Source organism: Psychrobacillus sp. 05T411, assembly GCF_056396485.1.
Map to the genome: position 1 here is coordinate 1 of NZ_JBFTLO010000021.1, position 51,755 is coordinate 51,755.

Annotated in this window: 42 protein-coding genes; 28 read left to right on the forward strand and 14 right to left on the reverse strand. The window is 36.7% G+C overall.

Annotation, left to right across the window (positions count from 1 at the left end):
* Positions 1–473 precede the first annotated feature (473 nt).
* Entirely contained in the window at positions 474–2,396 is a 1,923-nt protein-coding gene (locus AC1DFT_RS15120) for an FUSC family protein (RefSeq protein ID WP_478159561.1), read from the forward strand.
* A gap of 45 nt (positions 2,397–2,441) precedes the next feature.
* Here the strand turns inward: AC1DFT_RS15120 and AC1DFT_RS15125 are convergent, their stop codons facing one another.
* Together AC1DFT_RS15125 and AC1DFT_RS15130 are read right to left on the reverse strand one after the other, a co-directional pair.
* The gene (locus tag AC1DFT_RS15125; protein ID WP_478159562.1) at positions 2,442–3,149 is read right to left on the reverse strand and encodes a thermonuclease family protein; all 708 of its coding nucleotides are present in this window, start codon (positions 3,147–3,149) and stop codon (positions 2,442–2,444) included.
* Positions 3,150–3,261: 112 nt separating this feature from the next.
* The gene (locus AC1DFT_RS15130; protein WP_478159563.1) at positions 3,262–3,405 is read right to left on the reverse strand and encodes a hypothetical protein; all 144 of its coding nucleotides are present in this window, start codon (positions 3,403–3,405) and stop codon (positions 3,262–3,264) included.
* A gap of 309 nt (positions 3,406–3,714) precedes the next feature.
* Between AC1DFT_RS15130 and AC1DFT_RS15135 the strand changes: the two genes are divergently transcribed.
* Entirely contained in the window at positions 3,715–5,103 is a 1,389-nt protein-coding gene (locus tag AC1DFT_RS15135; protein WP_478159564.1) for an aldehyde dehydrogenase, read from the forward strand.
* A gap of 14 nt (positions 5,104–5,117) precedes the next feature.
* On the opposite strand, the gene AC1DFT_RS15140 is transcribed toward AC1DFT_RS15135, so the two are convergent.
* Positions 5,118–6,341 carry an ATP-binding protein gene (locus tag AC1DFT_RS15140; protein WP_478159565.1) on the reverse strand — a complete coding sequence of 408 codons (1,224 nt, stop codon included), beginning with the start codon at positions 6,339–6,341 and terminating at the stop codon, positions 5,118–5,120.
* A gap of 469 nt (positions 6,342–6,810) precedes the next feature.
* Here AC1DFT_RS15140 and AC1DFT_RS15145 point away from each other — a divergent pair, with 469 nt between their 5' ends.
* The 5 genes from AC1DFT_RS15145 to AC1DFT_RS15165 all read left to right on the forward strand — a co-directional run bounded on the left by AC1DFT_RS15145 (position 6,811) and on the right by AC1DFT_RS15165 (position 16,147).
* On the forward strand, positions 6,811–7,860 hold the full coding sequence (locus tag AC1DFT_RS15145; protein WP_478159566.1) for a M42 family metallopeptidase: 1,050 nt from the start codon (positions 6,811–6,813) through the stop codon (positions 7,858–7,860).
* An 88-nt stretch (positions 7,861–7,948) separates the two neighbouring features.
* Positions 7,949–9,523, forward strand: a complete 1,575-nt coding sequence (locus tag AC1DFT_RS15150; protein WP_478159567.1) for a peptide chain release factor 3 — start codon at positions 7,949–7,951, stop codon at positions 9,521–9,523.
* A gap of 1,095 nt (positions 9,524–10,618) precedes the next feature.
* Positions 10,619–13,684, forward strand: coding sequence for an efflux RND transporter permease subunit (locus AC1DFT_RS15155; protein ID WP_478159568.1), 3,066 nt, complete (start codon positions 10,619–10,621; stop codon positions 13,682–13,684).
* Between the two features lie 223 nt (positions 13,685–13,907).
* Positions 13,908–14,699: a TerC family protein gene (locus AC1DFT_RS15160; protein ID WP_478159569.1), complete on the forward strand. Its 792-nt coding sequence runs from the start codon at positions 13,908–13,910 to the stop codon at positions 14,697–14,699.
* 95 nt (positions 14,700–14,794) lie between these two features.
* Positions 14,795–16,147: a TrkH family potassium uptake protein gene (locus AC1DFT_RS15165; protein WP_478159570.1), complete on the forward strand. Its 1,353-nt coding sequence runs from the start codon at positions 14,795–14,797 to the stop codon at positions 16,145–16,147.
* 401 nt (positions 16,148–16,548) lie between these two features.
* On the opposite strand, the gene AC1DFT_RS15170 is transcribed toward AC1DFT_RS15165, so the two are convergent.
* On the reverse strand, positions 16,549–18,306 hold the full coding sequence (locus AC1DFT_RS15170) for a B12-binding domain-containing radical SAM protein (protein ID WP_478159571.1): 1,758 nt from the start codon (positions 18,304–18,306) through the stop codon (positions 16,549–16,551).
* Positions 18,307–18,519: 213 nt separating this feature from the next.
* On the opposite strand from AC1DFT_RS15170, the gene AC1DFT_RS15175 reads away from it, so the two are divergent.
* Both AC1DFT_RS15175 and AC1DFT_RS15180 read left to right on the forward strand, forming a co-directional pair.
* Positions 18,520–19,569: an ATP-binding protein gene (locus AC1DFT_RS15175; protein WP_478159572.1), complete on the forward strand. Its 1,050-nt coding sequence runs from the start codon at positions 18,520–18,522 to the stop codon at positions 19,567–19,569.
* Positions 19,570–19,645: 76 nt separating this feature from the next.
* Positions 19,646–20,089: a MarR family winged helix-turn-helix transcriptional regulator gene (locus AC1DFT_RS15180; protein ID WP_478159573.1), complete on the forward strand. Its 444-nt coding sequence runs from the start codon at positions 19,646–19,648 to the stop codon at positions 20,087–20,089.
* A gap of 38 nt (positions 20,090–20,127) precedes the next feature.
* Here AC1DFT_RS15180 and AC1DFT_RS15185 read toward each other — a convergent pair whose 3' ends face one another.
* The 3 genes from AC1DFT_RS15185 to AC1DFT_RS15195 form a co-directional block, all read right to left on the reverse strand.
* Positions 20,128–20,742, reverse strand: coding sequence for a hypothetical protein (locus tag AC1DFT_RS15185; RefSeq protein WP_478159574.1), 615 nt, complete (start codon positions 20,740–20,742; stop codon positions 20,128–20,130).
* A gap of 54 nt (positions 20,743–20,796) precedes the next feature.
* Entirely contained in the window at positions 20,797–21,408 is a 612-nt protein-coding gene (locus AC1DFT_RS15190; protein WP_478159575.1) for a lysostaphin resistance A-like protein, read from the reverse strand.
* Between the two features lie 65 nt (positions 21,409–21,473).
* Complete coding sequence (locus AC1DFT_RS15195; protein WP_093264291.1) at positions 21,474–21,662, reverse strand: YkvS family protein; 189 nt, start codon at positions 21,660–21,662, stop codon at positions 21,474–21,476.
* 126 nt (positions 21,663–21,788) lie between these two features.
* Between AC1DFT_RS15195 and AC1DFT_RS15200 the strand changes: the two genes are divergently transcribed.
* The 7 genes from AC1DFT_RS15200 (at position 21,789) to AC1DFT_RS15230 (ending at position 27,563) form a co-directional block, all read left to right on the forward strand.
* Positions 21,789–21,977, forward strand: a complete 189-nt coding sequence (locus AC1DFT_RS15200) for a hypothetical protein (protein WP_478159576.1) — start codon at positions 21,789–21,791, stop codon at positions 21,975–21,977.
* Positions 21,978–22,070: 93 nt separating this feature from the next.
* The gene (locus tag AC1DFT_RS15205; RefSeq protein ID WP_478159577.1) at positions 22,071–22,226 is read left to right on the forward strand and encodes a Spo0E family sporulation regulatory protein-aspartic acid phosphatase; all 156 of its coding nucleotides are present in this window, start codon (positions 22,071–22,073) and stop codon (positions 22,224–22,226) included.
* Between the two features lie 20 nt (positions 22,227–22,246).
* Positions 22,247–23,185 (forward strand): AAA family ATPase, encoded by a 939-nt coding sequence (locus AC1DFT_RS15210; RefSeq protein ID WP_478159578.1) that lies wholly within the window; start codon positions 22,247–22,249, stop codon positions 23,183–23,185.
* Positions 23,182–24,336 (forward strand): DUF58 domain-containing protein, encoded by a 1,155-nt coding sequence (locus tag AC1DFT_RS15215; RefSeq protein ID WP_478159579.1) that lies wholly within the window; start codon positions 23,182–23,184, stop codon positions 24,334–24,336. Before AC1DFT_RS15210 ends, AC1DFT_RS15215 begins: the two co-directional genes overlap by 4 nt.
* Entirely contained in the window at positions 24,336–25,577 is a 1,242-nt protein-coding gene (locus AC1DFT_RS15220) for a hypothetical protein (protein WP_478159580.1), read from the forward strand. The genes AC1DFT_RS15215 and AC1DFT_RS15220 overlap by 1 nt, the downstream gene beginning before the upstream one ends.
* Positions 25,578–25,719: 142 nt before the next feature.
* Entirely contained in the window at positions 25,720–26,589 is an 870-nt protein-coding gene (locus AC1DFT_RS15225) for an NAD(P)-dependent oxidoreductase (RefSeq protein WP_478159581.1), read from the forward strand.
* Between the two features lie 68 nt (positions 26,590–26,657).
* Positions 26,658–27,563, forward strand: coding sequence for a chemotaxis protein (locus AC1DFT_RS15230; protein WP_478159582.1), 906 nt, complete (start codon positions 26,658–26,660; stop codon positions 27,561–27,563).
* Positions 27,564–27,778: 215 nt separating this feature from the next.
* On the opposite strand, the gene AC1DFT_RS15235 is transcribed toward AC1DFT_RS15230, so the two are convergent.
* On the reverse strand, positions 27,779–28,246 hold the full coding sequence (locus AC1DFT_RS15235) for a YkyB family protein (protein ID WP_478159583.1): 468 nt from the start codon (positions 28,244–28,246) through the stop codon (positions 27,779–27,781).
* 187 nt (positions 28,247–28,433) lie between these two features.
* On the opposite strand from AC1DFT_RS15235, the gene AC1DFT_RS15240 reads away from it, so the two are divergent.
* The 11 genes from AC1DFT_RS15240 to AC1DFT_RS15290 all read left to right on the forward strand — a co-directional run bounded on the left by AC1DFT_RS15240 (position 28,434) and on the right by AC1DFT_RS15290 (position 44,697).
* Positions 28,434–30,491 (forward strand): EAL domain-containing protein, encoded by a 2,058-nt coding sequence (locus AC1DFT_RS15240; RefSeq protein ID WP_478159584.1) that lies wholly within the window; start codon positions 28,434–28,436, stop codon positions 30,489–30,491.
* Positions 30,492–31,329: 838 nt separating this feature from the next.
* The gene (gene cbpB, locus AC1DFT_RS15245; protein ID WP_478159585.1) at positions 31,330–31,782 is read left to right on the forward strand and encodes a cyclic-di-AMP-binding protein CbpB; all 453 of its coding nucleotides are present in this window, start codon (positions 31,330–31,332) and stop codon (positions 31,780–31,782) included.
* Between the two features lie 199 nt (positions 31,783–31,981).
* Positions 31,982–32,857, forward strand: coding sequence for a LysR family transcriptional regulator (locus AC1DFT_RS15250; RefSeq protein ID WP_478159586.1), 876 nt, complete (start codon positions 31,982–31,984; stop codon positions 32,855–32,857).
* A 56-nt stretch (positions 32,858–32,913) separates the two neighbouring features.
* Complete coding sequence (locus AC1DFT_RS15255) at positions 32,914–35,322, forward strand: hypothetical protein (RefSeq protein ID WP_478159587.1); 2,409 nt, start codon at positions 32,914–32,916, stop codon at positions 35,320–35,322.
* Positions 35,319–36,248: an ABC transporter ATP-binding protein gene (locus AC1DFT_RS15260; protein WP_478159588.1), complete on the forward strand. Its 930-nt coding sequence runs from the start codon at positions 35,319–35,321 to the stop codon at positions 36,246–36,248. The genes AC1DFT_RS15255 and AC1DFT_RS15260 overlap by 4 nt, the downstream gene beginning before the upstream one ends.
* A 1-nt stretch (position 36,249) precedes the next feature.
* Complete coding sequence (locus AC1DFT_RS15265; RefSeq protein ID WP_478159589.1) at positions 36,250–37,092, forward strand: ABC transporter permease; 843 nt, start codon at positions 36,250–36,252, stop codon at positions 37,090–37,092.
* Between the two features lie 13 nt (positions 37,093–37,105).
* Complete coding sequence (locus AC1DFT_RS15270) at positions 37,106–38,464, forward strand: hypothetical protein (RefSeq protein WP_478159590.1); 1,359 nt, start codon at positions 37,106–37,108, stop codon at positions 38,462–38,464.
* Positions 38,465–38,476: 12 nt separating this feature from the next.
* Positions 38,477–39,469, forward strand: coding sequence for an AAA family ATPase (locus tag AC1DFT_RS15275; RefSeq protein ID WP_478159591.1), 993 nt, complete (start codon positions 38,477–38,479; stop codon positions 39,467–39,469).
* On the forward strand, positions 39,466–40,341 hold the full coding sequence (locus AC1DFT_RS15280; protein ID WP_478159592.1) for a DUF58 domain-containing protein: 876 nt from the start codon (positions 39,466–39,468) through the stop codon (positions 40,339–40,341). Before AC1DFT_RS15275 ends, AC1DFT_RS15280 begins: the two co-directional genes overlap by 4 nt.
* Positions 40,342–40,352: 11 nt before the next feature.
* Positions 40,353–42,113 carry a vWA domain-containing protein gene (locus AC1DFT_RS15285; protein WP_478159593.1) on the forward strand — a complete coding sequence of 587 codons (1,761 nt, stop codon included), beginning with the start codon at positions 40,353–40,355 and terminating at the stop codon, positions 42,111–42,113.
* Complete coding sequence (locus AC1DFT_RS15290; protein ID WP_478159594.1) at positions 42,097–44,697, forward strand: VWA domain-containing protein; 2,601 nt, start codon at positions 42,097–42,099, stop codon at positions 44,695–44,697. The genes AC1DFT_RS15285 and AC1DFT_RS15290 overlap by 17 nt, the downstream gene beginning before the upstream one ends.
* 334 nt (positions 44,698–45,031) lie before the next feature.
* On the opposite strand, the gene AC1DFT_RS15295 is transcribed toward AC1DFT_RS15290, so the two are convergent.
* The 6 genes from AC1DFT_RS15295 to AC1DFT_RS15320 all read right to left on the reverse strand — a co-directional run bounded on the left by AC1DFT_RS15295 (position 45,032) and on the right by AC1DFT_RS15320 (position 50,896).
* On the reverse strand, positions 45,032–46,219 hold the full coding sequence (locus tag AC1DFT_RS15295; protein WP_478159595.1) for an MFS transporter: 1,188 nt from the start codon (positions 46,217–46,219) through the stop codon (positions 45,032–45,034).
* A 152-nt stretch (positions 46,220–46,371) separates the two neighbouring features.
* A complete protein-coding gene (locus AC1DFT_RS15300; protein WP_478159596.1) occupies positions 46,372–47,445 on the reverse strand; it encodes an ABC transporter substrate-binding protein in 1,074 nt (357 codons plus the stop codon).
* A complete protein-coding gene (locus AC1DFT_RS15305) occupies positions 47,442–48,245 on the reverse strand; it encodes an ABC transporter permease (RefSeq protein WP_478159597.1) in 804 nt (267 codons plus the stop codon). Before AC1DFT_RS15305 ends, AC1DFT_RS15300 begins: the two co-directional genes overlap by 4 nt.
* Complete coding sequence (locus tag AC1DFT_RS15310) at positions 48,232–49,053, reverse strand: ABC transporter permease (protein ID WP_478159598.1); 822 nt, start codon at positions 49,051–49,053, stop codon at positions 48,232–48,234. Before AC1DFT_RS15310 ends, AC1DFT_RS15305 begins: the two co-directional genes overlap by 14 nt.
* Positions 49,043–50,149 (reverse strand): ABC transporter ATP-binding protein, encoded by a 1,107-nt coding sequence (locus AC1DFT_RS15315; protein ID WP_478159599.1) that lies wholly within the window; start codon positions 50,147–50,149, stop codon positions 49,043–49,045. Before AC1DFT_RS15315 ends, AC1DFT_RS15310 begins: the two co-directional genes overlap by 11 nt.
* Positions 50,150–50,353: 204 nt before the next feature.
* Positions 50,354–50,896, reverse strand: coding sequence for a helix-turn-helix domain-containing protein (locus AC1DFT_RS15320; RefSeq protein WP_478159600.1), 543 nt, complete (start codon positions 50,894–50,896; stop codon positions 50,354–50,356).
* A gap of 167 nt (positions 50,897–51,063) precedes the next feature.
* Here AC1DFT_RS15320 and AC1DFT_RS15325 point away from each other — a divergent pair, with 167 nt between their 5' ends.
* Positions 51,064–51,513, forward strand: a complete 450-nt coding sequence (locus tag AC1DFT_RS15325) for a TlpA family protein disulfide reductase (RefSeq protein WP_478159601.1) — start codon at positions 51,064–51,066, stop codon at positions 51,511–51,513.
* Positions 51,514–51,755 lie beyond the last annotated feature (242 nt).

Sequence of the window (51,755 nt, forward strand, 5' to 3'; positions counted from 1 at the left end):
GCCATTTATTGGATGAATCCAATGGAAAAACCGGTTGAAATTTTGTTTTTTAACGGGATGATATGGATAATTGGGTAATTTCTTTTGATTTTCGCTACAATTGGGTAATTTCTTTTGATTTTCGCTACAGCCGTCGACTCCTGCCGGATGAGTGGGCTCATCGCTCACCCGGCGGAAAGCGTACGGCTGTAGCGAAAATCACATCGGATACCTCATTCAACTCATTACGTCGCAGTATCCCTATTATGTCCATTATTCCATGCAACTTCCCATATGCTAAAGTGGTGCAGAGTCAGGTGCTTGGACTTTGCTCTTGTTTTTAACCTATTGCAAACAATACAATGGCGGTTTGTACTTTAATTATTAATTACCTAAGTAAATACTGGTTCGTTTAAACGATTTCGGGGTATTATTATACGAATAGCGCTTCCATTTTTACCATCATAATTAAAATATAAAAGCAGGTGATGCGAATGAAAAATAATTTTTTTAAAGGATTAAGGGGATCTTTTGCTGTTAAAAACGCTCCCTTTCCTTGGATAAGGGCGATTTGTGCAGGAATATGTTCTTCTACACCTGTTATGTTTGGATTGCTATTAGGAAATTTCCAATATGGGCTACTTGCTGGAATTGGAGGATTCGCTTATCTTTACGTCTGGAATGAGCCATTTCCACAAAGAGCAAAGAAAATTTTTTTTGTGGCACTTGGTCTATCGGCTGCTATCKGTTTAGGCATTCTGACTGCCTCTTCACCAATTATATTTGCCATTTTGATGGGTCTAATAGGGGGGCTTGGAACGTTCATTTTTGGAGCATTAAAAGTTCCGGGGCCAGCTGCCATATTTTTTGTGATCGTTTTTGCGATGACTTCCGCTTCCAAACCTGATCCTGCACTCGCTTTAACGTATGCGGGTCTTGTTTTTTTAGGAGGGACTTTTGCTTGGTGCGTGGCAATGATCGGTTGGTTTTTTAATCCGCAAGGACCGGAAACAAATGCGGTGAAAAGAGTCTATTTAGAGTTAGCTTCTTTACTTCATTCGGTTGGAACAGAACAATTTAATGCGGCGCGTGAAAGTGTTGTAATAGCGTTAAAAGATGCTGAAGTAACATTGGTTGCAGGGTACGCTTCTTGGAATAGATCCATTAATTATAAACGATTGTATTTATTAAAAGATCAGGCTAGCTTTATTTTTTTCGATATTTTGGAAACGGTTGCAGAAGGAAGAAAACAGCTACCACCTGAGTTGGGACAAACAGTTGAAGCACTAGCACATTCACTTCATCCAAAAAAGAATACCGAAACTCGGGTTATTCTTCAGCCAGAAAAAGCGGATAAGGGAGTAGATCGATTATTTTCCAAAATCTATGATGCGGATGCAATTTTAAATGAACCAATGAAGAAAATCAATCAAAAAATAAGGATTTCAAAACCGAGGCTACGAAGTGTTTTTTCGGATGCGTTTGATAAGAACTCCATCGTGTTTATCTCTTCCCTAAAATATGGTGTAGTATTGATGATCGCATCATTGATTGCCTTCGCATTTGACTTTGACCGTTCGTATTGGATTCCAGTATCTTGTGGAGCGACGATGTTAGGTTCTACGATAATGAGTACGTTTCAACGGGGCATTCAGAGATCAATCGGAACAATTGTTGGTGTATTGATTGTCACGATAGTTCTTTCTTTTGGACCAACAGGTGTATGGGTTGCGTTATGCATTTTAGTGTTCAGCTTTTTCACAGAACTTTTTATAGTTCGAAATTATGTTTTTGCTGTAATGTTTATTACCCCAAGCTCAATATTAATAGCAGAAAATACGACACAAATCCATAATCTTTCTTACTTCGCCACTGCACGAATTACCGATATAATCATCGGTGTTCTCATTGGTCTTGCCGGTGTATTATTAATAGGGAGACGATCGGCATCGAGTAGACTTCCCCATCTAATAGCGAAAACGATTCGTAGTCAGTCCCAATTATTTTTTATGTTGTTTTCTGAACAAAATAGCGAGGTAAATGTAGATAAAAGCAAGGCAATAAATAAGTTAAGAACGAATTTGGTCAATTTACGAACCATTTATACAACCGCATTAGGGGAAGTACCAACGAACAAAGAAGCTTTAGAATTATTATGGCCAGCCATTTTTTCTATGGAACAGTTAGGGTATGTACTCGAATTTTCTTCCAATCATTCAAATAGACCAGTTCTATCGGATGAAGTGCTTGCTCAATTTCTTTTAGTGTTTGAGACGATGGCTAAAACGGTCGAATTACAATATCATGAGAAGAATAAACATGTGCCTAGTATAGAAGGATATTCTAAAATTCAACAAGAAATTATTTCTTTACAAGATGCACTTCAACTTTTCCAAAATCAAACACGACTTACGTAAAAATCCCAAGTACCTATAGTTAGGACTTGGGATTTTCGTATCCGATTATTCTCCGGATTTTTTGAAGCCGGCATTAACTGCTTCTTGTTCGGTACAAAACCATTCTTCTGGTTTAGTTTCTTCATAATGCTTGCCACTCGGGATATGATAAATTTTCTTTCCTTGACGATTAATATTGCCTTTTATTAGGCACACTCCATAATCATCGAAGTCACCTTTGTTATTTATCGCAGCAGTGTTAAATCCTCGATTTGTTACATAGCCTGCTGTCTCCCATATACCAATTTTTTCGTTTTTTGCTACTTCCTCTGCTTTTTCAAATGCCTCTATGTATGTTGTATTTGGAGGGAAGACGTAAGCTATTCTTGCTAATCCTTCTTCTAAAAGTGTTTCTTGGACACTAATGCCATCGACATAAATATAAGCGAGTGTTCGATTATAATCGTCTAGTCGATCTCCCACATCAAATTCAATGGATACTGATCCGCTATTTAGCAATTGTTTATTGCGGGATCTAGCTTCTTCCCCAAATGGCTGTTTACCGAGCGTTTTGTGATGTGTTTCAGGGGTATCAATTAGCAAGTACCGGATCGTTTCAACGTTTCCTTTATACTTTACTTTAATTGTATCGCCGTCTATTACATCTATAACCTCTACAGGTAATGTTCCGGGAATTTGTGTATATTCGTCTGAAGAAATCGCTTCACAACCGGATAGTATGCAAATACAAAAGAGTAAAATCCATTTTTTCATCTTCATCACCTAAAATAAGTTTAACATATAGAACAAGGGGAGAGATTATAATGAAAAAATCAGCTTCTCCTTTTTAAATGAAGGGAAAGCTGATTTTACGTAGAAAGTTTATTCAATTATTACTCTCCGTTTCGTCTAGGTCTTCTTTAAAATATAAAAACGCTTCTTCATCTAATTCAGTTAATCGTTCTTTGTTTAACCCCATTGCAAATGCACCTGTAAAAATTGGTTCCCACCATGTTTCTATTTCTGTCATGTTCATTTCCTCCTTTAGTTACTTTTATCCATTTGACATGTATATACCCTAACAAGTTTCACAAATAAACTGAATTTCTGAAAATGAATCAAATATCATGCGCCAAAAAGTAAGACTTATAGACTAATGGATTGAAATGCATCAAAAAGAATTTCTCTCTACATTAAGAGTATTCCACTTTATGTGTTTCCCATGTATTGCGATAAAAATATTTTTGGACACATCAGTCGCCATGTAATATTCTTTCTTATCCTAGAAACAAATAGTATGATTCTTTTAAAGCAAGTTATACATGAAGGGGATGTTTACGTGCGTTTTAATGAACAACAATTAGATAAAATAATGAAGGAACACCAAGTTTTTTTTAATACCGGAAGGACCAATTCAACCAAATTTCGCATCGATCAATTAACGAATTTAAAAAAATCCATAAAAAAATATGAAAAAGAAGTCATACAGGCATTATATCAGGACTTGAGAAAAAGTGAGTTTGAAGCTTATACAACAGAAATTGGTTTAGTGTACGATAATTTAACATTTATGATAAAACATTTGGAAAAGTGGATGGAGCCCAAACAAGTAAAAACGCCTCTTGCACTTATGCCTTCGAAAAGTTTTATCGTGCATGATCCATATGGAACGGTGTTAATTATTGCGCCGTTTAACTATCCTTTCCAACTAGTAATGGAGCCCTTACTTGGAGCGATAGCTGGAGGGAACTGCGCGGTAATAAAACCATCCGAAGCAACTCCCCATACAACAAAGATCATTCAAAAAATAATAGCTGAGGCATTTGATCCAACCTATATTCGAGTAGTGGAAGGAGAGAAAGAAGAAACTTCTTTACTCATACATGCTCCATTCGATTTTATCTTTTTTACAGGCAGTGTGAAAGTTGGAAAATTAGTGATGAAAGCAGCTGCAGAAAGACTGACACCTATTGCGCTTGAATTAGGTGGGAAAAGCCCGGCAATTGTAGATCACACAGCAAATTTAGAAGTAGCTGCGAAAAGAATTATTTGGGGGAAACTCATAAACGCAGGTCAAACTTGCATTGCTCCTGATTATGTCGTAGTACAGGAAAAGGTAAAAGAAAAATTTATCGGGCTTTTAAAGGAAGCTATTATACAGTTCTATGGTGATTCGATTCAAGATAGTCCGGACCTCGGTAGAATGGTTAATATAAATCATTTTAATCGCTTACAAGAAATCTTAGAAAAAGAAAAAGATCAAATTATTTTCGGTGGAAAAACAGACAGTATTGATTTGTATATCCAACCTACCTTGCTTACAGGAGTAGATTTTTCCAGTCCATCTATGGAAGATGAATTATTTGGTCCAATATTACCGATTATAGGTTACACAGATCTATCGGCTATCATTCATCAAATTCGTAAATTGCCAAAACCACTTGCGGCGTATATGTTTAGCGAGCATAAGGGTGCCCAAAACTATTTTTTACAAGAGCTTCCGTTTGGAGGAGGATGTATAAATGATACGATTTCACATGCGGGAAGTGCTTATTTACCTTTTGGAGGAGTAGGTAATTCTGGGGTTCAAGCGTATCACGGAGAAGCCAGTTTTACTTTATTTACACATCAAAAATCTATCTTGAAAAAAAATACATCTATCCCTGTTAATATTGTATTTCCACCATATAAAAATAAAGTGAAATTAGTAAGAGGATTATTAAAATAAAAAAGAGCCGCCAATTAGCGGCCCTCTTCTAATGTAAGGGGGAGTTGAATGGTTACAACAGTTCCTGTTTCCATTCCGCTTTCGATTAAGATTTTCCCTCCATGTTCGGTAATAATCTTCTCGGAAATCATCATTCCTAGCCCAGTTCCTTTTTCTTTTGTTGTAAAGAAAGGAGAAAATATATTTTGAAGCGTTTCCTCGTCCATTCCAACCCCATTATCTGCGATTTTTATCATGACGAAATCGTCCTGTGTTATGGTGCTAGTGATTCCAATTTTTCCATTTTGACTTATTGACTCAATAGCATTTTTTAGAATATTCGTGAGCACTTGTTTCATTTGCGTTTCTTCCCCAAATATACAGGCATCTCCAGCTAACCACTCGTTGGAGTAGACAATTCCTTTTATATTCAACTCGGATTGAAATAACATGAGAATATCGTCAATTGTTGTTTTTAAATGATACTTTTTAGCCATTGCTAAATGCGGCTTAGCCAAAATAAGGAATTCACTAATAATATAGTTAATGCGTTCAATTTCTTTTTCGATAATTTTAGTGTAACTATAATACGGAGACTTGGGATCGCCACTCATCAATTGGATAAATCCAGAAATTGCCGTCATCGGATTCCGCTCTTCATGTGCCACACCCGCCCCCATTTCACCTGCCATCTTTAGTTTTTCTGATTGTAATAGTAATTTCTCCGCTTCTTTTTTATAGCTAACATCTCTACTAATGACAGATGACGCAATTAATTCACCGTCATGATTATAAATAGGTGACAATGTTAGTTCCGCATCAAATATGGAGCCATCTTTTTTTATCTGTTGCGTTTCTAATAAGTTATAACTTACCCCCTCACAAATTTCTTTCAATCGAAGCTTGACAATTTCTTTCATTTGTATTGGAAAGTGTAAAACATTTTGCCCAACAATCTCTTCTCTTTTCCAACCATACAATTGTTCGAAAGCTGGATTTACTTCCATTACTTTATTGTTCATGTCAAACACTGCAATACTGTCTTTTGCATTATCAAAAAATAATTGTAAATATCCTTCCCTCGAGTTGAGCTCTTTACGCATAGACTGATTTTGAATGGAAAGATTTGACCAATACCTTTTCTCAAATAAAGTATTAATAATGGAAGTAGATATGATTATAAGTAAAAGGAAGATAAAAATAGATAAGTCATAAAAAGTTAGATTCAGGTCATAAGCTGGACGTTGAAAATAAATCAAAAAGTATATTTCCAATAATGTAATAATAAAAATTACAACCCGTGGTAAAATAGAATGGTACAAAATGGCGATATAAATTGGATATATAAAAAAGAGAATAAAAGCAATCTCATCACTATTAATGTTCGTAAGAAAAGTATAGAAATTAGAACATATTAAGAGTAAATAAGGGGTTATAGCCCCTTTTAAATTACTAAAATAAAGGGACAATAAAATAGCTAAGTAGCATAGGATGCTTAATAATATGAGCTTTTCTTCAAAACCATGTAATATTATGACTATTATGAAATGTAATGAAGTAAAAAAAAGCAAATATTATGTAGAAAAGCTTGTTTTGATAAGCATGAAATTTGTCCATTATGCACCCCTAAGTCAATTATTAATTTTTATAATACCTTATTAAATAGTTTCTGAAAATATCAGAATTTGGTAAGATAAAGAAATGTTTGAAATATAGGAGGAGTAATGTATGTCATATTTATTTCAAGAAAGAGAAACGGTTTCATTATTAAAACAATTAGTGGAAATTCCAAGTCCGTCAGGCTATACAAAAGAGATTATGGATTTTATGGAGAATCTATTAAAAGACCTTCAAATTACTTATACTCGAACGAACAAAGGTGCGTTAATCGCTACGATCAAAGGAGAAGACGATACAAGACATCGATTATTGACGGCTCACACAGACACACTAGGGGCAATGGTAAAAGAAGTAAAATCCAGTGGAAGACTAAAACTCTCCATGGTGGGGGGCTTCAATTGGAATGCTGTAGAAGGAGAATACTGTACGATTCATACAGCGAGCGGTAAAAAAATCCGTGGAACGATTCTCATGCATCAAACTACTGTACATGTATATAAAAATGCTGGTGCGCTTCCAAGAGATGAGCAAAATATGGAAGTTCGAATAGACGAAAAAGTAACCAATGCAGAAGGTACACGAAAACTCGGGATAGAAGTAGGCGATTTTGTCTCATTTGATCCTCGTTTTGAAGAAACGGATACTGGATTTATCAAATCTCGCCATTTAGATGATAAAGCAAGCACTGCTTTACTGCTTCAACTGATTAAGTCATTAAAAGAAAATAATATAGTGTTACCACATACGACACATTTTTATATTTCGAACAATGAAGAAATTGGATACGGTGGAAACTCAAATATCCCAGCGCAAACAGTGGAATACATTGCTGTAGATATGGGCGCAATCGGCGATGGTCAAACATCCGATGAATATACAGTTTCTATTTGTGCAAAAGATTCTTCCGGACCATATCATTATGAATTAACCCGTCAATTAGTGGAGCTTGCGCAACAAGGAAATATTGACTATAAATTAGACATTTATCCGAACTATGGTTCCGATGCATCCGCTGCTATTCGAGCTGGATTTGATGTGAAGCATGCATTATTTGGTCCAGGAATTGAAGCCTCTCATGCATACGAACGTACTCATATAGACTCACTAAAAAATACAGCAGAGCTTTTATATGCATATATAAACACAAAAATAAGTTAAGAATCGGGTCAAACCGATTCTTTTTTACTTGTTTTTTTTGCCTTAAATCCATATGATAAATAAGTGAATAAGAAGGAGATATAACAGAATGGATATAAAAACACAAGATGAAATATTAAAAAGAAGAACCTTTGCAATTATTTCCCACCCGGATGCTGGTAAAACAACTATTACGGAAAAGCTTTTATACTTTGGTGGAGCTATTCGTGATGCAGGAACCGTAAAAGGGAAAAAGTCTGGGAAATTTGCAACGTCTGACTGGATGGAAATCGAGAAACAACGTGGAATTTCCGTTACATCGTCCGTTATGCAATTTGACTTTAATGATTGCCGGATTAATATATTAGATACACCTGGGCACCAAGACTTCAGTGAAGACACATATCGTACATTAATGGCCGTCGATAGCGCTGTCATGATTGTCGATGCTGCCAAAGGGATTGAAACACAAACATTAAAACTATTTAAAGTTTGTCGTATGCGTGGTATCCCGATTTTCACCTTTATTAATAAGTTAGACCGCCAAGGGAAAGAGCCGCTAGAACTAATGGAAGAATTAGAAGAAGTACTAGGGATCCAGTCTTACGCGATGAACTGGCCAATAGGTATGGGAAAAGAGTTTTTAGGAATTTATGATCGCTACAATAACCGAATCGAACAATTCCGTACAGATGAATCAGAACGCTTCCTGCCTTTAGATGAAGAAGGGGAATTAGCGGTCGATCATTCTATGAAACAAACTTCCTATTACACACAGGCAATGGAAGATATAATGCTTTTAAATGAAGCGGGAAATGATTTTGATAAAGAAAAAGTACTTGCAGGAGATTTAACACCTGTATTTTTTGGAAGTGCTTTAACGAACTTCGGGGTTCAAACTTTTTTAGAAACATACTTACAATTTGCACCGACACCTCAACCTCGTAATACGGACACTGAAGAACAAGTTAGTCCTTTAAATGAAGAATTTTCTGGTTTCATTTTCAAAATTCAAGCGAATATGAATCCGGCTCACCGAGATCGTATTGCATTCGTTCGCATAGTTTCCGGTAAATTTGAAAGAGGCATGACAATAACTCTAGCACGTACAGGCAAAACATTTAAAGTAACGCAATCCACTCAATTTTTAGCGGATGATCGTGAAATAGTAGAAACTGCTGTCGCGGGAGACATTATCGGACTTTATGATGTTGGTAACTATCAAATCGGGGATACTGTAGTTGGCGGGAAAAAAGGTTTTAATTATGAGGCACTTCCTCAATTTACACCTGAGTTATTCGTAAAAGTAACGGCGAAAAACGTATTAAAATCCAAACACTTCCATAAAGGAATTTTGCAGTTAGTACAAGAAGGTGCGATTCAATATTATAAAACGCTCCACACAGAAGAAGTTATTCTAGGAGCAGTAGGACAGCTTCAATTTGAAGTGTTCGAGCATCGTATGAAAAATGAATACAATGTCGAAGTTCGCATGGAGCCAATCGGATCGAAAGTAGCTCGTTGGATTGAGAACGAAGAAGATGTAAAAGAGTCTATGACTGGTCCGCGAAGTATGCTTGTTAAAGATCGCTATGATCAATATGTGTTCTTATTCGAAAATGAGTTTGCAACACGTTGGTTCCAAGACAAGTATGAGCATATTAAATTGTATAATCTACTTTAATCAGCAAGAGGTCAACCTAATCATTAGGTTGACCTCTTTTATGTTCTAGAAAATATTGAAATTGATAATGGGTGTACAATTTTCTTTAAGCAGCATAAGTTATGCCACTTTATAGAACGTAGTATAGGGAAACTGCGACGTAGTGAGTTGAATGAGGTATCCGCTGGGATTTTCGCTGCAGGACGGACGCTTTCCGTGGGGTGAGTGATGAGCCTTCACCGCCGCTTGCGCGTACGTTGTGAAGTCTCATCTTACTCAGGCAGAAGAACAAAGGCTAAGAACGCCACATCGTGTGGCAACGCCTTCGTGACCAACATCGTGTTGGCCTCCACTGGAGTCGCCGCCTGCAGTGAAAATCAATGGAAATTGCTAAAATATTGGGATCCCATATTAACAATAAATAGTTGAACGAGACAATATCCACTGCGAACGCGACAATAAGGCAGCTGAACACGACAAACTAGTCGAGTAGATGCCGGACAGGCGTGTTAGGCGGGCTTTAGTACATATAACTCCTATAATAGGTCGGAATTATAGTTGTATCACATCAAGTAAAGAGCTATTTTGAGAATTGGTTGCTTTCACGATTAATTTGGTTGCTCTCGTGCTGATTTAGTTGCTTTCGTAGTAGAACTGGTTGCTCCCAGTGATCGGTTGGTTGCCCTAATCCATTTATTGGATGAATGCAATGGAAAACCTGGTTGAAACTTTGTTTTTTAACGGGATGATATTGATAATTGGGCAATTTTTTTTGATTTTCGCTACAGGCGGCGACTCCTGCCGGATGAGTGGGCAAATGAGCCATCCCAACGTACGCCAAAGCGGCGGGGATGGCTCATCGCTCACCCGGCGGAAAGCGTCCGACAGCAGCGAAAATCATAGTGGCCACCTTATAAGACTCTTTACGTCGTAGTTTCCCTATAATGTGCGTTAATGGATTCATCGATCCAACCTTCAAATCGCAAGCTAGACACCTAAATTCGCAAGATACCCCATACAAACAGAATCCACCTTCAATTTTCACTCATAATAAATTTGAACTCTTTCTTTCCAAAGCATATGATAGTAATAGCAAATAAGAAGGTGGACGCGCGAATGAACATAAGTAATTTTTCCATAAAAAGACCAGTATTTACAACTGTTATCATGTTCTTAATCATCATTTTAGGAGCAGTTTCTTTTTTCAAAATACCAACCACACTTATTCCTAACTTGAATCCTCCAGTAGCGGTTGTTGTGACGAGTTATCCTGGGGCAAGTCCAGTCGAAGTGAATGAAAAAATTACAAAGCCACTCGAAACTTCGTTAAGTACATTGCCTGGGATTAAATCCATAAAAAGCACTTCTCAAGAAAGTGCCAATTTTATCTTACTAGAATTTGAATGGTCTACTAATATGGAAGACGTCGAACTGGATGTGATGCAACGCCTAGATATGACGGTCTTACCAGAGGATGCTGCAAAGCCGCAGTTTTTAAAATTTGACCCTGCCCAATTTCCGGTAATTCAACTCGCCTTAAGTGGAACAAGTACTGGTGAGGATATTCGTTTTGTAGCTGAAAGACTTGAAAAAGATTTGATTAGCACGGAAGGTGTAGCAAGTGTTAATGTATCTGGTGCGATTATAGAAGAAGTGCAAATTCAACTAAATCAGCCTGCATTAGAGGAAAAAGGGCTTACTCAGGCGGATATCGTACAACTAATCCAAGCAAATAATGTATCGCTACCTGGAAATCCAATCGAAACGGTTGATAAAAAAACACTTACTACTCGAATTGTTAGTACACTGTCAACAGTGGATGACATAAAAAATCTAGTTATTACTGTAAATCCGCTTGATGGGAAAAAAGTAACAATTGCAGATGTTGCTACAGTCGAGCTAACCGAACAAGTACAAAATTCGGAAACGAGAGCTAATGATGAACCAGCCGTTTTACTTTCTGTTTTTCAAGAATCTAGTGCAAATACTGCCAGTGTTTCAAAAGCATTTCAACAAGCATTGGACGAGCAGCTTGCAAAAGAATCTTACAGTGACATAAAAGCAAATATTTTATTTGACCAAGGGGAATATGTAGAAATAGCAGTGGACAATATTGGGACAAGCCTTATTTCAGGCGCGTTTTTAGCAATGCTTGTATTATTCGTCTTTTTAAGAGGTATTAAAAGCCCAATTATTATAGGTATCGCTATTCCATATTCCGTTATCGTGACATTTGTTTTGATTTACTTTGCTGGATTCACCTTAAACATTATGACGTTAGGTGCATTGGCGCTTGGTATTGGTATGTTGGTAGATAACTCCATTGTTGTAATAGAAAATATCGAAAGGCATTTAGGATTAGGTAAGCGACCGAAAGAAGCAGCTTTGATCGGTACAAAGGAAGTTGCTAGTGCAATCATTGCTTCCACTTTAACGACGGTAGCGGTTTTTGTACCGGTTTTATTTTTATCTGGCTTGATTGGTCAAATTTTCACGGAATTTGCATTAACTATTTCCTTCAGTCTGTTTGCCTCATTAGTTGTAGCACTAACAGTTGTTCCAATGATGGCGAGTAGAATGTTGAAGAAAGAAAAAGGAAATATAGAAGCAAAAAGACGTCGGTCGAAGGCTTATAATAATTTTGAGCGAACGATCAAATGGGCATTATCCCATCGTGCAATTATTCTTTCGATGACAGTTCTACTATTAGTTATTTCTACGTTCGGATTATTCCGTATAGGCACGGAATTTTTACCTGCAACGGACGAAGGTTTTGTGACAATTGCAGTGAGGTTAGAAAATGGCGCTAATCTAGCTGCTACAGATGAAGTAGTAAAAAATATAGAGCAACAATTACAAAAAGAAAATGATGTGGAAGTTTACGTAAGCTTTGTCGGCGGCAGTCAAGAAGGTCAGTCAAGAGGAACTTCGATGTCCAATAGGGCAGAAATATATGTGAAAATGATTCCTTTGGAAAAAAGAGAGCGTTCTATTTTCGCATTTGTAGAAGAATTGCAGCCGAAAGTAAAAGAGATAGCTGGAGAAAATGTTGAAGTGAACTTTAATATGCAAACTGCTGCAGGTTCAGCTCCAAACTCCATTTCTTTTACAATTTCTTCGGTAGACAATGAACATCTTACGAACGCAGTGCATGCGATTACAAATGAAGTAGAAGAAATGCCAGGTGTCACTAGTTTTAGAAATGATTTAACGGAAACCATAGAAGAAGTTCAAATTACTATTAAACGAGATGCTGCAACAGAATATGGATTTGCGCCCATTCAAATAGCCCAAACAGTCAATAATGTAACAAGAGGGGCATTTGCTACGCAAATAATTTCAGAGCAAGAAGAGGTATACGGCGTTTATGTCCAATATGATGAAGCATTTCGAAGCAGTGTCGACCAATTGAAACAGTTGAAGCTTAGAACCCCTTCCGGTCAATATATTGCTCTACAAGATGTGGCGGATATTGAAATTGCAGAGGGTCCACTAACTTTACGTAGAGTGAATCAGGCAGGTGCGGTTACTTTTACGATTAAGTATGAGTCGGCCTATTCTTTAGGGGCAATGTCCGATATGATGGATGAAGCAATTGATAATGCTGCACTCGCAGATAATGTTATTGTTTCCTTTGGTGGCGATAGAGAGTTGTTAGATAATGCGAAAAATGATATGATTTTGGCTGTTTTATTGGCAGTTGTGCTAGTTTATATCGTCATGGCGGCACAGTTTGAATCTTATAAATATCCGTTTGTTATTATGTTTACAGTACCTCTTATTACAATTGGTATATTTGTCGGTTTATTTACGGCAGCTACTCCAATAAGTATTTCTGCAGTTATCGGAATTTTAATATTGGTAGGTATCGTCGTCAATAATGGCATTGTTTTAGTGGATTATATAAATAAGCGAAAAGCACAGGGCATGGGATCATATGAAGCGATCACAACATCGGTAAAAGATCGAGTGCGGCCGATATTAATGACTGCATTGACAACCATTTTAGGGCTAGTTCCGCTCGCTTTGGGAATAGGAGAAGGAACGGAAATAAATCAACCTATGGGAATTACAGTCATAGGTGGTCTAATCAGTTCCACATTTTTAACATTATATGTCGTTCCGGTAATTTACAGTTTGTTTGATAAAGAAACTAGGAAAAAAGCCACGCCTTACAATTAAGTAATATATGTTTACAAATGGAAAAAGGGTCTGTATAATAAATATCAAATAGAATACACTTTTGACGTATGTCAAGGGGGAGTAGCTATAGGGAAACCTATTTCATAGTCGTCATTACATGGCTTTTGCCATCGGTTATGATAGCAATTATTAAATTTGCTTAGCAAGACCTTTGCCTTTTTTTTAGGCAAGGGTCTTTTTATTTGCAAAAAGGAGGATATTGATGGATTTAGGAATTTTGTTGGAGTATGGTTGGGTATTACTTGTTCTAGTTGGACTAGAGGGGTTACTTGCAGCCGATAATGCCGTTGTAATGGCTGTTATGGTAAAACATTTACCGAAAGATCAGCAGAAAAAAGCGTTATTTTATGGATTACTTGGTGCGTTTGTCTTTAGATTTCTAGCTTTATTTATGATCACGTTCTTAGTGAATATTTGGCAAGTCCAAGCAATTGGGGCAGCTTACTTATTATTCATTTCCATTAAACATATTTATGATCAGCGGAAGAGTAAAGACGATGATGAATCCGATGAATTAGAAGAAGACGGTTCAGAAAAAGTAAAAAAAGGTTCTGGCTTCTGGATGACTGTATTAAAAGTAGAGCTAGCGGATATTGCATTTGCAATTGATTCTATGCTAGCAGCCGTTGCCATTGCCGTTACATTACCACATGTGAGCGATTTTGATATTGGTGGTATAAATGCTGGACAATTCTCTGTAATGTTCTTCGGTGGAGTAATTGGACTGATAATTATGCGATTTGCTGCACATAAATTTGTTAAATTATTAGAAAAATATCCTTCACTTGAAACAGCAGCATTCTTAATCGTTGGATGGGTAGGGGTTAAACTTGCAGTATTAACACTGTCACATCCAGGTGTTGGATTACTAGATGAGCATTTCCCACATTCTACAGTATGGAGTATTATATTCTGGACAGTATTATTTGTTATTGCTATTGGTGGTTATGTACTTGGAGTAGCAAAACATAAAAACGTTCAATCAGGTAAATAATATATGTAAAGCATAAAAAGTTAGTTTTAACTATCTTTTTATGCTTTTTTTTTTTACAATGAGTTAACAGGAAAGTCTGAAAGGAATTAATATGAATGAAACAATCGCTTCTTAAACTAAAAACTAAATTTACTCCTGCTCAAGCTATCGTGACCTATTATTTTATTGCTATTGCCGTTTCCGTCATACTGCTTAGTTTACCGGGGGTACATAGGCCAGGGGTAGAGGTAGACTTTATAGATAGTTTATTTACAGCCGTAAGTGCAGTAAGTGTTACTGGACTTACAACGCTTAGTATTGTTGATACATACAGCGTATTCGGATACATTATGATCATATTTATTTTACAACTTGGTGGCATCGGGATCATGTCATTAGGCACTTTTATTTGGCTTATTTCCGGTAAAAAAATTGGATTACGAGAAAGACAACTGATTATGGTTGATCACAACCAACCAACCTTGTCAGGCGTCGTACACTTAATAAGAGAAATTGTAAAAATTCTTTTGTTAATACAACTAATCGGTGCAATTTTATTAACATTATATTTTACGCAATATTATGATTCATATGAGGAAGCATTGATACATGGGATTTTTACTTCGGTTTCGGCAACTACCAATGCTGGACTAGATATTACGGGACAATCTTTACTGCCATATCATAATGATTACTTCATCCAAATTATTACGAGCTTTTTAATCATTTTTGGTGCAATTGGATTTCCTGTTCTAATAGAAGTAAAAACGTTTTTAAAAAATAAAAACAAAAATTTTCGTTTTTCTTTATTTACAAAGCTTACGACGATTACGTATGGTATTTTATTACTATTTGGAACGGTTATGATTTTCTTACTAGAAATGTTCAATTCTTTTAAAGGGATGTCGTGGCATGAAAAGTTTTTTACAGCCTTTTTTCACTCCGTTTCGACAAGATCTGCAGGGTTAACAACGTTTGATGTAACGCTTTTTAACGAGGGAACTAACTTTTTAATGAGTGTGCTCATGTTTATCGGGGCTTCCCCAAGTTCTGTTGGTGGGGGAATACGGACAACGACTTTTGCAGTTGCACTATTGTTTTTGATCAATTTTTCAAGAGGAAAAGACAGTATTCAAGTTTTTAACCGAGAAATCCAATTGATTGATGTTTTCCGAGCTTTCGCAGTAATTATTTTAGCATTAATAATGGTTTTCGCAGCAACAATTTTACTGTCTGTTACAGAACCAGATATCCCAATTACAACCTTAATATTTGAAATTACTTCTGCTTTTGGAACATGCGGAATGTCTCTTGGAATAACTGGTGATTTGTCAGATATAGGGAAAATAACGATGATGGTACTTATGTTTGTCGGGCGGGTAGGCATGCTTTCTTTCTTGTTTTCACTAGGAGGAAAAAGTAATAAAACCAAATATCAATTCCCGAAAGAACGAGTGATTATTGGATAAAAAAACAACCCAAAAATTTCTTTTTTCACTTGTACGTTTTCGGTTCGCTTTGTACGGAATAATCACTACAACTTTACCATGGGATAAGTGTAGCAGGAAGTGACGAAGTCACTTCCTGCTACACTATTTTCGATAATCTTGTTGTGGATATTTAAAGGAGCACAGTCTAAGTACGCGACATCGTGGTGCTCCTGCGCAAAGCTCGTCGCAAAATAAAAGAACATTTCGCAACGACTGTGTGACCTGCATCGTGCATCCCTACACATAAAGAAGTCTCGATAATGGTGTAGAACTGGCTTTCGTTCAAAGCACTCCAAATGCAAATATACTTTGTGTGCCTTGAATGTTATCACACTAATAACCACAACATACTGAATAGTTTTAGTTGATAAAAGATGGACTTAAAGGGTACTCTGCAAATTACTTTGTTCAATCATAGAAAAATGAGGAATTTCACTTTTACCAAAAGTAGTTAGTAAATAACCATCTTTTTCTTTTATTATTCCATCTTTATAAGCATCCACGCAAATAGAAATTGGTGTAATAAATGTCTGCTTATATAATTCACGTTCATTTAACTGAAAAGTAACAAACTCATTTCCTGCAACCGAAGGCTCATCTACTAGTTGCTTATACAACATAGACTGTTCTTCTTTATCCAAATCATTTATCCACCAAGGTTTCCGCGGTTGGAATTTTTGTTTCGATAAATAATCGAGTTTCATGACACTTTGAATAGTAGGTAATGAAATATTTTCTAATCCTCGTAAAAACGAAAATAATCGGGAATATAAATCTTCTAGCTGATGCCCAATCCTAGACCAATTTCTTTCTTCCCAATATGTCCCGAATTGTTGGAAAAAGTCGAATGGTGTCTCGAATACATGTGTGAATAAATATTCAAGTGTATTATCCATTCGATGTGCATTCCAATATTTTTCAAGCACATCTTCTACTTGTTTAATACGAAGAATATCTTCGAATGTTAAAACATTATTAGAAAAAATTTCATAAGGTGCTTGATCGACAAATACATAGCCGTATTTTGGCGCTTCTACACGTAACCCAGTACCACGAAGTAGTTTTAAAAAACCTAGCTGCAACTCTTCTGGTCGCATATCGAATACTTCATTAAATGTATTTCTAAACGAATGGTAATCTTCCTCAGGTAGACCGGCGATTAAGTCTAAATGCTGATCGATTTTTCCGCCATCTTTAACCATTGTGACAGTACGCTTTAGTTTTTCAAAGTTTTGTCTACGTTGCACAAGTTCGTTTGTTAAATCATTTGTAGATTGAACTCCAATTTCGAAACGGAAAAGCCCAGCAGGTGAATTGTCGTTTAAAAATTGGATAACTTCCGGACGCATAATATCTGCAGTTATTTCAAACTGAAACACTACACCAGGTAAATGTTCATCAATGAGAAACTGGAACATTTCCATCGCATAACTACGACTAATATTAAAGGTTCTATCGACAAATTTTATTATTCTTGCGCCATTTGCCATTAAGAAACGAATATCTTCTTTTACTTTATCCCGATTAAAGTAACGGACGCCGACTTCTATAGAAGACAAGCAAAATTGGCATGAGAACGGACAACCGCGACTTGTTTCAATGTATACGACTCGTTTTGATAAGTTTGGAATATCTTCTGTAAAACGAAATGGCGAAGGGGAGTTTCGTAAATCTAATTTTGGTGGTAGCGGATTTAGCATAAATTTGTCGTCTTGTACATAAGCTACACCAGGAACATCATTTAATGTTTGCTTATTATGCAAGAAGTTTAACAACTCTTTAAATGCATGCTCGCCTTCTCCTACTACAATATAATCAATTTCTTTTATTTGACGTAACCAGATGTTCGTATCGTATGAAACTTCGGGGCCGCCTAAAATGATTGTGATAGAGGGATCTACAGTTTTTAACATTTTAATTACTTTAATCGTTTCTTCGATGTTCCAAATATAACAGCTAAATCCAACTATATCCGGTTTTTTTTGATATAGATCTGCAACGATATTGTATGTCGGATCTTTAATCGTATATTCGACTATTAGGGGGGAATATTCTGGTTCAGCGTAAGCTTTTAAACAGCGTAAGGCTAAATTTGTATGAATGAATTTTGCATTCAGGGTTGTTAATATTATATTCATTATTCATAACTCCTTCTTTTGTATAACCATTGTAACAGCGAAATTTGATGTCGACAATATAGCTGAAAAGCACCATATCAATAATAGAGATATTGTGAAATAATCAGAATTAATGAACATTTCGGTGGTTTTAGGTTTGTAATATTCATTGTATAGTATTTATCTATATTTTTAAATTCATTCGCAATGAGAGGTTTGGTGAAGGGTGTGCTAGTGGAGTATGAATACAGACAGAAATTCGAACATATATTTGAGTTTTTTTCTAATGGTCTCCTTTTTGTTGATAAACAAGGAATAGTGCTAGAAATTAATGCACAAGTGGAGGAAATATTACAAATAGATAAAAAGAAAGTAATTGGCTTTAGCGCTTTGAAGATTATGGATTTGTTTGTATTATCCTATGAAAGGAAAAAGGCGTTTGTTAGCGAAATCCTTCGATTTGGTCATGCGGAGCTTTTTAGTGAAATTCGAACTTACTTAGGAGAGTTAAAATACATTCATGTGAAAGTATCAAAACAAGAAGACACCAATATATATTTAACAGAGATTCATGATGAATCCGAAAAGATTCAGATGAAAAAACGTTTAAATCATACGGAATCACTAAGCACAATCGGTCAATTAGCGGCAAGTATTGCGCATGAAATACGTAACCCAATGACATCGTTAAAAGGATTCACGCAATTGTTACAACAAACGACGAATGATGATGGAAAAAGGTATTTAGCCGTCATTAATGATGAAATAAAACGCATGGAAGAAATTTTAACGGAGTTTTTAGAAGTGTCTAAACCAACAAGTAATAAGTTTGAGTGCTTCAATTTACAAGAAGTAATAGTAGAAGTGTCCAATTTTATGGCACCACAAGCACTATTGAAAAATATAGAAGTAATCCTTTCTCTAAAAACAGAAAGCTTATCCGATTTTGTAGGAGATCGAAATTTAATCAAACAAGTTTTTATGAATTCGATAAAAAATGCCATTGAAGCTATGCCAAAAGGCGGAAATATAAATATAACTATGTCGTACACAGAAGAGAAAGATATCTGTGTCGAGATCAAAGACCAAGGTMAAGGAATAGAAACGGACAAACTAGATAAAATATTTGATCCGTTTTTTACAACAAAGTCTGGAGGGACAGGGCTAGGGTTGTCACATAGCCTCCAAGTAATCCAATCTCATGGAGGAACAATCGAAGTAGAAAGCGAAGAAGAGGTAGGAACTTGCTTTAAATTTATTCTTCCACTGCGAAAAGAAATTTAAGCCTATTTTGACAAGAATATAGGATAACCTATATAATAATAGCTAATGTCAATTTTATAGGTGAGGATGACTAAGAATGACAAATGAACAACCGAACAATGCATTAAAGCTTTTTGTTGTATTGTCTCGTGCTCATAAGGTAATACATGAATGTACTAATCAGTTTTTTCAAGAAAATGGATTAAACCCGACAGAATTTGCCGTGTTGGAACTTCTCTATCATAAAGGAAAACAACCGCTTCAACAAATTGGTAATAAAATATTGTTAGCAAGTGGTTCTATTACTTATGTAGTGGATAAACTAGAAGGACGTGGGTATATAACTCGCGTTTCTAGTGCTACTGACCGACGTGTTACATATGCGGAAATCACAAAAGAGGGTACAACATTTATGGATGAACTTTTTCCAAGACATGAGCAACAACTGAAACAATTGATGGATGTTTTATCGGAAGAAGAAAAGGAACAAGTGATAGAGATTCTAAAGAAATTAGGATTATCTATTAAGAACCTTTCTTAGCAAAAAAAAAACTTCGAGCCAGTTAAGGCCCGAAGTTTTTATTTTGCTTGTATAGTTGAAGCCATTTTGACAAAGTTCTGAACCGCTTGTGATTCTATTGTATCGAATACAGTAAGTTTTACGAGTAATCCTTCTCGTTCAAATGTATAGCCAAAAACTTTTCCATCAGGTGTATCTATTTGATAAGCACTGATATTTTCAATCGAATCGTTGGTTGGTATTAGGCTTTGATCAGTGATTTCTTCTAAAGTTCCACTATCGTTAGAAGCTTGCATTGTGTCCATTAAATTCTTTGTAATATCATCAATCGTTGCATCATCTGTATTAAATGTTTCGATTCGCATGGATTGTAAGTCATTTTCTTGATTGAATAGTAAATCTTTATTTGGTTCTTCAGCAGTTAGTTCATAGCCATCTATTACTGTTATCGCGTAATTTTGTGTTTCACTTTCTGTTTGAGTACCTTCAAGCTCTACTTTTGGTAAAGTGATACTTTCCGTTTCTCCTTCAGCTTGCGTCTCTTCTTTGATGTTTTCGGTATTGTCATTAGGTGTAGACACTGGATCTTGACTTTCATTTGCGGTGTCCGTTCCACAGGCTGCAAGTAAGATTGTTAGTAAAAGTATGGAAAGAAACGTATATACTTTTTTCATGTTGATTCAGCTCCTTTTTTAAATAGACGTATAAGTTATAATAATGTTGCATTTTTAAGTAAATGGTATTATTAGGAAAATTAGTATGAGCATCGTGATATGAGCTAAAATAATTAATGGCATACTTTTTTTCCATTCGTATAATAAGCCGAAAACGATTCCGACGACGAAAGCTGCCAATACACCTAACCAAAATCCGCTAAAAGCAAATGACATACTAAATAGTGCTGCACCCACGATGATAGCAAATATCGGTGGGAGATATTTTTTTAATTGTTGCTGTATAAATCCCCTCCAGAAAATCTCTTCACCTGGGGCAATTATAAATAAAAGTAACAAGTAATGCCATATGGATGAAGGCCCAAATTTATTGATAAAAGAATGGATACTTTTGGTGGATATAATTGGAGTAAAGTCGATCAGTTTATATCCAATGAATAAAAGGGCATATGTGAGTGCTCCAAAAGCTATACTAAGGAAAAGATAGCGAACTGTATTTAGTTCATCTTCTATTTTAACCTTATAATAAGCAAGTGACATAAGGAATAGAGTAGTAAAGGTATAAAAATACCAAAAAACTTTCTCGTTTGAAAAGGTTAGCCAAGCAAAGGCGTAAGCAAAAATAAGGGGAATTATTAATCGTATAATTGGTATTTGACGAAACATAAAAAGCACATCCTAACTATAATTCAAAAGCCGTTCTTCTTATAGTGAGAGGAACGGCATGACGTTTAATCTTCATTACTATATAATATTTTATAACGCTTGTGATTAATCACAGTTTTTTCTTCCATTTCTAGTTCATTAAAGTTTTCCATAAATGTCAAATTGACAATAACAGAGTTCTCATTCACTTTTTCAACAATACCTTGCAAACCATCTTTAAACTCAACAACATTACCAACTTCAGCTATTTTCATAGATTGTTCCATCCCCTTTTAGAACTTAATACAATACAGTTTGCCCTAAAAAAAGGTATACGTAAAGTATTTTAACCAAAAGTATTGAAAGTATACATGATTAGTAATAAGAAAGGAATGCTTTAGATGAATTCATACGAAGAAAAATTGAATATGTTACAAAGTGGTGACGTTGATATGTTAGAGGTTTCCAAAGCTGATTTTTTATCTTTTCGAGAAGTTTTAGTAAAAAGGGAGGATTTTAAGCACTTTTCGGGAAAGGCAACGCAAGGTGGGGATATAATTTATACGTATTTACAAGTCGCTAGAAGCTAACTCGTTTCTAGTCTCCCGAAAAGCAAATGTTTAGAGTTTATATACAAAAGGTATACTGCAATAGATGTACATTTTGTAAAGGGGCGTTTTTTTATGGTGAAGGAATTATTAAGAAAATTAGAATTGACTAGAGAGAAAATGATTCAAGCTGCCTTGGAAAAAGGAGTTTCCCATAAAGAAACGATTGAACTTAGTGAAGAGCTTGATAGACTTTTAAATGAATATGAAACAAATAGTAAACAAAATTAGTTCACTAGGGAGAATTGTTCATGCATAATATAAAGCGATTACAAGGGGAGTTAAATAAAGCGATTATCGGAAGGGAAAAAGAAATCGATTTCATGTTAATGGGGTTATTAGTACAAGGGCATGTCCTCTTAGAAAGTGTACCAGGTTCAGGAAAAACAATGATGGCGAAAGCTTTTGCAAAAGTTATACAAGGGGAGTTTAAACGATTGCAATTTACCCCGGACGTATTACCATCGGATGTAACTGGTATTAGTTTTTTTCATCCACAAAAACAGTCCTTTATCCTTCGTCTAGGACCTGTAATGAGCAATATATTGCTTGCGGACGAGATTAATCGTGCTACACCAAGAACACAATCTAGTCTACTGGAAGCGATGGAAGAAAAACAAGTATCAATTGATGGGGAAACGATTAAATTGCCATTTCCTTTTATGGTCATTGCAACACAAAACCCCGTTGAATCACAGCAAGGCACATTCCCACTTCCTGCTGCGCAATTAGACCGTTTTTTATTTAAACTGTCGATTGGTTATCCAACTTTTACGGAGGAAAAAATCATCTTACAACAGTTTGGACGCTCACCTGGAGCGATACACGTACAAGAAGTAGTCTCATTAGAACAAATAGAAAAATGGTCACAACAAGTAAAAGAAGTGGCCGTGCATGAGGATATTTTGACTTATATTATACAAATCGTACATAGCACAAGAAATCATCCATACATAGAATTAGGATTAAGCAGTCGAGCATCACTAGCGCTTCTTCAAGCGGCTAAAGCGAATGCCTTTATAAATAACCGAATGTTCGTTACTCCAGACGATGTGAAAAGGGTAATAGATCCTGTTTGTCTACATCGTATGAAACTCTCCACTGAGGGGATGTTAATCCACGATACGGCAGAAGTGATGAAAGAACTTTTAAACACGGTTGAAGCACCTGTTGAGGCAAATACTCGATGAACTGGATTCGTAGAGATTTTGGGATACATCATATGCAAAACTATATGCAAATTTTAGTTGTTTCATTGATACTTAGTTTTTTATTTAAGCTGTATCTCCTTTTTTCTGTTTTTTCGTTTTTACTTATTATTGCTCTATTGAACATGTATTATTTCCGGCAAGTCGGAGAGAGGCTTGAACTGGTCAATGAAAAGAAGAGAATCCGTTTACTTAAAAGTACTACATCACATTTAGAACTAACATTTCAAAACAAAGGGGTACCGATTTGGAATGCAACTCTTTTAATCTCATTTTCGACTTGTATAGCACCAAATGGGATTAGCCATACAACAACAGCAGGTTTTCACGAAGTAAAGTTGCCTCTTTCTATTGGCTATAAAAAGCAAGTAACTGTAAAGATTCCAATTGAAGGAATGCATAGGGGCCTTGCACGGATAAAACAAATTGAATTACAAATTCCCCATCCTTTAACAGATGGGTCTATATTGCTCGATTTTAAGCCAATGATCCTTATAGATGCTATCGTTTATCCACAAATGCATAAGATGGAAGATAAGCTCATCCCATCTAGACTAAAGGAAGGCTATTTACAATTGAACTCTTCCTTATATGACGATCCATTTTTCCCAGTAGGAACAAGAGAATATGTACCTGGCGACCAATTTCATCATATTCACTGGAAGGCAAGTGCGAAAACGCAACAGCTACAAACGAAAGTGTTTACGAAAGTAGCGAATGTCTCTATCTTATTCATCGTCAATGTAAAGGAGAAATTCGGGGTAGTTATTGATTTTGAAGAAAAAATCGAGTGGCTTGCGTCTCGTATGGAGGCTTGCTATAAAAAAGATATTCCTTACTCTTTTGCTATCAATATTCGTACTTATGGGAAATTCCCTTTAGTATATTTACCTTTAGGGACTGGAGATGCACATCGTAAACAAGCATTGGAACTTCTCTCTATCTTGTCACGAAGTGATAGTTTAATCCCTTTTGAAAGGGTTTTAGCATACATAGATAGCAATGTGGAGTTACCCGTTGCGGTCAGTATCATGACACATCAAATAGAACAGTATGCACCCTTCTTAAGTCGCCTAGAACATCGTACGAATGTTTTATATGAAACGAGTAGTCTTTCAGAGGGAGTTTTATAATGCAGCATTCGACTATTAGTTTAAAGATTCAGGCTCAATCATTTGGGAACTATTTGCGGGATATATGGTTTGTAGCCCTACTTTTTGTATTAATACAACATCAAACGGCGATAATTCTACCATTTCTTTGGATCGGACTACAAATGATTATAGCTATTGTTAGCCTAGTGATAGTTAGAAAAAGTGGTCCAAATAGAATTTTTCCGTTTGTTATCCCTTTTTTCATTCTTTTGACCTTGTTTTTTTTTGATGCTCCAATTTTACTGTATGTAGTGAGTGTTGTATTTTCTATATGGCGAATACAGTCTAGGTTTAATACGAGTCAAGAGGGCCAAATGATGGATAATCCATTTACGCTTTTTTATTTTTTGGCGTTTTTAGGAATCCATTTTGTTAGCTATCTCTTAGGATATGAAGATTATCATTTTGTGCTTTACACAGTGTTTTTAGCTGGTATAGCGCTTTTTGGGGGAGTACGATTATTGGCCGTTTCGATGAATGCGGACAAATACCATGCGCTAACGAAAAATAGTTTATCCGGTATCTACTTGCTTCTCATAGTTGTAGTGGTCAGTATATCTAGTGGTATTTATTTTATTATCCCAACATTACGTAAACTGCTCGATTTGCTATTAGAGACGGTACTTCGTGTCGCAATCATTCCTATTGCTCCTGTAATCGGGTACTTAGAAGATTTCTTAAAAGGATTGCAAATAAAACAACCCGAAGAAGGCGAACGCATCCCAATAGGGGAACAAGCGGAAATCGAAACGAAAGAATTAGCGATGAATGAAACATTTGCAAATTTCCCCGTAGAATGGATTTTCATAGGATTATCTATCATTGCTATTTTATTTTTTAGTGGCTACTTATGGAGAAATAAACCAAAGAATTTAGAACTAGAAATGCACAATGTTCAATATGAAAATAAACAAATGGATGAGGAAGAAGAAAAGCAAACAAAACAATTGAACTCCTTGTATCAAGTGGAAACTTCTTCGTTGCGAGAGAAATATGCACAGTTTGAATTAGAAGCCCATACCTATGATTTAGAAAGAAATAGAAGCGAAACAGTTAGGGAATGGTTTAAACGCATGCAATGGCAAGTAGAACCTTCATTTTTTAGCATATACGAAGAAGTAAGATATGGTGGACAAATGATTAGTTCGGAAAAAGCGGAATTGTTCCTGAAAAACTTAGAAATAATAAAAAAAGAAAGTTTTTTTAAAAAAGATGTTTAAGAAGTTTTGAAAAGGGCATATTAATAAAGAACACAGCAACATTCTCATTTCCCCCTTTTTAAAGGATCATCCAAAAGCTATTTGGATGGTCCTCTTTTTTTGGTACACTAGAAGTATGAAAATACGATTTGGGGGATATGACATGACAACAAAATGGAAAACTGGATTTATCGGTACGGGTGTAATGGGGAAAAGTTTAGTAAAGCATTTACTAAATGCTGGTCATGAAGTTGTTATTTATACAAGAACAAAGGAAAAAGCAAAAGAACTAATTTCACTAGGAGCTACTTGGGTCGAGCGTGCAAGTGACGTTGCAAGTAATGCACAATTTGTATTTACAATGGTAGGCTATCCACAGGATGTAGAAGAGATCTATTTTGGAGAGAATGGTATTTTTGCTGCAGACAATAAAGGATTAGTTGTGACCGATCTGACAACATCCACACCAACCCTCGCTCAAAAAATAGAAGTAGCTGCAAAAGAAAGAGGAATGCTGGCGCTCGACGCACCGGTTTCAGGTGGAGATATTGGAGCACAATTAGGAAAATTATCGATTATGTGTGGTGGGGAAAAAGAAACGTTTGAAAAAGTGTTGCCACTTCTAAACCTTTTTGGAGAAACGATTATTTTACAAGGCGTTGCTGGAGCTGGGCAGCATACGAAAATGTGTAACCAAATAACAATTGCAACAGGAATGATAGGAGTTTGTGAAGCATTAGCGTATGGACAAAAAGCAGGACTCGATTTAGAACAAGTGTTACGTTCCATCTCAACAGGAGCAGCCGGTTCTTGGTCATTGAGTAACTTGGCTCCTCGCATGATAGCAGGTAACTTTGAACCGGGTTTCTATATGAAGCATTTTGTAAAAGATATGAAAATTGCGCTAGAAGAAGCAGAAAAAATGAACATACAACTCCCAGGACTACAACTCGCAAAATCAATGTATGATGAATTAGTTGCGAAAGGTTATGAAGATAATGGGACACAAGCACTTATAAAATCATACGATTGAGATAGGAGCTTTTAACTACTGTATGATACAATCTACTTATCGCAGTGTTATTAGAAAGGACGATTCAAATGAACGATCATAAAGGAATATTGTTAGAAAGTGGTACGAACGAGCTAGAAATAGTCGAATTTCAAGTGGGTTCTAGTAAGTTTGGGATTAATGTCATTAAAGTAAAAGAAATCATTCAACCGATTCCAGTAACATTTATTCCACATGCTCACCCACATGTGGAAGGAATCGTACAATTACGAGGGGAAGTCCTACCAGTAGTAAGTATGGCAAAGGTGCTCGGACTGCCAGAATTAAATAAAAGTGAACAAGAGAAATATATTGTAACCGAATTTAACAAACAAAGAGTCGTTTTCCATGTAGATAATGTGTCGCAAATTCACCGTATATCATGGGAGCAAATTGAAAAGCCGAGTGATATCTATCAAGGGGGTACCTCCCATGTGATTGGAGTCATTAAACGCGAAGACGAAATGGTTCTATTACTAGATTACGAGCGAATCATTGTCGATATAAACCCAGACTCCGGCATAAATGTGGAATCGGTTAAAAAACTTGGTCAGCGAGAACGCTCTAATAAAAAAATCGTTATTGCAGAGGATTCGCCACTACTTCGTAAGTTATTGAATGATACATTACATGAAGCGGGCTATGTGAACCTAGAATTTTTTGAAAATGGAAAAGATGCATTAGGTTACTTGGAAGAGTTAGAAAAAAGTTCGGCTGATATTGGAGAACATGTTCAGATCGTTGTGACGGACATTGAAATGCCGCAAATGGATGGACATGCTTTAACTCGCAAAATAAAAGAAAATAGTCATTTAGCCAAACTACCAGTACTTATTTTCTCGAGCTTAATAACAGATGACCTCCGTCATAAAGGAGATCAAGTAGGAGCAGAAGATCAAATTAGCAAACCTGAAATTGCTGAACTAGTATTGAAAATAGATCAATATATTTTGTAAGTCTAAAGAATATTTGTGCGCTCTTTGTATGAGTGCTTTTGAATTGATTTGAATCAAAATAAGACCTACATTATTACCGGATCTTTTTGATGCGAAAGGGATGCGACTTTGTCGCATCCCTTTCGCATTTTTTTTGGTAATGATGTAGAGATTATTTCGTCCAAAGCGAACCGAAAACGTACAAAAGTAAAATAGCTAATGAATGGGGTGGGAAATTATGAATCTAAATACGATTTCATTGTTTGTTTTTTTCCATTAGTTGGCCTAGCATAAGATTGGGTACCCAGTGGAGAGCGTGTAGAGGAATTCTTCACCATAGATTGAGGTCCAATGTAATCAGTAAGGACTTGTTTTGCCATCTTTAAATTCATTTTCCGAATAGGATTTCGATAAGTATCATCTAGATGGCCCAGATGTGGCAATTGTTTAAAATCCTCTTTTGTTGGGATCATATGAAAGTAGTAGTCGGCGCATTGAATTAATACAGAGGATTGCTGTTGGCTATTCCTTGGATTTCGAACAAAATGAAGACCTACTTTTCGGGCTTTGTCTTCTTGTAACATTTTATCGATAGCTAATTTTTTTAACTGATAGAGCGGTTTTTTATCGATAGCCGTTTTGGCATGGCGATTGACTGTATAAATGGCTGTAGCTATTCGTTCATCATCCGTATTAGTTGTCATAAAACCCCTCCTTAATATATTATATTTACTATATCATACCAATTCCTAACTAAATTGTATACACAAATCAAAAAGTAATATTTGGTGACAGGCTAAAGATATGCATCATTATGCCGATAAAATAAGGTGAAGTAATATTTGAAAATTGTTTCGTACTAGTTAGTTTCGATTCAAATTGGAGGATTCCATGAACAATTCAGTAATACCAAAGCTTTTTATTAATAATAAAATAGAGGAGATGATGGTGGAGAATCCACTGCCTTATATTTTATTGGAAAGAGAAAGCGAAAAAAAGTTTTCAGTAATCTATTTCAACCATGCAGCCGAAAGTTTTTTTGAAAATTCAAGTGATGAAACCCAACAATTTTTTTCAGTGGAAGTCTGGAATCAGTTACATGTACTCCTCAATAGTTTCGAAGTTGAAAAACAGAATGTCCATAGTAATTTACTTCTAAAATTTCAAAATGACATTTATTCGATTGATCTAACGATTGTTTCCTTTCACAGCGAAGAGAAAAGTGTATATGGATTAACTTTGCATAACACTAAAAAAGACTTAATCGAAAAACAAGAATTGCTTGCTATAAAAGAAAAGTATATGTCACTGCTTAATAATAATACCGATTCTGTTTTTATAGTAGATGAAAGAGGGATTATTCAATATGTAAATGCAGTAGCTGCAAAGGCTTTAGGATATAATGCAGTAAATCTTTTACATCAACCAATTGAACAATTTATCGAAAGTAATTCGCTTAGCAATTTTCAGCTAATGATCAAGCAAACTTTGAGTGGCTATCCAGCTGAATTGCAAAAATGTCTTTTCCAGCATGTGAACGGTCATTATGTATATGTATATTTGAAAGCAATTCCCATTCATCATCAAGGAAATGTGAAAGAGTATCATTTAGTCTTAAGAGATTTGTCGATAAGTGCAGATGAAAAGGAACAATTATTTTATTTAGCATACCATGATCATTTAACTGGTTTATGGAATCGTCGTGCTTTGAAAGAACATTTACGTGAGAATTTAATCGATGCACATAATAAAAATACAAAAATTGCTATTATGCGAATAGACTTAGATCGCTTTAAACTTATAAACGAATCGCTTGGTTACAATTATGGGGATGAATTATTAAAGAAAATTGCAGATCGTCTAAGTCTTTTTATTAATAAATCATGTAACTTGTATCGACAAAGTGGCGATGAATTTGTCTTCATCATGAAAGACAAAACGCGTGATGAGACGAGCAGTTTTGCAGAAAGCCTATTAAGTGAATTGTCCAAACCAATCTATTTAGACCATCAAGAATATTTTGTAACGGCATCTATCGGTATTTCGATGTATCCGTTAGATGGAAAAAATTTAGATGAACTTCTTATTAAGGCAGATCAAGCTTTGTATGTGGCAAAAGATAGAGGAAGAGCTCATTATCGTTATTTCCAAGAACAAATGAATTTATCTTTTCCAAACGAAGCGTTAATGGAATCCCATCTAAGAAGAGCAATTGAAAAAGAAGAATTAACGATTCATTATCAGCCACAAGTCAATTTAGCTACAGGAGAGATTAACTCTTTTGAAGCCTTGTTGCGTTGGAATAATAGAAAATTCGGATATGTGTCGCCGATGCAGTTTATCCCACTTGCAGAAGAGTCTGGAATGATTATGCAAATTGGTGATTGGGTTTTAGAAGAGGTTTGTAAGCAATTAGAATATTGGCAAGAAAAAGGGTACCGCTCAGTTCGCATTGCGGTTAATATTTCACCTAAACAATTTAAACAAGAAAATTTTGCGATAAAAATTCGAGAAAAAATAAATAAATATCGTCTTGATCCAAGTTCTTTAGAGGTAGAAATAACAGAGAGTGCCATGACGGATATGCAAGATACTTTTGCAATGCTAAATGAACTAAAGGATATTGGGGTCGTAATTTCGATAGATGACTTTGGGACAGGTTATTCTTCTCTCAGTTATTTAAAAAAATATCCGATTGATATTATTAAAATTGACCAATCGTTTATTAAAGATATGGAATTAGATGAAAAAAATGCAGCAATCGCAACGACAATCATCCAACTTGCGCATAGCTTAGGAATGGAAGTCATTGCGGAAGGTGTTGAAAAAGACAGGCAAGTCGAAATATTAAAATCCGCAAATTGTCAAAAAGCACAAGGCTACTTTTTTAGTCGCCCGGTACCGATACACGATATTAACCAATCCTATATGAATACTATTCAACCGTAAATTGTTCTAGAGATTTGCGGTTTTTTCATATGGAAAAATGAAATTGCTGTTAATCGTATTGTAGAGATAAAGCGTCGTAAAGATACTAAGGTGTCCGCCATGATTTTCGCTCCAGGCGGATGCTTTCCGTGGGGCGAGCGGTGAGCCTCCTCCTCCGCTTACGCTACGTGCGGGGTCTCACCTGTCTCAAGCAGAGGATCAAAGGCTAAGAACGCCACATCGTGTGGCAACGCCTTCGTGACCAACATCGTGTTGGCCTCCACAGGAGTCGCCGCCTTGCGCTCCAATCCATGGGAATTACTATCTGTTTTAGTGTCGACACATATCAGAGATTAAAATAACCCAATCTACTACGTAATGTTTATTAAATCTAATTAGAAAATGCGGCCTTCTAATAAAGAGCACATCTTTTAGGATAAAATTGTTATCTATCAACCACATATCGGAATAATACCTTTTATCCCGAGTTATCTCAATCCAAGTAAAGAGCTATTTTAAGAAATGGTTGCTTTCATCGGCAATTTGGTTGCTCTCGTGCTGGTTTGATTGCTTTCGGAATAGAATTGATTGCTTACAGGGACCGATCTGTCGCCCTTAGCCATTTTCTAGATGCATGAATTGGATAAATTGGATAATAACCTATTTTTAGCTAGTCACTACGTCGCGGTTTCCCTTTAGTATGAACTTTTCTTTTACAATAATAAACGTCTAGGCAATCCATACTAAAATAAAAAAAAAATTGTAAGCGATTCCATAGTTTTTTTATCCCTTCATATGCTATCATAGTTTCATAGGGTATGTTTTCTTAAAGCGAAAACAGACAAAGGAGTAGAATGCTATGATAGTTACAAGTAGTAAAGACTTTTTACAAATCCCAATCAAGGATTATATTATATCAGCAGAAAAAGTTGCACATGTACAACTAGGAAATAACGCAGAACATGCATTATTAGTACTGACGAAAACTGGATACTCTTCCATTCCAGTACTAGATGTAAAATATAGACTACATGGATTAATAAGCTCGCAACAAATAACAGATGAAATACTAGGACTTGAACATATTGAATATGAACGACTACCTGATCTAAAAGTTGACGATATAATGAAAACAGACGTACCGGTTATTCACATAAAAGAAAAGTTCCAAAAAGGGCTGGATTTATTAGTAGACAATCCGTATTTATGTGTAATCGATGACGAGCGAACATTTATGGGGATTTTAACAAGAAGAGTTATTTTAAAGCAAATGAAAAAGTATTTATACCAAACACAAGAAACTCAAGTATAATGGTGTAAAAGCATGGAAGGCCTCTTATTTATAAGGGCCTTCTTTTTCATGTAGTATTGATCTAGCTCCAGCGCCTTGCCCCTCGGGGTCAAATGGGAAAAAGCTGTGGTGGCTGAGGAGCTGCCTCCTCGCTTTTCCCCATTTGCCTGTCGGGGCAGACATAGGCGCTTGCGCTTTTCTAATGTAAGGAGGAGAAAAAATGACGTCAGATTTTCTTATTATCAAAATATTGGCAGAAGAACAAAATATGCGAAAAGCAGCCGAGCGATTATTCCTTTCGCAACCGGCACTTTCCCAACGACTTCAAACAATCGAGAAAGAGTGGAATACCAAGCTTTTTTTACGCTCCCAAAAAGGATTGACTGCAACACCAGAAGGCGAATTGATCATTGAATTTGCGACGAATATGATCCAACAAAAAGAAGAGTTATACGAAGCAATACAATCGCTCACCTCTAAAGTACACGGGACATTGAAAATTGCTTGCGCATCAATTGTGGGACAAAATTGGTTGCCAAAAGTGCTGAAGGATTTTGTTCAAACATATCCGGAAGCAAAAGTTTCCCTTCTAACTGGCTGGAGTTCAGAAATTGTCAAAGCTATATATGATGGGGAGGCACAAATTGGAATCGTACGAGGTCAAACAGATTGGAAAGGGAATAAAATACATCTGTTTAGGGATACGCTCTATTTAGTCGATAAAGAAATGACTTCCGTTGAAGATGTATTAACTACAGATAAGCCGTTTATTCAATTCAAAAGTGATTCGAACTATTATCAGGAAATTCAGCAATGGTGGCAAAAACATTTCTCTAGTAATCCAAAAAGACAAATAATTGTAGACCAAATCGAAACATGTAAGCAAATGGCTCTAAATGGAATTGGTTATGCTATTTTGCCATCTATTACATTGACTGGACAAGAAGAAGTGCATAAAATTCCTTTAACTAATAACGAAGAGCAGTTTGAGTTAACACGGGACACTTGGCTTATTGGCTATGATGCAGCATTCGAACTTCCTCAAGTGGAAGCTTTCGTCAGCATTGTAAAAAAACATGCGCAATTATTTCAGTAAGGAACTTTCGTCTTTTAATATCGTACTAATTACTAAGAAGTAAAGGGGGAAATACGATGCATATTCGGAAGTTGGTGCTTTATATTTCAGTAGTATTTATCTATTTTACATTATTGCCAACAGTTAGTGCCCTAGCAGCGTCTAACTTAAACGTGAAGGTTACAACTGGGTTTAATGGGAAAGCAAAATATGGAGAAGGCTTACCAATCACCTTAACTGTTGAGAATAAAGGAGATGCTTTTTCTGGAGATCTTGTGTTAGATACAGTTGAATCCTATAATCTTGGAAATGCACTTGCTATGCCATTTGAAATCGGAGCAGGAGAAACGAAAACAGTTCAAGTGGCAGTAAGTGGTCTGGGAGAAGACTATATGTACCAAGGGTCAAATGTGCAGCTTATCCACTTTTTTGAAGGTGGATGGGAAAAAGGAAAATCCATTGATTTCAAAGGAACAAAAAACTTACGAACAAATTTCTATGATCCAACAACTATTTTTTATCTGACGTTGACAAACAGCGCGGATCGATTAAAGGCGTTGAATCAAATCAAACAACCAAACCAATTAAATGATGAAGTTATCCATGTTAACCAGCTCAGCAATTTTTCTTTGCCAACGGATGCAGTAGCATGGGAAATGGCCGACTATATTATTTTAGACGAATTTGTACTAGCAGATTTAGCTGATACGCAGCAACAAGCACTTATTGATTATGTTAAAACTGGCGGGAATATCGTCATTGGTGCATCAGCCAACCTTACCGCAGAAGTAGGAAAATTAGGGGATTACTTGCCACTCGCATTAGAAGCAACTACGCAAACGGTGACAGCGGATAAAATGCGTGCACTTACTGCAAATAATCTATTATCCAATGATGTAACTGTCTATAATTCTACTTTAAATGATGGGGCAACACCTTTATTCAAAATGGATGACACAATACTAGCAGGAAAGAAACAAGTAGGCAGTGGTGCAATTATCCAAACGACTTTTTCACTAGGTGACGATCCATTAGCGAAAGATCCAGTCTATAGTGATTTATTGTCCACTATTTTACAGTCAGTTAGTGTACAAAATACGCCAAATATGTATGGCTATAATAATAGTAAAGACCAGCTCGTTTATGAATTAGGGGACACGAATTCTTTATTTAGTTCGTTTAAAGTTTCTACACCATTGATGATAGGAATTGTAGTCGTTTATATGATTATTATTGTGCCCCTTTTATATATCGTTTTGAAAAGAAAAGATAAAAGAGAGTATGCTTGGGGGATTATACCGCTCACGGCAATCATTGCTTCGACTGCAATTTTCGGTTATGGGGCTAGAGACCGTATTGCTCGACCGCAAGTGCAACAATCTTCTTTTTTACATGTGAATGAAGATAAAAGTTTGCAAGGGTATTATGCAGAATCTATTTTAAGTAACAAAAGTGGTGATTTTACTTTTGAAGCACCTACTACTACAACGATGGTTGCGAAGCGAAATAATAATTCGTTTACAGGTCAATCACCAAATGTGTATGAAAATGCGATTATGGAAAAACATGCAACTAACAGTGAACTGACGTTTCGAGATGTAGGTTACTGGTCTGTTTCTTCCTTGTTCGGGGAAACGCAAATACCTGAAGTAGGAAATTTCGCTGTAGACCTTCGAGTGGACGCAAGCCAGCTTACTGGTACAGTCCAAAATAACTTTCCTTTTGTCGTGAAAGAAGTTTCGGTATGGTCTGGAAGTAAATTAATCCCATTAGGCGATCTGGAACCAGGTGAAAAGCTCGAAGTAAATAAAAAATTGAGTTCTGTCATGTTAATGCCGATTACCAATCCATATGCTAGCAGAAATTATGGAGTGAACCCAGGAACGTCCATTGATTTAGTAGAACAACGAAAGCAATCGATGTACTCTGCAAGTTTAATGGGCGACCAATTTGGAAAAAGTCCCGTAGTTACTGGTTTTGCAGAGGATAATATTGTTCCTATTACCTTAAAAGATAAAAAAGTCGAAATGTCAGCTTTCCATTTGCTTATACAGCCATTTACAGCGGAAACAAGCTTTGCTGGAGAATTCGTTTTACCAGCCAATATGTTCACTGTCAATGTCAATACCAATGAATATGGTAAATATATGGAACCAGTCATGAACAACAGTTTAGAATGGTATTTAGATGATGGAGAATATAATGTGTATTGGAAAATTCCAGACACAATCCCCTTAGATAAAGTAAATTGGGCACAATTGCAAATTGCGAATACAGATCGAAATTCTCATACAATTGAAATATGGAATATAGAAACGGAGAGCTTCGAAGAAATAAGTGAAAGCAGATTTACAACTTCGGAAAACATCCAACATTATATTAGTGATGCAGGCGAGATACATTATAAGCTTCTTAAAAAATCGATCGACGGTAATCAATATACAAGACTGCCAGAAATTCGATTGAAAGGGGAGGTTACACAATGATCGAGATAAAAGGATTGACGAAAAAGTACGGCTCTTTTTATGCATTGAATGATTTAAACCTAACATTAGAAGAAGGAACTGTATTTGGGTTCGTTGGAGCGAATGGAGCAGGTAAATCAACTACTTTTTCAATATTAGCGACACTTCTTCAACCAACTTCTGGCGATGCATTTGTAAATGGAAAAAGTGTGAAAACCGATGCACATGAAGTGCGAAAGCAAATTGGCTATATGCCCGATTTTTTCGGTGTTTATGATCAGTTAAAGGCAAATGAGTATTTAGATTTTTATGGAGCAAGCTACGGTATTTCAGAAAAAGAAAGAGAGGTTTTAATACCTCAATTATTAGAGCTTGTGAATCTTAGCCATAAGCGCTATGACTATGTTGATTTACTTTCCCGTGGGATGAAGCAACGTTTATGTTTGGCACGTTCACTTATTCATGATCCAAAAGTGTTAATCCTTGACGAACCAGCTTCCGGTCTAGATCCAAGAGCACGAGTTGAAATGAGAGATATACTAAGACAATTAAAAGGAATGGGCAAAACGATTCTTATATCTTCACATATATTACCGGAGCTAGCAGAGATGTGTGATGAAATCGGCGTGATCGATGGAGGCAGATTAATAGCACATGGTTCCGTTGCAGATATTCAAGCACAACTTGCCGGTGAAAAGCATATAACGGTGAAGCTGAAAGGATTATTGGAAAACGCAGTTCACTTTTTCGAAGAAGATCCATTTGTATCCAAAATGGAAGTAGCAACAGAGAAAAATTCCATTACTTTTACGTATAGAGGCACAGAAGAGGATCAAATTAATTTGTTGAAAAAGGCCTTAGATCATTCTTTAAAAATAATTTCTTTCTCAGAAACAGAAACAGACTTAGAAGATGTGTTCATGGAAATTACGAAAGGGGTGAAATAGGATGAAGCAGCTACTAGCAAATCCAGTATTAGTAAAAGAAATAAAACTTCGCTTTCGTTCGTTAAAAAGTTTTACGGGTATTCTCTTTTACTTAATCGCCATGTGTATATTTGTATTTGGTTTTATCATGCTGACTACTTCCTTTACCGGTACTGGTTATTTCCGACCGGAAGAAAGTTTCTTCATGTTCGCGATGCTATCCTATATTCAACTAGGGCTTATTCTTTTTATTACCCCCGGCTTAACTGCAGGTGCCATTAGTTCGGAGCGGGAGAAGCAAACGTTAAATATTTTGCTAACAACATCTCAAACTTCCTTTCAAATCATTTTCGGAAAGTTAACTTCGTCTATTGCATTTCTTTTGCTTTTAGTAGTATCCGGTTTACCTATTTATAGTTTAGTTTTCCTTTTTGGGGGAGTATCTCCTGGGCAACTGGGCATTATTTTCTTATTTTTCTTTTTAACCATGCTTGCCATTGGTGGGATTGGTATTATGTACTCTACCATTATTCGTAAAACGATTGTAGCGATGATTGCGACTTATGGAACGATGATTTTCTTGACAGCTGTCACTGGATTTATTTATTTGGTCATTACAGGAATGAGTAGCATAGCGTCAAATGCATTTGTTTCATCGCCAGTCGGTCATTTTTTTGCAAGTATTAACCCAGTCATTTTAATGCTTACCTTAATTTCCCCAGGTTCGGATAGTTTTATTACGGAAGCAACGAAGGTGGATTTACCGATTTGGATTGGATATACGATTTTCTATATTTGTATAACGATTATATCGCTTGTTATTGCGGTGAAAAAATTACGTGTAAATATGAAGCGTACTAGATGAGGAGGAAGTGCAGATGGGTAGCCCACATAAGTTAATTCGTACTATTGGGAAGGCGAGAAGTCGTCTTACGTTAGAACATTATATTAGAATGCTGCAAGCGGCATTGTTTTATGGATTTGCTTCTGCTGCGGTTATTCTACTTGTCTCTAGATTATTCGTGTTCCCATATTATATTCGTACTGCTGCCATTTTTGGTAGCATCGTTTTTATTGCCGTATTTTTGTATGCATTTTGGAAAAGACCATCCAGTGAAGAGGCGACTCGAAAATTGGACGTTTTCTTTCCAGATAATTTATTGTTAACGGCCATTTCTTTTTTACACGATAAATCACCGCTTATAAACCAGTTATTAGAAAAAACAGGGCGGAGTAGTGAAGAAGCGTTTATGCAATTTAAGCATCGAGAAAAGCACTATATTCAGCCTAAATGGATGATTGGGTTTGTCATTTCCTTTGCTGCTGCTCTTGTACTATATGCATTTCCAGCAGCTACTCAACTGGAAGCGAAGGATATGGAAAAAGAAAATCAAATCGTCAAGGAAATGAAAAAAGAAGTAGACAAATTAGAGAAAAAAGAATTAGCACAGTCGGTCAAAAAAGAATTGAAGGAATTAAAAGAGAAGCTGAAAGAAGTAGACACGGCAGAAGAAGCATTACGTGAAACGGTGAAGAAGCAAAAAGAATTAGCTTTAAAAGAACAAAAACTAGGAAAAAAGAAGGAGCTTGCGGAACAAGGGGACTCTACTGAATCTTCTCTTACGGCAGAGGAACAAAAAGAGCTTGCTTCTTTAGAAGAGTCGGTAAGCGCTTTATCGAAAAGTGCAGCCACTTCCCAAACTGCTTTAAGCAAAATGGGAAAATCCTTTCCATTTACTTCAAATGAAATAGCACAGAATAGTTCAAATGCAAACACACAGAAAAATTCTAATCAAACTAACCAAAACCAAGGTCAAAACCAAAACCAAGGCCAGGGCCAAGGTCAGGGGCAAGGACAGGGCCAAGGACAGGGTCAAGGTCAAGGCCAAGGCCAAGGCCAAGGCCAAGGACAGGGGCAAGGACAGGGTCAAGGCCAAGGTCAGGGTCAAGGTTCTGGAGCAGGTAAGGGTTCTGGCGGGAGGGATTTACTTTCCATTCCAGAAAGAATTGGTGGAACTGGTGACACTTCTACAGACGGAGGTCAGCTAGGAGAAGGAGAAGCTGCTAGTGAGCAACCTGGGGAAGTACCAGTGACACGTGGATCGGCAAAACCATACGAAGAAGTCGTTAATGAATATGCGGATTCCTATATAAAAAGCTCTGAGCGCTTACAGCTACCATCGGATTTACAGCGAATCGTTCAGGATTATTTTTCAACAGTTGAAAATAATGAATAATGGAGGATCATAATGACTTTTACAACAGAGGATTACACAAATATTAGTAAGCGTCTAGAGGAAGTTCGAGCGGAAATAGGTCACTTTATCGTAGGTCAAAAAGAAGCTGTAGAATTTTCCATTTATTGTGTTTTGGCTGATGGTCACGCTTTATTAGAAGGACTCCCAGGGTTAGGGAAAACAATGCTGATTCGAACGATTTCGGAAGTACTGGATTTATCTTTTTCTCGAATACAGTTCACCCCAGACTTAATGCCATCCGATATTACGGGAACAAGTATGATTGAACGATTGGAAAATGGTAAACAGCAATTCACATTCCAAAAAGGACCTATTTTTAGTCAAATGGTTTTAGCAGATGAAATAAACCGGGCAACCCCGAAAACACAAAGTGCGCTTTTAGAAGCAATGGGGGAAAAAACAGTGACAGTGCTTGGAGAAACGAAGCAAATGGATAAACCATTCTTCGTTCTTGCAACGCAAAACCCTATTGAAATGGAAGGAACATACCCATTACCAGAAGCACAAATGGACCGTTTCTTATGTAAAATTCTCGTTTCGTACCCAACTAAAGAAGAACTGATGGAAATTACAAAGCGAACGACTGGTGGCCAAACTATTCAGTTGAATAAGATAATGAATGCTGAAGAAATTGTACATGCACAACAAATGGTAAAAGAAGTACTAATAGCAGACGATATGTTGGAGTATGCAGTAGATTTAGTAGCTGCCACCCATCCAGAAGCAGCGATTATTCCTGAAGTTGCGCAATATGTACAATACGGAAGTGGCCCTCGTGGCTTGCAAAGCCTTATAAAGCTTGCGAAAGCACGTGCCTTAGTTGCTGGACGTTATCATGTATCAATTGCGGACATTAAATCTGTTGCCAAGCCTGTGCTTAGACATCGTTTATTACTAAATTACGAAGGAGAAGCGGAAGGTAAAACTGCAGATGAACTAGTAGATATCGTGTTGCAAACGATTAAACAAGGACAAAACGTATGACTACGAAGGCTATAGTACCAAAAGATTGGGCCGGCAAACTAAGTAGATTATCCATTTCTACAAAGTCTAAATTGCGTGGGCAGCATAAGGGCTCACATCGTTCACAACGTTTCGGGGCATCACTAGATTTCTCAGATTTTAGAGAATATAGCCCAGGTGATGATGTGCGCCAAATAGATTGGAATGTCTATGCGCGAACGGATAAGTATTTCATCAAACGTTTTTTAGATGAACAAGAAATGCGCGTACATATTTTACTCGATTGTACGAAGTCGATGAGTGATCCGCTGAAATGGACATTTGCAAAACAGCTTGCGGTATCACTCGGTATACTTGTTTTGCAACGGGATGATCGTTTGTCTTTTTCGTCAGTAAGTCCCGACAAGAAACCGCCGTTTAGACAGAAAGGTGCTACTTATCGCAAAGCCTTTACGCAAACCATTTCTGCTTTAAATGAGCCAATTATGACTGCTTCATTTGCCGACAATGCAATTCTTTTTTTACCGAAAGACAGCACTGTTTTATTCGTTATCTCAGACTGCTTAGAAAGTTTGGAATCCTGGGAAAAAATGCTCCGGAAATTACCTAAGTTTGCAGGGGATATTCGTATTTTACAAGTAGTAACAAATGATGAGCTATCCCCAAGCTATACAGGAGATGTGCAAGTAGTAGATGTGGAAACTTCGGATCAGTTAAATGTGTCTATATCTTCCCGGGTACTCGAATCCTACGAGGAAAAGAGAAAATTACATCAACATGGTTTAGAAGTATTATGCAATAAGTTCGGAGCAAGATTACTTCAAGTAAATGCAGATGATGGTATTTCGCATGTACTGTTTAACCAACTATTACGTGCAAATTGGGTGCAATGAGGTGAGATTACTTGGGTTTTAATCAACTACTATTTTTATGGACGGCTATTTTTCCGATTGCTGTATTACTTTATTATTTCTTCCGAAAAAAATATGCAAAGCAGCCTGTTTCTTCTACACTTTTTTGGCAAGAAGTGATGAGAGAAACGAAAGCGTCCCCTTATTTGCAGCATTTACAGCGAAATGCATTATTTTATTTGCAAATGATTGCGATGATTTTACTTGTTTTCGCTTTACTTCAACCTTTTTGGAAAACGAAGGCGCTTGCCGGGGAACAAATTGTCTTTGTTGTAGATACTTCTGCTACGATGGAAGTTCACACTGCCAATGATTCCACTCTTTTTGATGATCATAAAAAACAAATGTTACAACTTGCAGAAAGCTTATCTGGAAAGCCTCTCACCATTATAACGACTGGCAACAAGCCGACCGTGATAGTGCGAGCGGAAACGAATATTGATCAAATAAAGAGCGAGATTGATAAACTGGAAGTCAGCTATGAAGAGGAAAATATGTCGAAATCATTAGATTTTGCACAATCGTTTTTTCAGCATAAAGCAACTTCTGTTTATATTTTTACGGATATATTAGATCGAAAGGAACTCCCTTTGCAATATGAAAATGTCACTTGGAATGTAGAAGGGCTAACGTCAGAAGTAGCAAACTTGTCGATGAAACGATTCGGTGCTACCAAAACGAATAATGGGATATCTGCATTAATTCAACTAGAAAATCAATCCAATAAAGAACAAATAACAGAACTATCCATAGCAAATGAACAAAAGGATCTATTGAAAGAAAAGGTCACAATTCCACCAAATGAAACGATTACACTATCATTTGATGAATTAGCAGCATCCTCTTTTTTAGAAGCATCTCTTGATGCCAAAGATGGATATGTATTAGACAATACAATGACTGTATTTATGCAAGATCAATTATCGAAAGTATTTATAGATAGTGGCTTGCATGCGCTAGTGAGGACCGCATTCCAATCAATGGATATTGAAGTAAGTAGCGTACCGACCGAACAAATAGGTTTATTAGCAGAAGAAGGTATTATTGTTACGAATCAATTTGGACTTTTAAATCAACTAGACCGTCCAGCTTTATTTATCGGAAGAAACGACGTAAATGCAATGGAAGTAAATGGTGAAGTACAAACAACGGAACATGCGCTTTTTTCTTTCGCTAATTTATCCGATATTTATGTCAGTAACCTATATCCCGAAATTCAAGGCTATACAACGATAGCAACAGTCGGAGAACAGCCGTTTATTCAAGTTTCTCCTAGAGGGGATATTGTCGTGCTAGCGGATATTCAGATGACTGATTGGCCTCTTCATCCATCTTTTCCACTATTTATGTGGAGTGTTAAAGAACAATTATCTGCAGGAAATACGTATCTAGGTACCTTTACACCAAATGAAAGAAGACCACAATCATTAGGAAGTGCAGCAAATGAATGGGAGTTATACACACTGGATGATTCCTATCAATATTCGATTGAAAACGGTGGAGCATTTATCGCACCAAAGAAACCAGGATTATATGTACTTCGTTCCAATGATGTTGTAAAAAACTTTTCTGTTGCTTTATCTCAAAGTGAGAAAGAATTGGAAAAGGGAGAGTCGTACAAAGTAAGTGGCGAACAAATAGAAATGAGCGAAAATTATTCGCAACATTCCTTTGTTCCATATATTTTACTACTATTGTTACTACTATTTGTCATAGAGTGGGAGGTGCAAAGACGACGTGGATTTACGAGTTGACCAACCACTTTKGCTATTGTTATTAGTGCCAATTGTTATTTATTTTATTTGGACGTGGAAAAAAGAGGGGAAAGTTTTTCGGAAAGAAGGAAAGGTTGTCTTTTTTCTACGCCTGATTGCTATTTTTTGTTTAATTTTAGGGTTGACCAATCCTTATCTTTTATTGCCAATAAAAGAAGAACAAGTACTGTTTTTAGTCGATCGTTCCGCTTCTGTGCAAGGAACAGACAACCAAGTAACTTCCTTCATCGAACAAAGCTTATCGTCGCGGAAAAATACCCAGCTCGTAGGAGTGTATACATTTGCAGAAGACTTTCAATCAGAGGTAGCTTTAACTGCTGGTGAAGTTAATTTACCCGTTTTCACGCCGATGAAAGCACCGGGCGACACAGATATTGCAAGAGCTTTGCAACTTGCAACTGGAATCGTAGAACTATCAAAAGCGACTCGTATAGTTCTCTTTACGGATGGATTAGAAACGACTGGATCAGTGCAAGATGAGCTTTTGAAAATTGCTGGTGGAAATGTGACAATTGATGTAGTTCAACTTGAACGAGTTTCATCGGAAGATGTTGCGATTACCTCGTTTGAAACACCTCCTGTGGCGTTTGAGGGAGAACAGCAACAACTGAATGTCCAATTAGAAGCAACGACAAATACAACAGGTGAATTATTGCTCTATGAAAACGATCAATTACTCTCTCGAGAGCAAATTACACTAGAACAAGGATCCAATAGTTATACATTTCGAAATGCATCTACTGGAGAAGGTTTATTAAAGTATGAAGTCCAAGTCGTCGTGAGCGGCGATGGATTAATCGAGAATAACAAATTGACGAGTGTAACAAATGTGGAAAGCTCTCCTCATTTGTTAGTCGTCACACATGATGGGAACCGCTCTAATATTCCTACTGTTATTGATCAAGCTGCTATTCAAACGGATGTTGTAGATGCAAGTGCCCTGCCCTTTGATTTATCGAATTATTTACGATACGATGCAATCATTTTTGATAATGTTCCAGGACATGTGGTAGGGGAGCAAAAAATGACAGTCATTGAACAAGCTGTGAAGAATTTCGGTGTTGGTTTTATGATGGTCGGTGGAACAAATAGTTTTGGTTTAGGTGGATATTTTAAAACGCCTATCGAAAAGTTATTACCCGTTGAGATGGAGATTAAAGGAAAGCACCAACTACCATCGCTCGGTTTAGTCATCGTGATGGACCGTTCGGGAAGTATGAGTGGCTCTAAATTCGACTATGCAAAAGAGGCGGCAGCTCGTTCGGTCGAAATGCTTCGTGAAGGGGATACATTAGGATTTATCGCATTTGACGATCGTCCTTGGGAAATAATCGAAACCGCCCCTCTTTTGGATAAACAAGAAGCATTAGACACGATACTATCAGTTGGAGTAGGCGGAGGAACAGAAATTTACTCAAGTTTAGCACTAGCTTATGAAAACTTAGCTCCATTAAAGTTACAACGCAAGCACGTTATTTTATTGACAGATGGTCAATCTGCTTCTACCGGTGATTATCAAACATTGATCGAAGAGGGTGCAAAAGATTTAATCACCGTGTCCACCGTAGCGGTTGGGCAAGATGCGGATAGAGCGCTATTAGAAAGTTTGGCCGAAATGGGCGGAGGAACATTTTACGATGTTGTAGATGAATCGACCATTCCAGCCATCATGTCTACAGAAACGGCGATGATTTCTAGAACCTATATTGAAGATAATCCATTTTATCCGGTTATTTATGGAGATGCTGCTTGGACGAGTTTATTTACAGATGGAGTGCCGCAAATGAATGCATACATTGCGACAACACCCAAACAAACTGCTTCGATTATTGCCGAAAGTGAAAAAGAAGATCCTGTACTTGTAGAGTGGATGTATGGGCTAGGAAGAACAATGGCGTTCACTTCCGATTCTACAGGGGCGTGGAGCGGTGATTTTGCTAGATGGAATCATTGGGGAGATTTTTGGAACACAGCGGTCTCACGCCTACTACCTGCCTATAGCGAAGTACCTTTTACCATTCAAAAAGCAAGTGACGGTAGTTATACAGTAACGGATCCTACGGGGAAATCCTCATTCCTTGAAGTAGCTGCGGTAAATGAAAAAGGAGAAGAACTCCCTGTTTCGTCTGAAGCCCTTGCACCAGGCAAATCACGTGTAACAGTAGAAAGCGATCCAGGTCTCGTATTTTTCCGAGTGTCCAATGAACAAGATGCCGTTTATCAAGCAGGTATTTCTATTCCGTACAGTGAAGAATACAAAGTACAAAAGCCAAATACAAATAAGTTAGAGATGATTGCAAATCGAGCGGGTGGTAAAATGCTTACGGAAGCATCTGACGTATTCCGAACGATTGATTTAAAAAGTTCGGAGCGCCAATCCATACAGCAAATACTATTTTTGGCTGCGATTATATTGTTTTTCATCGATATTACCATTCGAAGATTTGGTTTTAGCCAATTATTCGCGCCATTTAATAGGATTGGTAAGAAAAAGAAGATTGTAGAGACCACAGCTGGAACAAGTAATGTGGAAAAGTTAGTTAGAGGGAAGAAAAAAAGGTAGAAAGTGGTTAAGGGCAACTAATTAAAGTCTATGAGCAACCAATTTCATGTTGAAAGCAACCAAACTTAGAACGGGAGCAACCAATTTCAAATCGAAAGCAACCAAATATAGTGCGAAAGCAACCAAATGAAAAACACCCCAAGCAAATGAATATATTTGCTTGGGGTGTTTGCTGTTTTAAAGGTGGGAATTATTTTTTGGTTCTTATGGAGCTGGCTATTGCTCATATGCTGTAGTTTTATGCTCGAATAGAATCTTCATATGCTCGTAAATATACAAGAGGAGCAAAGTGAACTAGTCACTTTACTCCTCGCTTTATTCACTATATAAAGATTTAAGCAATAACTGGTTTTTTCTTCTTTATCCAAATAATCGTAATACCCCATGAGCATAAAAGAATAAATGCACCAACAATAAAGGGAAGATTTAGATTCATATCAAAAAACATCCCCGCAAGTGCTGGACCAACCATATTCCCTAAACTCATATAGGCATTATTCATACCAGCCGCAAAGCCTTGTTCGTTCCCTGCAAGCTTTGAAACGACTGTATTAACAGCCGGACGGATTAACGTAGTAGCAGTGGAGAAGAGAGTAGCTATTAATAATACGAGCACGAATCCATCTACTAAGAAAAAGGCTAGCAATGATAATGCTGCACCAACAAGACTAACTAAAATGACATTTAGCTCACCGAACCGTTTAAATAACTTATCAATCACTAATGTTTGAACGATTACACCAGCGAATCCTCCAACTGTCAAAACAATGGCGATGTCTTGTGGAGTGTAATTATATTTATGGTCTACATATAAAGAAAATGTGGTTTGGAAATTGGCGATCCCAAAAGAAAACACGAAAATTATAACGAGCATCATAAAGTAAGGCGTTTTCAAAGAGTTCTTCATTTGAACAAGTATATTCTCGCTTTTTTTCTTTACTTCGGGATTATTAGCAATCGCATGCTTCACATCTGGTAAAATGATAAAGGAAATTACGGCAGAAAGGATTGCTGCAATTGCGGCCATATAAAATGGAAAAGTTAAGCTTACTTTTGCCAAAAATCCACCTATTGCAGGTCCTATCATGAAACCCAAGGACATCGAAGCCCCAAGAAGACCCATACCTCTTCCACGTTCCTCAAGCGTTGTAATATCTGCAACAAAGGCCATCGTTGCCGGAATTAAAAAAGCTCCCCCGATTCCACTAACAAAACGTGCAGCATATAGCATCCATTCATGGTTTGCCAAGCCGAACCACAATTGTGAGGCTGAAAAGACAACTAATCCAACGATAATAAGTTTTTTACGTCCAAAAGTATCAGATAAATCACCGGCCAATGGTGAAAATAGAAACTGTCCTAATGCAAAAGATGCGATGATAAATCCTAGTGCTTGACCTGCTACGCCAAACGTTTCTAAATACTGTGGCATAACTGGAATAACTAGGCCAATACCTGCCATAGCGATAAACATATTAAACATTAATATGTACAATGCAAATTGTGATGATTTCTTCGCCATATAATTCCTGCTTTCTAAAAAGTTCTTTTTTACGTGTCTATCGATTCTACCATATTCGTGAAAGAATAAAAACTTTCGCGACACGAATTATTAATAATTGTTAATTTGGAAAATAAAAAATAGAGCCGCCTGGGAAAAGGCAACTCTATTCATTAATTTGTACCCATTTTAAACTTTAAAAATAACTCATTATATTTACCGAGCATTTCAAGGCCGAGATTATTATATACTTCTAAATGATCTCTTGTCTCTTCGGTTGGATAAAATCGCTCATCAGAAGTAACTTCTTCATCCATTAATTCCATTGCAGCAGCATTTGGAATAGAATACCCAACATAATCCGCATTTTGTGCAGCTACTTCGGCATCTAGCATAAAGTTAATAAATGCATGTGCTCCTTCTATATTTGCAGCAGTTTTTGGAATGACCATATTATCAAACCATAAGTTAGAGCCTTCTTCGGGAACTGCATAATCTAGTTCCTCGTTTTCCCACATCATGTCTGCTGCTTGACCGGACCATGTTAGTGCTACAGGAGCCTCTTCATTGACCATCAGCTGAGTCACTTCATCTCCAATGATTGCTTTGACGTTAGGCGTTAGTTTATTTAACTTAGCGAATGCTTCTTCTAATTCGTTTTCATCCGTTGAATTTAAAGAATAACCTAAGCTATTTAAGCCCATACCAATCACTTCACGGGCACTATCGACTAACAACACTTGTCCTTTTAAGGAAGGGTCCCAAAGTGCTTCCCAGCTATCAAATGTTTGACCGTCCAGTAAAGAAGGGTTAAATACAATTCCTACTGTTCCCCAAAAATAAGGGATAGAAAATTCATTTTTCGGATCAAATGATAAATCTAAAAAGTAAGGGTCGATATTTACTAGATTTGGAATTTTGGAATGATCAATCGGTATGAGTAAATCATTTTCTTTCATTTTTTCAATTGCATATTCAGACGGAACGGCAATATCATACGAAGTACCGCCTTGTTCAACTTTTGTCATCATTGCTTCATTTGAGTCGAATGTTTCGTAAACAACACGATATCCTGATTCATCTTCAAATTGAGCGAGTAAATCTGGGTCTATATATTCTCCCCAGTTGTAAATAGTCACAGTGTCACTACTTGCCTTGCCTGAACTTTTATTCAAATAGTCATTTACAAAAAACAAGGCGATACATACGACAATTATTGCAAGGGCTGCATTTATAATGTCTCTCATTTTCGTCCCCCCATTCCAACAGGGTTTTTCCCTCTTTGATTGATAAAGTAATAACCAACCACAAGAACAATCGTCACAATAAAGATAATGCCAGATAGCGCATTAATTGTAAGGGTAATACCAGCACGTGCCATCGAGTAAATTTCTACAGATAATGTACTAAATCCATTTCCTGTTACGAAAAAAGTAACCGCGAAATCATCCAGCGAGTAAGTCAGTGCCATGAAGAATCCTGCAAAAATCCCTGGTTTAATAAAAGGAATAATGACTCTTCGTACAATTTCTCCTTTTGTCGCACCAAGGTCTGCCGCCGCATCAATAAGTGAGCTATTCATCTCCTGTAGCTTCGGTAAAACCATCAGTACAACGATTGGAATACTAAAGGCAATATGAGAGATCAATACGGACGCAAATCCTAATTTAACACCGATCATGGTGAATAAAATTAAGAAAGATGCCCCAATCACAACGTCAGGACTAACGATTAACACATTGTTTAAGGACAATAAAGAATTTCGTATAGATTTATTACGCATATACACAATACCAATCGAACCAAAAACTCCAATAATTGTTGCGATTAAGGCAGAAAGAAGTGCAACAATGACCGTATTAATCAGAATCATGATAAGTCGAGTATCGGAAAATACAGCAGCATAATGTTCCCAAGTAAATGATTCGAAATTATTCATACTACCGCCGCTATTAAATGAATAATAGATCAAATACAATATTGGTGCATATAAAATAATGAAAATAAGGGCTAAGTAAAGTTTTGCTGCATTACTAGTTCTTTCCATTTGAAGTAGCCCCCTTATCTCTTTGACCTGTAATAATCATGACAATTACCATAAATATGATTAAGAATACGGCAATGGTCGAACCCATTCCCCAGTTTTGTGTAACTAAAAATTGTTGCTCAATCGCCGTACCAAGTGTAATGACTTTATTTCCAGCGATCAAACGAGTGATCATGAATAGTGATAGGGAAGGGATGAATACAGCTTGAATCCCAGCTTTCACTCCATTTGTCGTTAGTGGAAAGATTACTTTTGTAAAAGTTGTCCAACTAGATGCACCTAAATCCCTACTCGCATCGATCAACGACGGATTCAATTTATCTAGCGCATTAAAAATAGGCAAAATCATAAATGGGATAAAAATATAAACAGACACAAAAATAAAACTAAAGTCTGTAAATAAAATTTGTGTTTCCCCAAAACCAAATACATTTAAAAATGCATTAATTGGACCATACAAGCCAAAAATCCCAATGAATGCATAGGTTTTTAGTAGTAAGTTAATCCATGATGGAATAATGATTAATAACAGCCATAATTGTTTATGCTTTGTTTTCGTTATTAAATAGGCTGTTGGGTATGCAACTAGCAAAGAAAATAGCGTAATGAGAAAAGCATACCAAAAAGAGCTCAGCGTTAACTTTAAATAAACAGAAGTGAAAAAGTTTTTATAATTGTCTAAGGTAAAATTACCGCTTAGATCGAAAAGGGAGTAATACGCGATTAAAGCGATTGGTGCAATAACAAACAATAAAATCCAAGCAAAATACGGTATTAAATAAAACGTTTTAGTATTTTTAGTTTGCATATGCGTCTTCTCCGTAAGACTCAAGTCGCTTATCAAATTCTTCTTCTGTTTCATTTATGCGCATAACATGAATTGCTTCTGGATCAAAGTCTAGCCCAATAAATGCCCCAACTTCCGCTTTTTTAGTAGAGTGGACTAGCCATTCATTTCCTTCGTCATCATAGGTGGAAAGTTCATAGTGAACTCCTCTAAATAATTGTGTATCTACTTTAACTGTCATTTTCCCTTTTTCGACAGAAGTAATTTCTAAATCTTCTGGTCGAATGACAACATCGACTCTTTCATTTGCATTTAGACCTTGGTCGACACATTCAAATTCTTTTCCGCCAATCTGCACGCGGAAATCGGCAACCATTGTACCAAAAACGATATTCGATTCTCCGATAAAATCGGCAACAAATCGATTGATAGGTTCATCATAAATGTCCATTGGTGTACCACTTTGTTCAATATTTCCTTCATTCAATACGAAAATTTCATCGGACATCGCTAAGGCTTCTTCTTGGTCATGCGTAACGAAGATAAAGGTTTTACCTAATCGTTGTTGCAACTCACGAAGCTCGTATTGCATTTCTGAACGGAGTTTTAAGTCTAAAGCCGAAAGTGGTTCATCTAGTAAAATAATTTCTGGGTCATTTACAATTGCTCGAGCAATCGCAACACGCTGTCTTTGTCCACCAGACATTTCTGCAATTTCTCTATTTTCATAACCTGATAAGTTAACAAACTTTAGTGCCTCTACCACTTTTTCTTGGATCTCTTGTTTTCCTAGTTTTTTAATGCGAAGACCGAATGCTACATTTTCAAACACGTTTAAGTGAGGAAATAGTGCATAGTCTTGGAATACTGTATTTACTTGGCGTTCATTTGCGGGAACATTATTGATTAGCTTTCCGTTAAAATAAATATTTCCACCAGAAGGTTGCATAAATCCTGCGATTAATCGCAAAATTGTTGTTTTTCCACAACCGGATGGACCGAGTAACGTATAAAATTTGCCCCGCTCTAATTCAAAGTTAATATCTGTTAGTACGGTAGTTTCTGCATCATAATATTTTGTGACATTCTCAAAACGAATGATTGGTGTCTCTGACATAATATACCTCCATTGTTATATTGTAAGAAAGTAAGTATGGCCTTCTTACTTAGTATTTGTCCAGCTGCAGTGGCTGGGAAGCTGCCACCACGCTATTCCTCATTTGCCTGTCGGAGGCCTGCAGGATGCAGGTCATGCAGTCATTGCGACACGATGTCGCGAACTTAGACTGTATTCCTCTAACATAGGCGCTTTTCGCATTTCTTATAAATAAGAATTTGTTACGACATAGATTACTTGTGTTTCTTCGTCTGCCGCGTTTTTCAATAAGTGATGATCGGCTGCTTCGAAGTAGAGAGATTCTCCTTTGGAAGCAAAATATTGTTGCTTGCCAAGGGCTAATTCTACCCGACCATGTAAAACATATATAAACGTTTCCGAAAGGGAAGGTTCAAATTGTTTAAATTGACCATTTTGCCCTAGCGTAATGAGGACAGGTTCCATTTCATTTTCATTGGACTCAGAGATAAGCCAGTGCAGTTTATAGTTTCTTTCCTCGTCTACATAAACTGTTTGCTCTTCTTTTTCGAAAACAACTTTTGTCCGCACTTGCTCGTCATCAAAAAAGTCTTTAGGTTTAGAGCCGAGTACATTTAAAATAGAAAAGAGTGTCTCAATGGAAGGGGAGTTGATGTCTCTTTCTAGTTGGGATATAAATCCCTTGCTTAAATCAGTTCTTTCCCCTAATTCTTCTTGAGTTAAACCTTTCTTAAGACGTAATCGTTTAATTTTCTTTCCAATTTGCACTATTATTCCCCTCCTCCTTTGAAAAACAAAGTTTATTTTAACACAACTTTAAGTTTACTTTAACAACTTATTCATATAAATTCAAAAAAAGTTCGTTTTTGTCCTATACAGCTTTCAGTACTCCGCATACACTAGCTAGGGACAAAACGGAAAAAGGGGAGGATTAGTTGCGATTAAGAGAGGAGTTACCGGAGTTTTCGTCGGACGTAGAATGGTTGAATGGACAGGTAACAAAAGGGAACTTAATTGGGGAAGTCCCTACATTAGTACACTTTTGGTCCATTAGCTGTCATCTATGTGAGAATACATTTGGAATAATTGCGAAATGGAAAAAATTATACGGTGAAAATTTCAACCTAGTAGGCATTCATATGCCAAGATCAAAAGATGATCTTAATGATAGGCTTATTCGTGAGATGGCTAATCGTTTACGTATGTCACATCCGATTGGGCTCGATCATAATTTAAATGTTACTAAAAAGTACGGCAATAGGGTTGTTCCAGCTTTTTATTTATTCGATAAGCATGGATTGCTTCGTCATGTGCAATCTGGAGAAAACGGTTTTAAGTTGTTAGAAAAAAGATTAATGCTCCTGATGAATGAACGGGGGAAATGAGCGAGAAATCTAGAGGCTATTGATTATTATTATTTTTCTAACTACTGAAATATATTTTTGGTTGAGTGTGTGATTGGCCGTTTTCCTCTTACGTTTCAGTAGGATTATAGGGAAACTGCGACGTAAAGTGTCCGCTGTGATTTTCGCTGCAGTCGTACGCTTTCCACCGGGTAAGCGATGAGCCATCCCCGCCGCCCTTAGGCGTACGTTGGGATGGCTCATTTTGCTCACTTATCCGGTAG

Coding starts and splice junctions, on each gene's coding strand:
- AC1DFT_RS15125 (WP_478159562.1), bottom strand. CDS start 3,149: ATGAAAAAATGGATTTTACTCTTTTGTATTTGCATACTATCCGGTTGT.
- AC1DFT_RS15130 (WP_478159563.1), bottom strand. CDS start 3,405: ATGACAGAAATAGAAACATGGTGGGAACCAATTTTTACAGGTGCATTT.
- AC1DFT_RS15145 (WP_478159566.1), top strand. CDS start 6,811: ATGTCATATTTATTTCAAGAAAGAGAAACGGTTTCATTATTAAAACAA.
- AC1DFT_RS15150 (WP_478159567.1), top strand. CDS start 7,949: ATGGATATAAAAACACAAGATGAAATATTAAAAAGAAGAACCTTTGCA.
- AC1DFT_RS15155 (WP_478159568.1), top strand. CDS start 10,619: ATGAACATAAGTAATTTTTCCATAAAAAGACCAGTATTTACAACTGTT.
- AC1DFT_RS15160 (WP_478159569.1), top strand. CDS start 13,908: ATGGATTTAGGAATTTTGTTGGAGTATGGTTGGGTATTACTTGTTCTA.
- AC1DFT_RS15165 (WP_478159570.1), top strand. CDS start 14,795: ATGAAACAATCGCTTCTTAAACTAAAAACTAAATTTACTCCTGCTCAA.
- AC1DFT_RS15170 (WP_478159571.1), bottom strand. CDS start 18,306: ATGAATATAATATTAACAACCCTGAATGCAAAATTCATTCATACAAAT.
- AC1DFT_RS15180 (WP_478159573.1), top strand. CDS start 19,646: ATGACAAATGAACAACCGAACAATGCATTAAAGCTTTTTGTTGTATTG.
- AC1DFT_RS15185 (WP_478159574.1), bottom strand. CDS start 20,742: ATGAAAAAAGTATATACGTTTCTTTCCATACTTTTACTAACAATCTTA.
- AC1DFT_RS15190 (WP_478159575.1), bottom strand. CDS start 21,408: ATGTTTCGTCAAATACCAATTATACGATTAATAATTCCCCTTATTTTT.
- AC1DFT_RS15195 (WP_093264291.1), bottom strand. CDS start 21,662: ATGAAAATAGCTGAAGTTGGTAATGTTGTTGAGTTTAAAGATGGTTTG.
- AC1DFT_RS15200 (WP_478159576.1), top strand. CDS start 21,789: ATGAATTCATACGAAGAAAAATTGAATATGTTACAAAGTGGTGACGTT.
- AC1DFT_RS15205 (WP_478159577.1), top strand. CDS start 22,071: ATGGTGAAGGAATTATTAAGAAAATTAGAATTGACTAGAGAGAAAATG.
- AC1DFT_RS15210 (WP_478159578.1), top strand. CDS start 22,247: ATGCATAATATAAAGCGATTACAAGGGGAGTTAAATAAAGCGATTATC.
- AC1DFT_RS15215 (WP_478159579.1), top strand. CDS start 23,182: ATGAACTGGATTCGTAGAGATTTTGGGATACATCATATGCAAAACTAT.
- AC1DFT_RS15220 (WP_478159580.1), top strand. CDS start 24,336: ATGCAGCATTCGACTATTAGTTTAAAGATTCAGGCTCAATCATTTGGG.
- AC1DFT_RS15225 (WP_478159581.1), top strand. CDS start 25,720: ATGACAACAAAATGGAAAACTGGATTTATCGGTACGGGTGTAATGGGG.
- AC1DFT_RS15230 (WP_478159582.1), top strand. CDS start 26,658: ATGAACGATCATAAAGGAATATTGTTAGAAAGTGGTACGAACGAGCTA.
- AC1DFT_RS15235 (WP_478159583.1), bottom strand. CDS start 28,246: ATGACAACTAATACGGATGATGAACGAATAGCTACAGCCATTTATACA.
- AC1DFT_RS15240 (WP_478159584.1), top strand. CDS start 28,434: ATGAACAATTCAGTAATACCAAAGCTTTTTATTAATAATAAAATAGAG.
- cbpB (WP_478159585.1), top strand. CDS start 31,330: ATGATAGTTACAAGTAGTAAAGACTTTTTACAAATCCCAATCAAGGAT.
- AC1DFT_RS15250 (WP_478159586.1), top strand. CDS start 31,982: ATGACGTCAGATTTTCTTATTATCAAAATATTGGCAGAAGAACAAAAT.
- AC1DFT_RS15255 (WP_478159587.1), top strand. CDS start 32,914: ATGCATATTCGGAAGTTGGTGCTTTATATTTCAGTAGTATTTATCTAT.
- AC1DFT_RS15260 (WP_478159588.1), top strand. CDS start 35,319: ATGATCGAGATAAAAGGATTGACGAAAAAGTACGGCTCTTTTTATGCA.
- AC1DFT_RS15265 (WP_478159589.1), top strand. CDS start 36,250: ATGAAGCAGCTACTAGCAAATCCAGTATTAGTAAAAGAAATAAAACTT.
- AC1DFT_RS15270 (WP_478159590.1), top strand. CDS start 37,106: ATGGGTAGCCCACATAAGTTAATTCGTACTATTGGGAAGGCGAGAAGT.
- AC1DFT_RS15275 (WP_478159591.1), top strand. CDS start 38,477: ATGACTTTTACAACAGAGGATTACACAAATATTAGTAAGCGTCTAGAG.
- AC1DFT_RS15280 (WP_478159592.1), top strand. CDS start 39,466: ATGACTACGAAGGCTATAGTACCAAAAGATTGGGCCGGCAAACTAAGT.
- AC1DFT_RS15295 (WP_478159595.1), bottom strand. CDS start 46,219: ATGGCGAAGAAATCATCACAATTTGCATTGTACATATTAATGTTTAAT.
- AC1DFT_RS15300 (WP_478159596.1), bottom strand. CDS start 47,445: ATGAGAGACATTATAAATGCAGCCCTTGCAATAATTGTCGTATGTATC.
- AC1DFT_RS15305 (WP_478159597.1), bottom strand. CDS start 48,245: ATGGAAAGAACTAGTAATGCAGCAAAACTTTACTTAGCCCTTATTTTC.
- AC1DFT_RS15310 (WP_478159598.1), bottom strand. CDS start 49,053: ATGCAAACTAAAAATACTAAAACGTTTTATTTAATACCGTATTTTGCT.
- AC1DFT_RS15315 (WP_478159599.1), bottom strand. CDS start 50,149: ATGTCAGAGACACCAATCATTCGTTTTGAGAATGTCACAAAATATTAT.